General features: G+C 72.4%; 49 protein-coding genes (1 of these 49 only partly in view). 19 read left to right on the plus strand and 30 right to left on the minus strand.

The window, feature by feature from the left end:
* Positions 1-103 precede the first annotated feature (103 nt).
* Positions 104-1528, minus strand: a complete 1425-nt coding sequence (glnA, locus tag ACPXBU_RS23875) for a type I glutamate--ammonia ligase (RefSeq protein WP_393363692.1) — start codon at positions 1526-1528, stop codon at positions 104-106.
* Positions 1529-1781: 253 nt separating this feature from the next.
* On the opposite strand from glnA, the gene ACPXBU_RS23880 reads away from it, so the two are divergent.
* A complete protein-coding gene (locus ACPXBU_RS23880) occupies positions 1782-2189 on the plus strand; it encodes an RDD family protein (protein WP_425759750.1) in 408 nt (135 codons plus the stop codon).
* Positions 2190-2932: 743 nt separating this feature from the next.
* Here ACPXBU_RS23880 and ACPXBU_RS23885 read toward each other — a convergent pair.
* The 3 genes from ACPXBU_RS23885 to lipA all read right to left on the minus strand — a co-directional run bounded on the left by ACPXBU_RS23885 (position 2933) and on the right by lipA (position 6605).
* Entirely contained in the window at positions 2933-3619 is a 687-nt protein-coding gene (locus tag ACPXBU_RS23885) for a DUF4191 domain-containing protein (protein ID WP_425759751.1), read from the minus strand.
* A gap of 102 nt (positions 3620-3721) precedes the next feature.
* Entirely contained in the window at positions 3722-5437 is a 1716-nt protein-coding gene (locus ACPXBU_RS23890) for a hypothetical protein (RefSeq protein ID WP_425759752.1), read from the minus strand.
* A gap of 172 nt (positions 5438-5609) precedes the next feature.
* Positions 5610-6605: a lipoyl synthase gene (lipA, locus tag ACPXBU_RS23895; RefSeq protein WP_393363674.1), complete on the minus strand. Its 996-nt coding sequence runs from the start codon at positions 6603-6605 to the stop codon at positions 5610-5612.
* 453 nt (positions 6606-7058) lie between these two features.
* On the opposite strand from lipA, the gene aspS reads away from it, so the two are divergent.
* Positions 7059-8345, plus strand: coding sequence for an aspartate--tRNA(Asn) ligase (aspS, locus tag ACPXBU_RS23900; protein ID WP_425759753.1), 1287 nt, complete (start codon positions 7059-7061; stop codon positions 8343-8345).
* Here aspS and ACPXBU_RS23905 read toward each other — a convergent pair.
* The 5 genes from ACPXBU_RS23905 to ACPXBU_RS23925 form a co-directional block, all read right to left on the minus strand.
* Positions 8305-9666 carry an RNA polymerase sigma factor gene (locus tag ACPXBU_RS23905; RefSeq protein ID WP_425759754.1) on the minus strand — a complete coding sequence of 454 codons (1362 nt, stop codon included), beginning with the start codon at positions 9664-9666 and terminating at the stop codon, positions 8305-8307. The genes aspS and ACPXBU_RS23905 overlap by 41 nt on opposite strands.
* A gap of 4 nt (positions 9667-9670) precedes the next feature.
* Positions 9671-10015, minus strand: coding sequence for a YciI family protein (locus tag ACPXBU_RS23910; protein ID WP_425759755.1), 345 nt, complete (start codon positions 10013-10015; stop codon positions 9671-9673).
* A gap of 162 nt (positions 10016-10177) precedes the next feature.
* The gene (locus ACPXBU_RS23915; protein ID WP_425759756.1) at positions 10178-11284 is read right to left on the minus strand and encodes a threonine synthase; all 1107 of its coding nucleotides are present in this window, start codon (positions 11282-11284) and stop codon (positions 10178-10180) included.
* A 32-nt stretch (positions 11285-11316) separates the two neighbouring features.
* Entirely contained in the window at positions 11317-11958 is a 642-nt protein-coding gene (gene lipB / locus ACPXBU_RS23920; protein WP_425759757.1) for a lipoyl(octanoyl) transferase LipB, read from the minus strand.
* Between the two features lie 322 nt (positions 11959-12280).
* A complete protein-coding gene (locus tag ACPXBU_RS23925; RefSeq protein WP_425759758.1) occupies positions 12281-14113 on the minus strand; it encodes a DUF2079 domain-containing protein in 1833 nt (610 codons plus the stop codon).
* A gap of 226 nt (positions 14114-14339) precedes the next feature.
* Here ACPXBU_RS23925 and ACPXBU_RS23930 point away from each other — a divergent pair, with 226 nt between their 5' ends.
* The gene (locus ACPXBU_RS23930) at positions 14340-15590 is read left to right on the plus strand and encodes an extracellular catalytic domain type 1 short-chain-length polyhydroxyalkanoate depolymerase (RefSeq protein ID WP_425759860.1); all 1251 of its coding nucleotides are present in this window, start codon (positions 14340-14342) and stop codon (positions 15588-15590) included.
* Between the two features lie 178 nt (positions 15591-15768).
* Here ACPXBU_RS23930 and ACPXBU_RS23935 read toward each other — a convergent pair whose 3' ends face one another.
* Positions 15769-16668 carry a TIGR01777 family oxidoreductase gene (locus ACPXBU_RS23935; RefSeq protein WP_393363652.1) on the minus strand — a complete coding sequence of 300 codons (900 nt, stop codon included), beginning with the start codon at positions 16666-16668 and terminating at the stop codon, positions 15769-15771.
* 309 nt (positions 16669-16977) lie between these two features.
* Here ACPXBU_RS23935 and ACPXBU_RS23940 point away from each other — a divergent pair, with 309 nt between their 5' ends.
* Complete coding sequence (locus ACPXBU_RS23940; protein WP_425759759.1) at positions 16978-17829, plus strand: NAD(P)H-binding protein; 852 nt, start codon at positions 16978-16980, stop codon at positions 17827-17829.
* Between the two features lie 30 nt (positions 17830-17859).
* Here ACPXBU_RS23940 and ACPXBU_RS23945 read toward each other — a convergent pair whose 3' ends face one another.
* On the minus strand, positions 17860-18858 hold the full coding sequence (locus ACPXBU_RS23945; protein WP_393363647.1) for an aldo/keto reductase: 999 nt from the start codon (positions 18856-18858) through the stop codon (positions 17860-17862).
* Positions 18859-18914: 56 nt separating this feature from the next.
* On the opposite strand from ACPXBU_RS23945, the gene ACPXBU_RS23950 reads away from it, so the two are divergent.
* Entirely contained in the window at positions 18915-19292 is a 378-nt protein-coding gene (locus ACPXBU_RS23950; protein WP_393363644.1) for a MerR family transcriptional regulator, read from the plus strand.
* A 91-nt stretch (positions 19293-19383) separates the two neighbouring features.
* Here ACPXBU_RS23950 and ACPXBU_RS23955 read toward each other — a convergent pair whose 3' ends face one another.
* On the minus strand, positions 19384-20721 hold the full coding sequence (locus ACPXBU_RS23955; RefSeq protein WP_393363642.1) for a low temperature requirement protein A: 1338 nt from the start codon (positions 20719-20721) through the stop codon (positions 19384-19386).
* Positions 20722-20934: 213 nt separating this feature from the next.
* On the opposite strand from ACPXBU_RS23955, the gene ACPXBU_RS23960 reads away from it, so the two are divergent.
* Complete coding sequence (locus tag ACPXBU_RS23960) at positions 20935-21870, plus strand: SDR family NAD(P)-dependent oxidoreductase (RefSeq protein WP_425759761.1); 936 nt, start codon at positions 20935-20937, stop codon at positions 21868-21870.
* A gap of 56 nt (positions 21871-21926) precedes the next feature.
* On the opposite strand, the gene sucB is transcribed toward ACPXBU_RS23960, so the two are convergent.
* Together sucB and lpdA are read right to left on the minus strand one after the other, a co-directional pair.
* Positions 21927-23756 carry a 2-oxoglutarate dehydrogenase, E2 component, dihydrolipoamide succinyltransferase gene (sucB, locus tag ACPXBU_RS23965; RefSeq protein WP_425759763.1) on the minus strand — a complete coding sequence of 610 codons (1830 nt, stop codon included), beginning with the start codon at positions 23754-23756 and terminating at the stop codon, positions 21927-21929.
* 67 nt (positions 23757-23823) lie between these two features.
* Entirely contained in the window at positions 23824-25254 is a 1431-nt protein-coding gene (gene lpdA, locus ACPXBU_RS23970; protein ID WP_425759764.1) for a dihydrolipoyl dehydrogenase, read from the minus strand.
* Between the two features lie 140 nt (positions 25255-25394).
* On the opposite strand from lpdA, the gene ACPXBU_RS23975 reads away from it, so the two are divergent.
* Positions 25395-25724: a hypothetical protein gene (locus tag ACPXBU_RS23975; protein WP_393363631.1), complete on the plus strand. Its 330-nt coding sequence runs from the start codon at positions 25395-25397 to the stop codon at positions 25722-25724.
* A gap of 51 nt (positions 25725-25775) precedes the next feature.
* On the opposite strand, the gene ACPXBU_RS23980 is transcribed toward ACPXBU_RS23975, so the two are convergent.
* Positions 25776-27350: a leucyl aminopeptidase gene (locus tag ACPXBU_RS23980; protein WP_425759765.1), complete on the minus strand. Its 1575-nt coding sequence runs from the start codon at positions 27348-27350 to the stop codon at positions 25776-25778.
* Positions 27351-27512: 162 nt separating this feature from the next.
* Between ACPXBU_RS23980 and gcvT the strand changes: the two genes are divergently transcribed.
* The gene (gene gcvT / locus ACPXBU_RS23985; RefSeq protein WP_393363625.1) at positions 27513-28643 is read left to right on the plus strand and encodes a glycine cleavage system aminomethyltransferase GcvT; all 1131 of its coding nucleotides are present in this window, start codon (positions 27513-27515) and stop codon (positions 28641-28643) included.
* Positions 28644-28809: 166 nt separating this feature from the next.
* On the opposite strand, the gene ACPXBU_RS23990 is transcribed toward gcvT, so the two are convergent.
* The 3 genes from ACPXBU_RS23990 to ACPXBU_RS24000 all read right to left on the minus strand — a co-directional run bounded on the left by ACPXBU_RS23990 (position 28810) and on the right by ACPXBU_RS24000 (position 32947).
* The gene (locus tag ACPXBU_RS23990; protein ID WP_425759766.1) at positions 28810-30105 is read right to left on the minus strand and encodes a DUF2314 domain-containing protein; all 1296 of its coding nucleotides are present in this window, start codon (positions 30103-30105) and stop codon (positions 28810-28812) included.
* A gap of 66 nt (positions 30106-30171) precedes the next feature.
* Positions 30172-30945 carry an adenosylcobinamide-GDP ribazoletransferase gene (locus tag ACPXBU_RS23995; RefSeq protein WP_393363619.1) on the minus strand — a complete coding sequence of 258 codons (774 nt, stop codon included), beginning with the start codon at positions 30943-30945 and terminating at the stop codon, positions 30172-30174.
* Positions 30935-32947, minus strand: coding sequence for a bifunctional adenosylcobinamide kinase/adenosylcobinamide-phosphate guanylyltransferase (locus ACPXBU_RS24000; protein ID WP_425759767.1), 2013 nt, complete (start codon positions 32945-32947; stop codon positions 30935-30937). Before ACPXBU_RS24000 ends, ACPXBU_RS23995 begins: the two co-directional genes overlap by 11 nt.
* Positions 32948-33239: 292 nt before the next feature.
* Between ACPXBU_RS24000 and ACPXBU_RS24005 the strand changes: the two genes are divergently transcribed.
* Positions 33240-33440, plus strand: a complete 201-nt coding sequence (locus tag ACPXBU_RS24005; protein WP_393364532.1) for a hypothetical protein — start codon at positions 33240-33242, stop codon at positions 33438-33440.
* A complete protein-coding gene (locus ACPXBU_RS24010) occupies positions 33440-34240 on the plus strand; it encodes a site-2 protease family protein (RefSeq protein WP_425759861.1) in 801 nt (266 codons plus the stop codon). The genes ACPXBU_RS24005 and ACPXBU_RS24010 overlap by 1 nt, the downstream gene beginning before the upstream one ends.
* A 93-nt stretch (positions 34241-34333) precedes the next feature.
* Here ACPXBU_RS24010 and ACPXBU_RS24015 read toward each other — a convergent pair whose 3' ends face one another.
* The 6 genes from ACPXBU_RS24015 to nadA all read right to left on the minus strand — a co-directional run bounded on the left by ACPXBU_RS24015 (position 34334) and on the right by nadA (position 44894).
* The gene (locus tag ACPXBU_RS24015; protein WP_393363612.1) at positions 34334-35332 is read right to left on the minus strand and encodes an aldo/keto reductase family protein; all 999 of its coding nucleotides are present in this window, start codon (positions 35330-35332) and stop codon (positions 34334-34336) included.
* A gap of 43 nt (positions 35333-35375) precedes the next feature.
* Positions 35376-40283, minus strand: coding sequence for a WG repeat-containing protein (locus ACPXBU_RS24020; protein ID WP_425759768.1), 4908 nt, complete (start codon positions 40281-40283; stop codon positions 35376-35378).
* A 385-nt stretch (positions 40284-40668) separates the two neighbouring features.
* The gene (locus tag ACPXBU_RS24025) at positions 40669-41229 is read right to left on the minus strand and encodes a helix-turn-helix domain-containing protein (protein ID WP_425759769.1); all 561 of its coding nucleotides are present in this window, start codon (positions 41227-41229) and stop codon (positions 40669-40671) included.
* A 190-nt stretch (positions 41230-41419) separates the two neighbouring features.
* Positions 41420-42013 (minus strand): DUF3043 domain-containing protein, encoded by a 594-nt coding sequence (locus ACPXBU_RS24030; RefSeq protein WP_425759770.1) that lies wholly within the window; start codon positions 42011-42013, stop codon positions 41420-41422.
* Positions 42014-42126: 113 nt separating this feature from the next.
* Entirely contained in the window at positions 42127-43482 is a 1356-nt protein-coding gene (murA, locus tag ACPXBU_RS24035; RefSeq protein WP_393363602.1) for a UDP-N-acetylglucosamine 1-carboxyvinyltransferase, read from the minus strand.
* 212 nt (positions 43483-43694) lie between these two features.
* Positions 43695-44894, minus strand: coding sequence for a quinolinate synthase NadA (gene nadA, locus ACPXBU_RS24040; RefSeq protein ID WP_425759771.1), 1200 nt, complete (start codon positions 44892-44894; stop codon positions 43695-43697).
* Positions 44895-44962: 68 nt separating this feature from the next.
* Here nadA and ACPXBU_RS24045 point away from each other — a divergent pair, with 68 nt between their 5' ends.
* The 3 genes from ACPXBU_RS24045 to ACPXBU_RS24055 all read left to right on the plus strand — a co-directional run bounded on the left by ACPXBU_RS24045 (position 44963) and on the right by ACPXBU_RS24055 (position 47799).
* Positions 44963-46102, plus strand: coding sequence for a glycerate kinase (locus ACPXBU_RS24045; protein WP_425759772.1), 1140 nt, complete (start codon positions 44963-44965; stop codon positions 46100-46102).
* A gap of 169 nt (positions 46103-46271) precedes the next feature.
* On the plus strand, positions 46272-46640 hold the full coding sequence (gene erpA / locus ACPXBU_RS24050; RefSeq protein WP_007463211.1) for an iron-sulfur cluster insertion protein ErpA: 369 nt from the start codon (positions 46272-46274) through the stop codon (positions 46638-46640).
* Between the two features lie 178 nt (positions 46641-46818).
* A complete protein-coding gene (locus tag ACPXBU_RS24055; RefSeq protein WP_357374154.1) occupies positions 46819-47799 on the plus strand; it encodes a carbohydrate kinase family protein in 981 nt (326 codons plus the stop codon).
* 183 nt (positions 47800-47982) lie between these two features.
* Here ACPXBU_RS24055 and ACPXBU_RS24060 read toward each other — a convergent pair whose 3' ends face one another.
* Both ACPXBU_RS24060 and ACPXBU_RS24065 read right to left on the minus strand, forming a co-directional pair.
* Positions 47983-48216 (minus strand): sulfurtransferase TusA family protein, encoded by a 234-nt coding sequence (locus ACPXBU_RS24060; RefSeq protein ID WP_393363593.1) that lies wholly within the window; start codon positions 48214-48216, stop codon positions 47983-47985.
* Positions 48213-49364, minus strand: a complete 1152-nt coding sequence (locus ACPXBU_RS24065) for a cysteine desulfurase family protein (protein WP_425759773.1) — start codon at positions 49362-49364, stop codon at positions 48213-48215. The genes ACPXBU_RS24060 and ACPXBU_RS24065 overlap by 4 nt, the downstream gene beginning before the upstream one ends.
* A 231-nt stretch (positions 49365-49595) precedes the next feature.
* Here ACPXBU_RS24065 and coxB point away from each other — a divergent pair, with 231 nt between their 5' ends.
* Complete coding sequence (gene coxB / locus ACPXBU_RS24070) at positions 49596-50567, plus strand: aa3-type cytochrome oxidase subunit II (protein ID WP_357245111.1); 972 nt, start codon at positions 49596-49598, stop codon at positions 50565-50567.
* A gap of 9 nt (positions 50568-50576) precedes the next feature.
* Complete coding sequence (locus ACPXBU_RS24075; RefSeq protein ID WP_393363587.1) at positions 50577-51002, plus strand: cytochrome c oxidase subunit 4; 426 nt, start codon at positions 50577-50579, stop codon at positions 51000-51002.
* Between the two features lie 149 nt (positions 51003-51151).
* Here the strand turns inward: ACPXBU_RS24075 and ACPXBU_RS24080 are convergent, their stop codons facing one another.
* The 4 genes from ACPXBU_RS24080 to ACPXBU_RS24095 all read right to left on the minus strand — a co-directional run bounded on the left by ACPXBU_RS24080 (position 51152) and on the right by ACPXBU_RS24095 (position 54502).
* Positions 51152-51358, minus strand: a complete 207-nt coding sequence (locus ACPXBU_RS24080; RefSeq protein ID WP_393363585.1) for a hypothetical protein — start codon at positions 51356-51358, stop codon at positions 51152-51154.
* 489 nt (positions 51359-51847) lie between these two features.
* Positions 51848-52909 carry an anthranilate phosphoribosyltransferase gene (gene trpD, locus ACPXBU_RS24085; protein WP_425759774.1) on the minus strand — a complete coding sequence of 354 codons (1062 nt, stop codon included), beginning with the start codon at positions 52907-52909 and terminating at the stop codon, positions 51848-51850.
* 90 nt (positions 52910-52999) lie between these two features.
* Complete coding sequence (locus ACPXBU_RS24090; protein WP_425759775.1) at positions 53000-53395, minus strand: hypothetical protein; 396 nt, start codon at positions 53393-53395, stop codon at positions 53000-53002.
* A 186-nt stretch (positions 53396-53581) separates the two neighbouring features.
* Positions 53582-54502 carry a cytochrome c oxidase assembly protein gene (locus ACPXBU_RS24095; RefSeq protein ID WP_425759777.1) on the minus strand — a complete coding sequence of 307 codons (921 nt, stop codon included), beginning with the start codon at positions 54500-54502 and terminating at the stop codon, positions 53582-53584.
* Between the two features lie 108 nt (positions 54503-54610).
* On the opposite strand from ACPXBU_RS24095, the gene ACPXBU_RS24100 reads away from it, so the two are divergent.
* The 4 genes from ACPXBU_RS24100 to ACPXBU_RS24115 all read left to right on the plus strand — a co-directional run.
* A complete protein-coding gene (locus ACPXBU_RS24100; RefSeq protein WP_357245119.1) occupies positions 54611-55210 on the plus strand; it encodes an aa3-type cytochrome oxidase subunit III in 600 nt (199 codons plus the stop codon).
* Positions 55211-55280: 70 nt separating this feature from the next.
* Positions 55281-56117: a cytochrome c gene (locus ACPXBU_RS24105; RefSeq protein ID WP_425759778.1), complete on the plus strand. Its 837-nt coding sequence runs from the start codon at positions 55281-55283 to the stop codon at positions 56115-56117.
* 64 nt (positions 56118-56181) lie between these two features.
* Entirely contained in the window at positions 56182-57276 is a 1095-nt protein-coding gene (locus tag ACPXBU_RS24110) for a cytochrome bc1 complex Rieske iron-sulfur subunit (RefSeq protein ID WP_393363570.1), read from the plus strand.
* A protein-coding gene (locus tag ACPXBU_RS24115; RefSeq protein ID WP_425759779.1) for a cytochrome b N-terminal domain-containing protein crosses the window boundary here: on the plus strand, positions 57273-57478 show its start. It continues 1426 nt past the right edge of the window; 206 of the gene's 1632 nt are visible here — the first part of the coding sequence; its start codon is at positions 57273-57275; the stop codon falls past the right edge of the window. Before ACPXBU_RS24110 ends, ACPXBU_RS24115 begins: the two co-directional genes overlap by 4 nt.

Consider the following 57478-nt stretch of genomic DNA (forward strand, 5'->3'; position numbering starts at 1 on the left):
CCACCTTTTCGCGGGTGCGGCGCTAGCGGGGGGGGGGGTACACCCGCCCCGGGGCCGCCCCCGCGCCCCGGGGCCCCCCCCCGGCCGGCGGTTCAGCTACTGCTCAGCAGTCGTAGTACATGGCGAACTCGTGCGGGGTCGGGCGCAGACGCACCGGGTCGACCTCGTTGGCGCGCTTCCAGTCCACCCAGGTGGAGATCAGGTCCGGGGTGAAGACCCCACCGTCGAGCAGGTAGTCGTGGTCGGCCTCGAGCGAGTCGAGCACGGCCGGCAGCGAGCCGGGCACCTGCTTGACGTCGCCCCACTCCTCCGGCGGGAGGTCGTAGAGGTCCTTGTCGATCGGCGTCGGCGGCTCCATCTTGCTCTTGATGCCGTCCAGGCCGGCCATCATCATGGCCGAGAAGGCCAGGTAGACGTTTGCCGACGGGTCCGGCACGCGGAACTCGACGCGCTTGGCCTTCGCGTTGCTGCCGGTCACCGGGATGCGGGTGCAGGCGGAGCGGTTGCGCTGCGAGTAGACCAGGTTGACCGGCGCCTCGTAGCCCGGCACCAGGCGACGGTACGAGTTGACAGTCGGGTTGGTGAAGGCCAGCAGCGACGGCGCGTGGTGCAGCAGACCACCGATGTACCAGCGGGCCATGTCGGACAGGCCGGCGTAGCCGGTCTCGTCGTAGAACAGCGGCTCACCGTTGAGCCAGAGGCTCTGGTGGGTGTGCATGCCGGAGCCGTTGTCACCGAAGAGCGGCTTGGGCATGAAGGTCGCGGTCTTGCCGTTGGCCCAGGCCTCGTTCTTCACGATGTACTTGAAGAGCTGAAGCTGGTCACCGGCGTGCAGCAGGGTGGAGAACCGGTAGTTGATCTCGGACTGGCCGGCGGTGCCCACCTCGTGGTGCGAGCGCTCCACGTTGAAGCCGGTGTCGACGAGGCGGCGCACGATCGAGTCACGCAGATCGGCGTAGTGGTCGACCGGCGGCACCGGGAAGTAGCCGCCCTTGTACGCGGTCTTGTAACCGAGGTTGCCGCCCTGCTCCTCGCGGCCGGTGTTCCACGCGCCCTCGACCGAGTCGATGTAGTAGAACGACTGGTGCGCAGAGGTCTCGTGGCGGATCGAGTCGAAGATGTAGAACTCCGCCTCGGCGCCGAAGTAGGCGGTGTCGGCGATGCCGCTGGCCGCCAGGTACGCCTCGGCCTTCTTCGCGACGTTGCGCGGGTCGCGGCTGTAGGCCTCGCGGGTGAACGGGTCATGGATGAAGAAGTTCAGCGCGAGAGTCTTCTGCGCGCGGAACGGGTCGATGAACGCGGTGGCGACGTCCGGGAGCAGGAGCATGTCCGACTCGTGGATCGCCTGGAAACCGCGGATCGACGAACCGTCGAACGCGAGGCCGTCGGTGAAAAGGTCGTCGTTGACGGACTCGACCGGCAGGTTGAAGTGCTGCATCACGCCGGGCAGGTCACAGAAACGAACGTCGACGAACTTCACGTCCTCGTTCTTGAGGTATCGCAGCAGTTCCTCGGGATTGGCGAACACACATCCTCCTGGCACGTCCACGGGGTGGCTAGGCTTCTGGCGACGCTAGGGCCGGGCGGTTGCCCGGCCGTGTCTCCGTTGTTTCTGCCGTGTTACGTCCCGTGCGGAGCGTCAGCGATGCTCCGGTCCACGCCTCCGGCCCGCCGCGAACGCCGTCCGACTGTGCCAGTGTAATGACATCTGATGCCTTTGGCCCGAATCGGCACACCGTGGCGGCCACACCCGGCAGGCCCTCATCCCGGCGCGGATACCCTTGACCGCTGTGACCAATCCGCACGTCCCGGCAGCGCCGGCAACCGACCCCAGCTTCACCCCGCCCAGCCTCGGCAAGCGGTTCGGGGCGCTGATCATCGACTGGCTGCTCTGTGTGCTGGTGTCCAACTTCTTCGCCGACCCGATCCGCGACAGTTGGGCGCCGGTGCTGGTGCTGGTGCTGGTGTACGGCTTCTTCCTCGGCCTGTTCGCCCAGACGCCGGGCATGTACATCACGAAGATCCGCTGCGTGAACTGGCACGACGGTGGCCGGATCGGGGTGCTCCGAGGGTTGATCCGGGGCCTGCTGCTGGCCCTCGTCGTCCCCGCGCTGATCATGGACGAGCACCGTCGTGGCCTGCACGACCGGTTCGCGAACGCGGTCATCGTCGACGCCCCCCGAGGCTGAGCCCTCGCCGCCGCGCTCCCGTCGCGCTCCCGTCGCGCCGTCGCGCTCCCGCCGCGTCGCCGCGCTCCCGCCGCGCCGTCGCGCCGCTGCGCTCGCGCCCCCGGCCTGCCGCCGCGCCGCTGCGCCCCCGTCGCGCCGTCGCGTCGTCGCGCCCCCGTCGTGTCGTCGCGCTCCCGTCGTGTCGTCGCGCTCCCGTCGCGCCGCCGCGCCACGCTCCCGCGCTCCCGCCACGCTCCCGCGCTCCCGCCACGCTCCCGCGCTCCCGCCACGCTCCCGCGCTCCCGCTGCGCTCCCGGGCTCCCGCCGCGCTCGCGGCCCGGCTGCGCTCGCGCCCCCGGCCCGCCGCCGCGCCCCCGGCCCGCCGTCCGCTGCCCCGCCCGCCGGCTTCCGCCCCGCCCGTCCGCCCCGTCCGTGCCGCGCCTGTCCGTCCGTGCCGCCCAAGATCGTGCTCGATGCAGGATGTAGTGGTATCCCCGCAGTTCGAGGCCACTACATCCAGGATCGAGCACGATCTTGACCCTGCCGGGATCGCAGGGCTCGCTTTCCGCGGCCCATGCGTCCGCATCTGGGCAAGATCGCAGCAACTTCGGGGAAGTTGCTGCCTGCGGCGCGTCTGAGGCAGCAACTTCGGGGATGTTGTGCGGGTGCGGGTGCGGGTGCGGGTGCGGGTGCGGGGTGCCGGGGCACGGACGGGAAAGAGCCGGACCCACACGGGTCCGGCTCCTTCGCGTACAGCTGGGGGGTCAGCGGCCCCGCGCCTGGCGGGACGCGCCTGGCGGCCGCATGTTCTTCGGGATCGCGCCCTTGGGCATCTGCGGACGGGCGGTGAGGGCCTTGAGCCGCTTGTCCAGCGAGTTGACGTCCTTGCCGGAGAGTGCCCGGGGCAGACGCAGCAGCGTCGTGCGGAGCTTGCGGATCGGCAGCTCGCCCTCCTGCTGCCCGATCACGTAGTCGTGCAGGGGAGCGGAGCCGATCACCTTCGACAGCCGCCGCTTTTCCTGCCCGAGCAGGCCGCGCACCCGCTGGGGGTTGCCCTCGGCCAGCAGGATCACGCCCGGCCGGCCGATCACCAGGTGGATCATGTCCATCTGGGTGGTCGAGCTGACCGCCGGGGTCACCCGCCAGTCGCCGCGCATGTTCTCCATGATCTGCGCCGCCGCACCGGGCTGCCCCTCGGCGGCGTTCATCATCGCCCTGTTGGACCGCAGGTTGAGCACGATCAGCACCGCGAGCAGGACGAACAGGATGCCGATCGGCAGCCAGATCCAGCTCCAGAGGATGACCGCGACCACGGTGAGGGCGAGCGGGATGAGCACCGCGGCGGCGACCAGCGGCGCGAACCACCGGTCCTGCTTGGCGGTGAACTGGAACACCATCCCGATCTGCTTCAGCCGTTGGCCGAACGAGACCTTCTCCTGGGGCTTTGCCATGCCGCAGAGTCTAGTGGTCGCCGCCCGCCCCGTTGATCCGCGTCCGGGTGCCGGCCGACTGAGTACCTTACGTCGCCTCGCCGGTGCGGGCCGGGCGCGTCGTCAGGCCGACGGCAGGTAGATCCGCCAGCCGTCGATCGTGACCAGGTTCAGGCTGCCCGGGGCGGTGCGCAGCCGCTCGTCGAGCGTGTGCGCCAACGGGGAGCCGGTCGGTGCGACCCAGGCGGGCGCGGTCGCGCCGTCGACCTCCCGCCGGTACGCGGGGTAACGGTCGAAGCCGGGGCGCAGCGCGTCGTCGACGACCGCGCAGACCACCTGCTCCGCCGTGGCGAAGGTGAGCCGGTTGCAGGTCCAGTAACCGGCGCGTACGTGTCGTACACCGAGCTGCCGCAGGGTCCTCACCAACTCGGTGTGCCGGGCCTCGGCGGTCCGCGTCGCGGGTGCGGTCCGCGCTGCCTGCCAGGTGGCGTGGCCGGCGGTGCCCAGGGTGGCCACGAGCAACGCCAGCGCGACCGGGCGGGCCAGCGCCGACCCGGGGCCGCGACGGTCGCCCACCGGCCGTCGCGGACCGCCACGGGCCGTCGCCCAGACCGGCCACAGCAGTGCCGGCAGGGAGACGAGCAGACAGGACAGATAGCGGGAACTCTCCACCGGGGTGAGCCCGGCGGCACTGCTCACGGTGTACGCGCCGAGGGTGCCGACCGCGGCCAGTACGAGCGCCAGCCAGACCGCCGCCGCCACCCGAGCCGGCACCTCGGCAACGCCCCCAGCGCCGCCAGCGGCAGGGACCGCGGAGTCGGTCGGGAGGGCGGGATCGGTCGGGAGGGCGGGGTCGGTCGAGAGGGCGGGCGCTCGGCGCAGGGTGTGCCAGGCGGTCGCGGCGGCGAGGGCCAGCAGCAGCGGCAGGGCGAGCGCCCACCACAGTTGCCAGGTGGCGCACCGCCCGGGACCGCAGAATCCCATGCCCAGCGCCGGGCCGAGCAGCAGGCCGCCGTGCAACCGGTCCGCCCATCCCGCGCTGGCGTTCGCACCGCTGGCAGCGAGCACCGCGTTGAGTGGGTTCCGGCCGCTCAGCAGGCTGTCCAGCAGCAGCGGGGCCGCGCCCAGCACGGCGGCGGCCCCGAACAGCGCCCCGGCCGCGCCCCACAGCTCCCGGCGGCAGAATCCGACGAGCACCGCGCCGAGCGCCACGACGTACGGCAGCACCAGCGGGTCGACCCAGACCATCAGGCCGGCCAGGAACCCCCACACCGCCCAGCGCGCCAGCCGCCACCCCGGTCGCCCGCTCGCCAGATCCACCGCGAGCACGGCCAGCGCCATCCCGGCCGCGTTCATCTCCGGATAGCCACCACCGGCGATCAGCTGGTTCTTCACCACCCGGTCGGAGCCCAACGCCAGCAGCGCCACCACCAGCAGCCCGAACCACAGGTCCCCGGTCAGGCGCAGCGTCAGGCGCCAGGCCAGCAGCAGGAACAGCACGTACAGCGCGAGCGTGGGCAACCGCAGACCGAGCAGCGACGGCCCCCCGGCCAGGGCGAACACCGGCGCGGCCAGGTACGCCTCCAGCGGGCCCATGTACTGCTGGCCGTAGAACCAGACCGGGAAGTCCTCGGCTCGGGAGATGTGCAGCGCGGCCAACCCCATGGCGGCCTCGTCGCTGTTCGTGGGCGGCGCGGCGTGACCCAGCAGCCAGAGTCGGTAACCCACCCCGACGAGCACGGCCAACCCGGTCAGCCAGCCGACCAACCCGAGACGCGGGCCCGGCCGAGGGTGCGGGGGCCCCGCGTCGCGCGGCTGCTCGCGTACGCCGACGGTCATCGCACGATCATGACATCCGGACGCCCGACGGCCGCGTGGCGGCGCGAGCGGTCGTGGCGAACCCGAGGCGGCCCGTAGGGTGAACGGCTGGCCGCGAGCGAATGGTGCGACCGAGGAGTGAACGCCGATGGGGGCGGGGCAGCCGGAAGCCGCCCCGCCCGCCAGGACCGGGTCAGCCCGCGGTGACGACCGGGACGGCGGCGCGGGCGTCGAGCGCCTGCTTGTAGAGCCGGCCCGCCCGGTACGACGAACGCACCAGCGGCCCGCTCATCACCCCGGCGAAGCCGATCTCCTCGGCCTCCTCGCGCAGCTCCACGAACTCCTCCGGCTTGACCCAGCGGGTCACCGGGTGGTGCCGGGGGGTGGGCCGCAGGTACTGCGTGATGGTGATCAGCTCGCAGCCGGCGTCGTGCAGGTCGCGCAGCGCCTGGGAGACCTCGGCCCGCTCCTCGCCCATGCCCAGGATGAGGTTGCTCTTGGTGACCAGGCCGTCGGCGCGAGCCTGCCGGATCACGTCCAGGGAACGGTCGTAGCGGAACGCCGGCCGGATGCGCTTGAAGATGCGCGGCACGGTCTCCACGTTGTGCGCCAGCACCTCGGGGCGGGAGCCGAAGACCTCGGCCAACTGCTCGGGCACGGCGTTGAAGTCCGGGATCAGCAGCTCGACGCCGCAGCCGGGCTGGAGCGCGTGGATCTGTCGGACGGTCTCGGCGTACAGCCAGGCGCCGCCGTCGGGCAGGTCGTCCCGGGCGACACCGGTGATGGTGGCGTAGCGCAGCCCCATGGCGACCACCGACTCGGCGACGCGACGCGGCTCGTCGGCGTCGAACTCGGCCGGCTTGCCGGTGTCGATCTGGCAGAAGTCGCAGCGCCGGGTGCACTGGTCACCACCGATGAGGAAGGTGGCCTCCCGGTCCTCCCAACACTCGTAGATGTTGGGGCAGCCGGCCTCCTGGCAGACGGTGTGCAGCCCCTCGCGCGAGACGAGCCCGCGCAGCTGGGTGTACTCCGGACCCATCTTGGCCTTGACCTTGATCCACGGCGGTTTACGCTCGATCGGCGTCTCGGCGTTGCGCGCCTCGATGCGCAGCAGACGCCGCCCCTCGGGGGCTGCCGTCGCGGTGCGCGCTGCCTGGCCGGTCGTCGGCGCGGAGTGCTCGATCGTCACGAAAACGAGCCTACGCCGGACGGCAGGTGTCTATGTACGCCAGGCGACCGGCGTCACGCTCCAAACGTTGTGACGCCGGACACCGGATAGTCGAAAATGAGCGTCACACGCGTGGGGATCCGGTGCTACGGTCACCGCCAACAGCGACGACGGAGCCGAGTAGCGCGCCGACCCGCCAGTGCAGAGAGCCGCCGGTGCTGAGAGGCGGTCTGGCACCGGTGCGCGAAGACCCTCCTGAGCTGCGGGAAGAACGGTTACGGGGTCACCCGTGCCCAGTAGAGCCCGCCCGGCTGGCCCCGGTCATCAGGCGACGAACGAGGCCCCCGCTCGCGCGGGGGTGAAGGTGTGGTGGCACCGCGAGGTTCCCGCTCGCCCACACCTCCCTGGGGCTGATGCCACGCATCGCTTCCCCAGGGGGCGACGGCGTGGCGATCGACCGAGGAGCAGCCCGCCATGCAACGAACCCTGTCCCACCACCTGCCCGCCCAGATCGGCACGACCGTGCGGATCGCCGGGTGGGTGCACCGCCGCCGACTGCTCAAGTCGGTGGCCTTCCTGATCGTGCGCGACGCCGCCGGCCTGGCCCAGGTGGTCGTGACCGACCCGGCCGTCCGCGCCGACCTGGAGAAACTGCCCGAGGAGACGGTCGTCGAGGTCACCGCGACGGTGACCGCGAACGACACGGCGCCCGCCGGGGTCGAGCTGACCGACCCGGAGGTACGCCCACTCGGGCCGCCCGCCGTGCCGCCACCGTTCGACCTGTACCGGCCGGCGCTCACCGCGAGCCTGCCCACCCAACTCGACAACGCGCCGACCGCGCTGCGTCACCCCACCCGGTCGGCCGCCCTGCGGATCTCGGCGGCGGCGGTCGCCGGCTTCCGGGCCGCACTCGACGCCCACGACTTCGTGGAGATCCACACCCCGAAGGTGGTCAGCTCCTCCACGGAGAGCGGGGCGAACGTGTTCGCGCTGGACTGGTTCGGCGGGCCCGCGTACCTGGCCCAGTCGCCGCAGTTCTACAAGCAGTTGATGGTCGGCGTCTTCGAACGCGTCTACGAGGTCGGGCCGGTGTTCCGGGCCGAGCCGCACGACACCGTCCGGCACCTCGCGCAGTACACGTCGCTCGACGCCGAGCTGGGCTTCGTCACCGACCACCGGGACGTGATGCGGGTCCTGCGCGACACCCTGGCCGGGATGTTGGGCACCGTGGGCGAGCGGGCCGGCGGGGCCATGGCGACGCTCGACGTCACATCACCGCAGGTGCCGGCGGAGATCCCGGCGGTGCACTTCACCGAGGCGCTGACGATCGCCGGCGCGCCCGCCGACGAGCCGGACCTCGCGCCCGCGCACGAACGGGCGCTGGGCGAGTGGGCCCGCCGCGAACACGGCTCCGACTTCCTCTTCGTCACCGGCTACCCGATGGCCAAGCGGCCGTTCTACACCCACCCGGACCCGGCGCGGCCGGCGTACTCGAACGGGTTTGACCTGCTCTTCCGTGGGCTGGAGCTGGTCACCGGCGGGCAGCGGCTGCACCGGCACGCCGACTACCTGGCGGCGTTGGCGGCCCGGGGCGAGCCGGTCGAGCCGTACGCCGGTTACCTGGACGCGTTCCGGCACGGCATGCCGCCGCACGGTGGTTTCGCCATCGGCCTGGAACGTTTCGTGGCCCGGCTTGTCGGCGCGGCAAACATCCGGGAGGTCACCGCGTTCCCGCGTGACCTGCACCGGCTGACCCCGTAGGACCCGGCGCCGGCTGCGCGCCCGGCCCCGCCGACTCGGGTCGACAGTCGGCGAGCCGATCGCGCAGCCGGGCCGCCTGCGGGCCGTTGAGGTCGAGCGCGAGCGCCGCCCGGTACGCCGTGGCGGCCTCGTCGGCCCGGCCGAGGCGGTGCAGCAGCTCGCCACGGGTGGCGTGGAACCACGGATAGCCGGCCAGCCCGCCGATCGCCGCCACCAGGGCCAGCCCGGCGGCGGGACCGTCCCGCTCGGCGACCGCCGCCGCCCGGTTCAACCGCACCACCGGGGTGTCGTGCACGGTGAGCAGCACGTCGTACCAGGAGACGACCGCGTCCCACGGGGTCCGGTCGTACGACGGGGCGAGGGCGTGGCAGGCCGCGATGGCGGCCTGGACGACGTACCGGTCGGGGTGGTCGGGGGTGCGGCGCAGGCCCCGACCGACCAGCTCGACCCCGGCGGTGATCGCGGCCCGGTCCCAGCGCGTGCGGTCCTGCTCGCTCAGCAGCAGCGGTCGACGGTCGACGCCTACCCGCGCGGCCCGCCGGGAGTCCTGCAACAGCAGCAGGGCCAGCAGGCCGAGCACTGTCGGTTCGTCAGGCATCAGCTCGACAAGCAGCCGGGCGAGCCGAAGGCCCTCGTCCGCCAGCCCGACCCGGATCAGGTCGTCGCCGACGCCGGCCGTGTAACCCTCGTTGAAGATCAGGTAGACGGTGGCGGCGACGCCTGTCAGTCGTCCCGGCAACTCCTCGGCCGACGGTATCCGGTACGGGATGCCCGCCCGGCTGATCTTCTGCTTGGCGCGGGTGAGGCGTTTCGCCATCGTCGCCTCCGGCAGCACCAGGGCGCGGGCCACCTCGGCGGTGGTCAGCCCGCCGATGGCACGCAGCGCCAGGGCCACCTGCGCGTCCAGTGACAGCGCCGGATGGCAGCAGGTGAAGACCAGCCGGAGCAGGTCGTCCCGAACCGCCTCGGGTGAGTCCGACACGGGGTCGAGCAGTGCCACGGCCTCGGCCTCCTTCCCGGCGCGGCGGGCCTCCCGGCGGATCAGGTCGACCGCCCGTCGGCGCGCCACGACCAGCAACCAGCCGCGCGGGTTGTCCGGCACGCCGTCGCGCGGCCAGGTCTGCAGGGCGCGTAGCACCGCGTCCTGTGTGGCGTCCTCGGCCAGGTCGACGCTGCCGGTGACGCGGATCAGCGTGGCGAGGATCCGGGACCGCTCGGCCCGGACCACCTGTTGCGCCGCGCTGGCAGCCCGCGCCCGCCGCGTCGCCTCGGGCGGTTGGGTCGCCGTGTCGGCGGCGGTCTCCGCGTCACCGGTCAGCATCGGGTCACAACGGGATGATGGGACGGACCTCGACCGCGCCGTTCCAGGCCGCGGGCATCTGTGCGACGGTCGCCACCGCCTCGTCCAGGTCCGCGCATTCCAGCAGGTAGAAGCCGGTCAGGGCTTCCTTGGTCTCGGCGTACGGGCCGTCGGTGGCGAGCACGTCACCGCCCTTGCCGCCGGAGACCCGCACGGTGGTCGCCGTGGCGGTCGGATAGAGCGCGCTGCCGCCCCGGATCACCGCGCGAGCGGCCGCACCGAACTCCCGGTACTCCGCCATCTCGGCAGCCTGCTCGGGGCTGCTCCAGTCGACGTCCGCGGTGTAGGTAAGTGCGATGTAGGTGGGCATGTCCGCTCCTCGCGTCCGGGCCGGGCGGTACGCGCCGACCTCAGGGCTGTCGAGCCGACGTCGGTCGCCGACTCCACCATAGGGACGATCGATCAGACGTCCCACGGGACACTCGGTGCGGAAATTCTCTAGGGCCGTGTCTTGGCGCGCCTCCCTCGGCTGTCACAGCCCCTTGAACAGGTGGGAGGTGGTGATCAGGACTGCTCGCTCGCCGGCGGGGATGACGTCGCGTCGCCGTAGGACGTCGTAGGCGGCCAACACGGTGCAACTGCTGATCTCCCAGGTGTGCCCGTGTCGGCTCGCCCGCTCGTACCAGCTTGTCGCCAGGTCTTCCCGCACCACGACGACGCTGCCCGCACTACGGGTCACCGCGGCCTGAGCCTGGACTGTCGTGCTGCCCCCGGCGATCGAGCGGAGGCTTCCGGCGCTGTCGGAGAAGCGTGCGGCGATGTCCTGGCCAGCAAGCACGGCGGACAACCTGGGAAAGGGTTCGACCAGATGAAGGCGGGGCAGGGGGCCACCCGTCAGGGCGGACCACTGGGCGAACCCGAGGTGGATGCCCCAGGCCAGATCGCCACGGCTCGACGGGATCACGACGTGGTCCACCCCGGCCGGAACGGCGGCCGCTATCTCCCAGGCGATGGCCTTGTAGCCCTCGATCCCGAAACAGCTACTTCCGATGACGATGTCGGCGACGTTGGAGACGGCCAACGTGTCGGGACGGTCGGCCGCCTCCCCGACAAACCTGATGCGTTCCTCGTCGGTGTCGAAGGTGTGCAGGTCCGCTCCGAGCCCGCGCAGCGGCTCCGCGAGCGATTCGGGCAGCCACGTGAAGCCGGCCACCACGGCCCGGAGGCCGACGGCGGCGGCGAAAGCGGCCGTGGCCAGCCCCGCGTTACCTGACGATCCGACGACGACACGCTCGTAGCCCGAGGCCTTCGCGTGGGTCACCGCCATCGCCGCGAACCGGTCCTTGTGGGATCCGGTCGGATTGGCCGCCTCGTTCTTGACGAGCACCCCGTCGAGCCAGGGCAGCGGGAACAGCGGTGTGCGTCCCTGGCCCAGATCCGGAACGACCGGGTACGGCACCAGTTGGTCCTGGCGTACCGCCTCCGCGGGGTAACGGCAGAACAGGTTCGAGCCGTGGCCCGTGGCCGCGCAGGAGGGGCACCCGAGGGAGTAGTCGCCGACCGGATGGTGGGTACCGCACCGAATGCATTCGAGGGCCGTGACCGCGGTACCGGTCGGTGGTCGTACCGCGTCGGTCATGTCACGTCCCAGGGGTGTGGGTGCGCTCGTGGTCAGACCGCGACGAGGGTGGAGAGCCGGCGCTCGACCACCGGGAGCACGTCGGCGACGGTGATCGGGCGACCCAGCTCGGCGGTGAGCGAGGTGACGCCGGCGTCGCGGATGCCGCACGGCACGATCCGGTCGAAGTACGTCAGGTCGCAGTCGCAGTTGATCGAGAAGCCGTGCAGGGTGACGCCTCGGGCCACCCGGATGCCGATGGCGGCCACCTTGCGGGCCGGCCCCCGGTCGTCCGCGGGCACCCAGACCCCGCTGCGCCCCTCGACCCGGCCGGCGGTCAGCCCGAACTCGGCGCACACGTCGATGAGCAGCTCTTCGGTGCGGCGGACGTAGGCGACCACGTCCACCGGGTCGGGCAGCCGCAGGATCGGGTAGCCGACGAGCTGCCCCGGCCCGTGCCAGGTGATCTTGCCGCCGCGATCCACGTCGACGACCGGGGTGCCGTCCGTCGGCCGGTCCCACGGCTCGGTGCGCTTGCCCGCGGTGTAGACGCTCGGGTGCTCCAGCAGCAGCACGGTGTCGCCGCGCTCGCCAGCCACCACCGACTCGTGCAGGCGTCGCTGCTCGTCCCAGGCGGCCTGGTAGTCGAGCAGGCCGGCGCGGACGGCGGTGAGGCCGGAGATCGTCGTTGTCACGGTGTCCAGCCTAATCCCGCTCCCGGCGATCGTCCCTGGTGAGCCGTCTCACCAGGGATGCGGCGCGGCGAGAACGGCCTGCCGGTCGGTGTCGCACGGTGGCCTGCCACAGCCACGGATCGTGCACCCGGGTCGGGACCACGCCCGTCGTGCCGTCGGCGACCGCGCCGGTCCCGGCCGTGGCGGCTGGCGCGCCGAGTGCCACGAGAGCCAGCGCGACACCGATCGTGGCTCCCCGCCGCAGTCGCCGGCCCGTCGTTCCCATCGGTCCATTAGACGCGACGACGGCCCGTCCCGACGTCCCGCCCGGTCGTGGCGGGGTCTACCTGTCGGTCGCTGGGATGCGCCAGAGCCAGACGTCGTCGACCCGCTGCGGCTCGCCGAACAGGGCGGTGCCGGTCCGCAGCAGCGCCTCCTCGTCGACCTCGAACTTCGCGCCGTGCACCTCGTCGGCGAGCACCACCGTCTCGATCCGCCAGTGCCGCAGGTCCGACCGCACCTCCCGGATGGTCCCGTCGGTGACGATCGGCACCAACCCGGTCCGGCCGGCCTGGTCCATCAACGCGCTCAGGGTGCGCGGGACCGGGCCGATCCGGCCGCGCCCGTCCGGCCCGCCGGGGCCGAGGAAGAAGCCGCCGGGGATCTCGAACTCGCCCTGCCGGTGCGACAACGCGTACGCCTGCCAGCGCTGGCCGTCCGGGTAGATGTCCACGGTCAACGGCACCGGCGTGAGCACGCCGTCCGGTGAGACGTAGTCCCGCCAGGTGCCGGAGGTGATGAAACGGGGGATGGGCTCCCGCTCGTCGGTCAGCAGTGGGGTGGGCAGCAGCGGCACCAGGGCCACCGCGAACCCGATCAGCCAGGCCGACTCCGTGGAGCGGTGCCGGGGCGGCGCGGCGCGCAGGTGGTCGACGGCGTACGCCAGCAGCAACCCGATCACCGGCGCGACCACGAGCGCCAGCCGGGCCGGCAGCGCGGCATTCACCACCGGCAGTTGTCCGAGCAGGTCGAACGGCATGGGCAGGTCGGTGCGGTGCCCGTCGACCTTGGCGATCGGGCCGAAGGAGAGCACCGAGAAGATCAGCGCGAGGACGCCCAGCGCCCAGAGGGTGGCCCGGCGGCTCGGGTCGGCCCACCGCCAGAGCGCGACGAAGCAGACGACGGTGAGCACCAGCAGCGGGATGCCGAAGAACGAGTTCTCCTCGGTCGGGTTCGGCGCCAGCGAGGTGCCCAGGCCCGCTTCGCCGGCCAGCGAGCGGCGCGGGAACGCGGCGAACGCGGCGATGTCCTCGGAGTGGATCGCCGGGTCGAAGCCGGTGCCGTGGAACCGTTGCGGCCCGGCGAAGTGCAACCACAAGGGGTACGACAGCAGCACGCCGGCCACCACGGCGGTCACCCCGAGCCCGCGCAGGAAGGTGGGCAGCGCGGCGCGCGCCTCGGCCCGGTTCGCCGGGTGCAGCGCCCAGATGGCGACGAACACCCCGAGCGCCAGCGCCGTGAAGAAGAGCCCCTCGGCGGCGATCGAGAACGCCACCGCGACGAGCACGCCGAGGATCACCCCGTCGCGCAGCCAGTGCCCCGCCCGGCGCAGCGCGAAGAGCCGCCAGATCAGCAGAGGCACCAGCCAGCCGGCCGTCCAGTTCAGGTGGGCGTTGGCGTGCGAGACCATGCCGGGGGAGTAGGCGATGAACAGGCCGCCGACCCCGGCGGCCAGCCGACTGCGGACCAGGTGCCGGGAGAGCAACCAGTACCAGACCAGCGCCGTGGCGGCCAGGTTGAGGGTGAGGATCACCAGGAAGGTGGCCGGCGGCCCGATCAGGTACGTGAGCGGCGCGAAGACCACCGCGTACACGGTGATCGAGGTGTTCACCGCGAGGTTCACGCCGTCCGGGACGTTGATCAGGTACGTGAAGAGCGGGTTGTCGCCGTGGGTGACCGCGTGCCCGCCGAAGGCCAGCAGCCACTCGAAGAGCGCCTGGTCGCTGGAGTTGACGGTGATGGTGCGGACGTTCGGGTCCCGCCACAGCCCACTTGTCACCCAGACGGCGAGCGCGAACGCCACCAGCACGACGATCAGGTCGGCCCGGCGGTCCCGGACGACGCGCGGCGGTGACGCGGGTGCGGGCCCGGTGGCCAGCGACGGGGAGGACGGCACGCAGCGGACGTTACCAACCGGACCTGGACAGGCCGGTCAGACCTGCAAGGAGGGGACCGTTGTTGTCGCGTGGGGTTGGGGAGGACTCGCCTCGACGGTCCGGCGTACACCTCGGCGGCCGTGAATGTGTGAGCGCGCCCCATGTCTTGGCGGCGACACATCGTCGTAACGTCACGGCAATTCGACCGTGACCCAGTTCACAGTCCGCCCCTTCCAGGAGGCCGCCGTGCGCCGCTCCTCGTCCATCCTCACCCGGCTGATCGGCGTGGGCGCCGGGCTCGTCCTCGCCGCAGCCGGCGTGGTCGCCATCGCCGCACCCGCCCAGGCCGCGACCCTCACCCAGGTCACCGGGTTCGGCTCCAACCCGGGCAACCTCGCCATGTACGCCTACCGGCCGGACAACCTGCCGGCCAACTCCCCGGCCGTGGTGCTGCTGCACGGCTGCACCCAGACCGCCGCCGGCTACTTCGCAGGCTCCGGCTGGCAGAAGTACGCCGACCAGTGGAAGTTCTCCCTGATCGTCGCCCAGCAGCCGTCCGGCAACAACGCCAACTCCTGCTTCAACTTCTTCGAGGCCGGCGACACGGCCCGGGGTCAGGGTGAGGCGCTGTCCATCAAGCAGATGGTCGACCACGCCAAGGCGAACTACGGGGTGGACGGCTCCCGGGTCTTCGTCAGCGGGCTGTCCGCCGGCGGGGCGATGAGCGCGGTCATGCTCGCCGCGTACCCGGACGTCTTCTCCGCCGGGTCGATCATCGCGGGCATCCCGTATCGCTGCGCCACCAGCATGGTCAACGCCTTCAGCTGCATGAATCCGGGCGCGGACAAGACCCCGGCCGCCTGGGGCGACCTGGTGCGGGGCGCGTACTCCGGCTACACCGGCCCGCGGCCCCGCGTGGCCATCTGGCACGGCACCTCGGACCCGACGGTCGTCCCGCTCAACGGCACCGAGTCCCGCGACCAGTGGACGAACGTGCGCGGCCTCTCGCAGACTCCGACCAGCTCCTCGTCGCTGCCCGCCAACACGAGCCTGGAGGTGTACGGCAACGACGAGGTACGGCTCTACCGCGTCTCCGGCATGGGCCACGGCACTCCGGTCGACCCGGGTTCCGGAGCAGACCAGTGCGGCACCGCCGGGGCGTACCTCCTCGACACCATCTGCTCGACGTACCGCGACGCGCTCTTCTTCGGCCTGAACGGCGGCACCACCCCCACCCCCACCCCGACGCCCACGACCACCCCGACCCCGAGCCCGACCCCGACCCCGACGGTCACGCCCACCCCGACTCCGACGCCCACCACGCCCCCCACCTGCGTGACGGCCAGCAACTACGCCCACGTGGCAGCCGGCCGGGCGTACCAGTCCGGTGGCTACGCCTACGCGAACGGCTCCAACCAGCGCATGGGCCTCTACAACACCTTCTACACCAGCACCCTCAAGCAGACCGCCCCCGCCCACTGGGTAATCGGCTGCTAAACCCCCCACCCCGCCCGCCCCACCCACCCCCACCCCCGTCGCTACCCCCTGTTGATCATGAGGTTATTGCCACGACACGCCGATGGGAGTGGCAATAACCTCATGATCAACGCGGTGGGGGTGGGGGCGGGCAGGGCGGGGTGGGGGTGGGGGTGGGGGTGGGGGTGGGGGTGGGGGTTTAGGGGTTCAGGGCTTTTTGGAGGGCTTGGGGGAGGGTGGGGTGTTGGTACGTGAAGGCTGCGCGGGTCAGCACGCCGGGGAGGACTCTGGTGCTGGTCAGGGCCTCGTGGGCGAAGCCGCCCAGCACCACCTTGAGCGCCAGTGCGGGGATCGGGACGATGGCCGGGCGGTGCAGTTGTCGGGCCAGCTCGCGGGTGAACTCGGCGTTCGTCACCGGGTTCGGGCCCACCACGTTGACCGGGCCGGCGATCTCGTCGTGGTCCAACAGGAAGAGGGTCGCGTCCAGCCAGTCGGGCAACGAGATCCAGGGCAGCCACTGCCGGCCGCTGCCCAGCCGGCCGGCGATGCCGAGCTTGAACGGCAGTAGCTGCGGCTTGAGCAGCCCCCCGTGGCGGTCCAGCGGCAGGCCGATGCGCAGCCGGATGACGCGTACCCCGGCGTCCTCGGCCGGTCGGGTCGCGGCCTCCCACACCCGGCAGACGTCGGCCAGGAAGCCCTCGCCGGCCGGCGCGTCCTCCTCGACGGCCCGGTCGCCGGTGTTGCCGTACCAGCCCACGGCCGAGGAGTTGAGCAACGCCCGGGGCCGGTCGGCGGCGGGAAGCCCGGCGATCGTGGTCGCGAGCGTGGTGGTGCTGTCCACCCGGCTGGTTCGGATCAACCGCCGGTAGTCGTCGTCCCAGCGCTTGTCGCCGACGCCCGCGCCGGCCAGGTTGACCACCGCGTCCGCCCCGGCGACCACGGCCGGGTCGAGCTGTGCGGCGGCCGGGTCCCATTGCCGCTCCTGCGGGTCGCGCGGCGGCCGACGGACCAGTCGGGTGATCTGGTGCCCGTCCGCCGTGAGCCGGTCGGCCAGCCGGGTGCCGAGGAAGCCGGACGCGCCGGCCAGAAGGATGCGCATACCCCCATCTTCGTCCAGAACGCCGCCGGCGGATGCCTGGGGCGCGGCCGCGGGGCGTTTCGGCGAAGAAATCCGCGCCGGGATCGGTGCGGCGCGCAAAGCGCAGGTCAACGGGCGTCCCAGGCGCCGAAAAAGGCCGTCGGGCGCATTCGGGAGTCAGCGCGTTTCCGCAGGTCAGAGCAAACGTGAATGCAATGTTCGCGATTGCTTTCGGCACCGGCCTGACCGACCATGAGCCAATCCGAGAGCGCCCCCGTTTGGCGGGGTTGGCTCGCCGTGCCCGCCGACGGGCGACCCCGAGGAGGAATCATGCCGATCCTGGTGACCGGAGCGACCGGGACCGTCGGCGGCAGCCTGGTCCGGCAACTGGTGGCCGCCGGACACGACGTACGCGCGTTGACCCGCGATCCCACGTCACCGGCGGCTGTCGCGCTGCCCGGCGGGGTGGAGGTGGTGGCGGGCGACTTCGCGAAGCCTCACACGCTGGGTCCGGCGTTGCGCGGCGTGACGCGCATGCACCTGGTCGCGATGGACGGGTACGGCCCGCTGGCCACCGGGGCGGAGATCCTGGAGTTGGCCCGACAGGCAGGCGTCCGCCGGGTCACCCATCTCGGCCACAACGACCCGAGCCGGGCCGACGACGACCCGATCGAGGCGCCCCACCGGCCCCTGCACCGGGCCGTCGAGAACTCGGGCCTGGAGTGGACGCACGTCTTCCCGGGCGAGTTCATGGCGAACACCCGCGACTGGGCGGCAGGCATCCGCACCGAGGGGGTGGTGCGGGCGCCATTCGGGGACTGGAACAGCGCACTTGTCCACGAGGCGGACATCGCCGCGGTCATCATGGCCGCCCTGACCGAGGACGGCCACGCCGGCCGCGTCTACCAGCCGACCGGGCCGGAGCCGGTCCGCCGCCGGGACGCGGTCTCGATGATCGGTGCGGCGATCGGCCGTCCGGTGCGCTTCGACGAGCTGACCCCGGAGCAGGCCCGCGAGCACTGGAGGGACCACTACCCGACCGACGTGATCGAGTGGTTCCTGGAGATGGGGCGCCATCTCGACGGCAACGCCTGGGTCGCCCCGGACGTCGAGCAGGTGACCGGCCGCCCCGGGCGCACGTTTCGACAGTGGGCCGCCGAGCACGCGGACGACTTCCGCTGACGGCGCCCGGGGCGCGGACCGGCCCGGTGGTCAGGCCGCGTGGGCCGGTCGCAGGTCCGCGAGCAGGCGCTCCACCTCGGCGTACGCCTCGGCGCCCAGCGGGCCGAGGGCAAGGGTGGCCAGGTTCTCCTCGGCCTGGGCGACCGTGCGCAGGCCGGGGATCGGGACGGTACGAGGGCTCCGCGCCAGCAGCCAGCCGAGCGCGCCCTGCGCGAGGGTCCGCCCGTCGGCGGTCAGCGCCGCCCGGACCTGCTCCACCCGGGCCGCCCAGCGTGGCGTCGGCCGGCCGTCGGTGAACCACTCCAGCCACTCCGGCGCCCGTCCGCGTACGTCGTCCGCCCCGACCGCCCGGGTCGACCCGGTGAGCAGCCCCATCGCCAGCGGCCCACGGTTGAGGCTGGCCAGGTCGTGGCTGTCGCAGACCGCCAGCACCGCCGGGTTGTCGCGCAGCACCGACTCGTCGTGCTGGATGGCGGCGCAGTGCGGACCGGCGGCGGCGAACGCCTCCGCCGAGGTGGGGTTGTCGGTGCTCCAGCCGTACGCCCGGATCTTGCCCTGGTCGACGAGGCCCTCCAGGGTGTCGACCAGGTCGAGCGCGGCGGGCGCCGGCAGCTCGTTGATGTGCAGTTGGTACAGGTCGACGTGGTCGGTGCCGAGGCGGCGCAGCGAGTCGTCCAGGCTGCGGACCGCGTACGCCGGGCTGGCGTCGGTGCCGAGCCACCGCCGGGTGCCCTCGTCGCTGACGTTGCCGAACTTGGTGGCGATCACCGCGCTGTCCCGCCGGCCGGCCAGGGCTCGGCCGAGGATCCGCTCGCTGTGCCCGGCGCCGTAGTTGCTGGCCGTGTCGAACAGGGTCACGCCGAGGTCGAGCGCCCGGTGGATGGTGCGGATCGACTCGTCGTCGTCGACCTCGCCCCAGCCGAACGGCTGTCCGTCGTCGCCCCAGAGCGGCCCGCCGATCGCCCAGCACCCCATCCCGATGGCGCTCACCGTGATGCCGCTGCGTCCCAGCGTCCGTGTCGTCGTCATGGTGACAAGCCTCCAACCTGGAGCGCACTCCAGGTCAAGCACTACGATCTGGCGACATGAGCGGTTACGCCCCCTCGGAGGCCGCCCGCCGCAGCGGCTTCAGCCTGGACACCCTGCGGTACTACGAGAAGATCGGCCTCCTCGCCGACGTGGAGCGGACGGCGGGCGGGCAGCGGGTCTTCACCGACGACGACCTCGGCTGGTTGGTGCTGTTCCGCTGCCTGCGCGACACCGGGATGCCGATCGCGCAGATGCGCCGCTACGCGCAGTTGGCCCGCGAGGGGGAGCACACCGCCGACGAGCGTCGCGCGCTGCTGCACCACCACGCGGTGCGGGTGGAGGAGCAGATGCGCCTGCTCCAGCGCCAGTACGACCACCTCCGGGAGAAGATCCGCTTCTACGAGCGGCTGCCCGCCCCGGCGCCGCAGGAGTGACCGGCGGCTGGGCGGGGCCCCGCGCCTCCCATGCCCACGGCGGCCTTCGAGCCGGGTGCACCGCGACGCTGCCCCGGATCCGGTACCGGTGTCACGGGGTGGTCGGCTCGTCGGTCTCCCGGACGTCGTGCCAGCGGGCGCGCCAGGCGGCCTCGTGGGCCTCGTGGCTGGTGCGCTCCTCGAAGACGGCGGCCCGTAGCGCGTGCCGGGAGCCCGACATCACCAGCACCTCGACGGCCACCAGCCCCACGCAGATCACTGTCGCGAGGGTGAGCGCCCCCAGCGCCGGCAGGTGCTGCCCGACCGGCAGAGCGGCCGTCAGCACCACGATGACGCCGATCCGGGTCCAGGTGACGGTGTGCAGGGTGCGCAACTGGAACAGCATGTTGACGGCGAAGTAGCAGACCAACCCGCCGAACAACATCGGTACGGCCGGGCCCTCGACCCGCTCGGCGATCCCACCGGCCGGATCGGTGATCTTGTGCAGGACCTCCTCGTTGCCGATCGAGAAGAGGATGACCCCGGCGATCATCGGCAGGTAGAGGTACGCGTACGCGTCGCGGGCCATGGCCACCCGGGGGCCACCCTCCGCCGCGTGCAGGGCGATGCGGGCAGCCGGCCCGATGAAGTCGAAGTGCGCCCACCAGAGGGCGGCCGTGATCACGATGCCGAGCGCCGCCGCCGTCACCGCCGGCCAGGTCACCGGCTTGCCGAGCAGATTGCCGCCCACCCCGGTGGAGATGATGGACTCGCCCAGCGCGATGATCAGAATGAGGTCGTAACGCTCCGTCCAGTGCTCGGCGCTTGTCACCCCCCAGCCCCAGGTGCCGACGATGAAGCCGGTGGCGTACTGCACCACCACCACGGCGATCCACAGTCCGTCGCGGACGAGTGCGGCCCGGTTCGGGTCGGTGATCTGCGGCGGGATCAACGCGGCGGCCAGCAGCAGCACGATGCTCACCGCCAGCTCCGGGGCGAAGCGGCGAAGCTGGCGCCGCTCCTGCGGGCTGTCCCGCACCACGTGCTGGTAGAGGATCATGTGGACGGCCCGGACCACGACGTAGCTGACGGCCACCAGCATCGGGCCGCCGGCGCCCCCCTTCGGGTCGCTGAACGCCTGCGGCAGCGCCAGCGCGAACGCGAACAGGGCCACCATGGCGATCACCATGAGCACCGGTACGTAGCCCTCGCCGAGCCGGACCCGGGTGGCGACCAGGCTGTGCACCACCCAGATCCACCAGAGCACGGCGAGCACCAACCCGGCGTGCAGCAACTGGCGGCCGGAGATGTTTGCGGCGGTCGCCCTGGTGATGATGAAGAACGAGAAGACGAAGACCAGGTCGAAGAAGACCTCGAACTTGTCCACCCGGGCACCGGGGGCGATCGGGACGGCAGGACCCAGTTGCCCACCCCGCCGGTAGCTGCCCACGGTCCCACTCTGGCAGCGTCCGGGCTGGTCGAAGGCCCGAACGGCAATGGCGGTGCGGTCCGGCGTTACCTCCGGCCGGCTGTGGGAAAACGCCTGGACCGGCCTCCGTACGGTCCGGAGCGCCGTCTGTTGGCGCGCCGGCCGAATCCTGGCCGGCCACGGCCTCCGGCAGACGGGCTGGTCGGTCCGACCCGCCCTGGACAAGGATGGATCATGACGACGAAGAACCCGATCACCACGTCATTCGCCCATACCTCCACGGCCATGGACGTGATCCGGGGCGTGGACCTCAACCGCCGGCGGGCGATCGTCACCGGCGGTTCGTCCGGCATCGGCGTGGAGACCGCCCGTGCCCTGGCCAGCGCCGGCGCGGAGGTCACCCTCGCCGTCCGCAACCCGGACGCCGGCCAGCGGGCCGCCGACGACATCACCGGCACGACGGGCAACGACCGGGTCATGGTCGCGCCGCTCGACCTCGCCGACCAGGGATCCGTCGCCGACTTCGTCGCCAACTGGGACGGCCCGCTGCACATCCTGGTCAACAACGCCGGCATCATGGCCGCGCCTCTGAGCCGAACCCCGCAGGGCTGGGAGATGCAGTTCGCCACCAACCACCTCGGGCACTTCGCGCTCGCCACCGGGCTACGCCCGGCGCTCGCCGCCGACGGCGGGGCCCGGATCGTCTCGGTCAGCTCCGCCGCCCACCTGCGCTCACCTGTGGTCTTCGAGGACATCCAGTACGACAAGCGGGAGTACGAGCCGTGGCAGGCGTACGGGCAGTCCAAGACGGCAAACGTGCTCTTCGCCGTGGAGGCGTCCCGGCTCTGGGCCGACGACGGCATCACGGCCAACTCGCTGATGCCCGGCGCGATCCAGACAAACCTCCAGCGCTACGTCAGCGAGGAGGAGCTGAACCGGATCCGCGCGGGCAACGCGGCAGCCTGGAAGAGCGTCGAGCAGGGCGCCGCCACCTCGGTGCTCGTCGCCGCGTCGCCGCTGCTCGACGGGGTGGGCGGGCGCTACTTCGAGGACTGTCAGGAGGCCGCCCCCGCCACGCCCGGCGGGCGGACGGGCGTCGCGGACTACGCGCTGGACCCGGAGGCCGCCGAGCGGCTCTGGAAGGTCTCGACGGCGCTGCTCAAGGACTGAGCGACGAAAAGGCGCCCCGGTCGACGACCGGGGCGCCTTTTACGCGTTGCGCAGGATCAGGACAGGCCCAGCTCCGGCTCGAAGTTGCCGGCCTCCAGCCGCTCCTTGATCGCGCTCAGGAAGCGGGCGGCGTCGGCGCCGTCGATCAGCCGGTGGTCGTACGACATGGCCAGGTAGACCATCGACCGGACCGCGACGACCTCGCCCAGGTCCGGGTCGTTGACCACGACCGGCCGCTTGACCACGGCACCCGTGCCGAGCATCGCCGACTGCGGCTTCGGCACGATCGGGGTGTCGAAGAGCGCGCCCCGGCTGCCCGTGTTGGTGAGCGTGAACGTCGCCCCGGCGATCTCGTCCGGGCTGATCTTGTTGGTCCGGGTGCGCTCGGCCAGGTCGGCGACCCGCTTGGCGATGCCACCGAGGTTGAGGTCACCGGCGTTGTGGATGACCGGCACCACGAGGCCCCGCTCGGTGTCCACCGCGATGCCGAGGTGCTCCGCCGCCGGGTAGGTGATCGTGCCGCCGTCCAGGTCCAGCTGGGCGTTGACGATCGGGTACGTCTGCAGCGCCTCGACGGCGGCGAGAGCGAAGAACGGCAGGAAGGACAGCTTGACGCCGTGCCGCTGCACGAACGAGTCCTTCGCCTGCGCCCGCAGCTTGGCGACCCGGGTGACGTCCACCTCGACCACTGTGGTGAGCTGCGCCATCTCGTGCAGCGACTCCTGCATCCGCTTGGCGATCGCCTTGCGGATCCGGGGGAGCTTCTCGGTGGTGCCCCGCTTGCCGCTCGGCTGCGGCTTCGCGGCCGGCTTGGCAGGTGCGGCCGACGGTGCGGCCGCCGGCTGTGCGGCGGCGGGAGCGGCCTTGGCGGCCTTCGCCTTCTCGGCGGCCTCCAGCACGTCCTGCTTGCGGATCCGGCCACCCACGCCGGTGCCGTTGAGCGAGGACAGGTCGACGCCGTGCTCACCTGCCAGCTTGCGGACCAGCGGGGTCACGTAGCCGGCGGCCTCCTCGCCGGTGCCCGGCGCCGGGGCGGACGGGCGCGACGGCGTCGAGGTCGGTCCGGCGGGCTGGGCGGCCTGCTCGGTCTTCGCCGGCTGGGCCGAGCTCTCGGTCTCCGCGGCCGGCTCGTTGTACGACATGCCCGGCGTCGGCTCCTCGACCTTCGGCTCCGGCTTCGGCTCGGCCTTCGGCGCCGGCGTGGCCTCCGCCTTCGGCTCGGGCTTCGGCTCGGGCTGCGCCTGCGCGGGGGCGCCGCCGGCAGCGCCGATGATCGCCAGGTCGGCGCCGACCGCGGCGGTCTCGTCCTCGGCGACCTTGATCTCCAGCACGGTGCCGGCGACCGGCGACGGGATCTCGGTGTCGACCTTGTCGGTGGAGACCTCCAGCAGCGGCTCGTCCACCTCGATGGTCTCGCCGACCTGCTTGAGCCAGCGGGTGACCGTACCCTCGGTGACGCTCTCACCCAGGGCCGGCATCTTCACCGCGGTGCCCTCGCCCGAGGAGGCGGCGGCCGGAGCCGGCGCCTCGTCCTGGGCCACCTCGTCGGCGGTGCCCTCGGCGGCGGCCGTCGGCTCGGTGACCGGCTCGACCGACTCGGCCGGAGCCTGCTCCTGCGGGGCGGCCTCGCCACCGCCGGTCGACTCGCCCTCGCCGGCGATGACGGCCAGCTCGCTGCCGACCTCGGCGGTCTCGTCCTCGCCGACCACGATGCGGCTCAGCACGCCCGCCGCGGGCGACGGGATCTCGGTGTCGACCTTGTCGGTCGAGACCTCGAGCAGGGGCTCGTCGACCTCGACCGTGTCGCCCTCCTGCTTGAGCCAGCGAGTGACGGTGCCCTCGGTGACGCTCTCGCCGAGCCGGGGCATGGTGACCGATACCGGCATTTTCTGAGACTCCTTCATTCCCCTGGTGGGATCTTCGCCCGTCGCCGGACGCCGCGGTTGTGGATGATCAGGCGTGCGCGTGCAGCGGCTTGCCGGCGAGGGCCAGGTGCGCCTCGCCCAGGGCCTCGTTCTGGGTCGGGTGGGCGTGCACGAGCTGGGCGACCTCGGCCGGGTAGGCCTCCCAGTTGTAAATGAGCTGCGCCTCACCGATCAGCTCACCCACCCGGGCGCCGATCATGTGTACGCCGACCACGGGGCCGTCCTCCACCCGGACCAGCTTCACGAAGCCGGTGGTCTTGAGGATCTGGCTCTTGCCGTTGCCACCCAGGTTGTAGTTGTACGTCTTGACCTTGTCCGCGCCGTACTGCTCCTTGGCCTTGGCCTCGGTGAGACCCACCGACGCCAGCTCCGGGTCGCAGTAGGTGACCCGCGGGATGCCGACCTCGTCGATGACGGCCGGGGTCTGCCCGGCGATCTCCTCGGCGACGAAGATGCCCTGCTGGAAGCCGCGGTGCGCGAGCTGGAGGCCGGGCACGATGTCGCCGACCGCGTAGACGTTCGGCACGCTCGTGCGCAGCCGCTCGTCGGTCAGCACGTAGCCGCGGTCCATGGTGACGCCCTGCTCCTCGTACCCGAGGTTGGCGGTGTTCGGGCCGCGACCGACGGCGACAAGCAGCAGCTCGGCCTCCACGGTCTCGCCACCGGAGATGGTCAGCTTGACGCCGTTCTCGGTCTTCTCGACCTTCTCGAACGGCTTGCCGACCTTGAAGTTGATCTTCCGCTTGCGGAACGCCCGCTCCAGCGCCTTCGACGACTCCTCGTCCTCGGCGGCGACCAGCCGGGGCAGCGCCTCGACGATCGTCACGTCCACGCCGAAGGACTTCCACACGCTGGCGAACTCGACGCCGATCACGCCGCCACCGAGCACGATCACCGACGACGGCACCCGGTCCATCGTGAGCGCGTGGTCGCTGGTGATGATCCGCTCGCCGTCGACATCCAGGCCGGGCAGGCTCTTGGCGTACGAGCCGGAGGCCAGGACGATGTTGCGGCCGGTGTAGCGCTTGCCGTCGACCTCGACGACGTTCTTGCCGACCAGCTTGCCGTGACCCTCGATGATGGTGATCGCCTTGTTGCTCTTCAACATGCCCTGCAGGCCCTTGTACAGGCGGGAGATCACACCGTCCTTGTACGAGTTGACCCCGGCCATGTCGATGCCGATCAGCTCGGCCTTCACGCCGAACTGCTCCGACTCGCGGGCCTGGTCGGCGATCTCGGCGGCGTGCAGCAGCGCCTTGGTCGGGATGCAGCCGTTGTGCAGGCAGGTGCCCCCGAGCTTGCCCTTCTCGACCAGCGCGACCGTCAGGCCCAGCTGGACGGCGCGCAGCGCGGTCGCGTAGCCGCCGCTGCCCGCTCCGAGAATGACAATGTCGAAGGTCGCTTCGTTCGGCTCGCTCACGTCCAACTCCCAGGTCGCGTCGCTGCAATGGGGGGTCACAGGGGTGTAGCACAGACACACCCCACCTCGGTCATCTTGTCACCACTGGGCACAGGGTGCGTACTGAGGTGCCCAACGACACGTCATCGACACGTACCCTTGGCACCGTTGTCGATGACGCACCCTGGGGGAGAGAACCGGTGGGGTTGTTCCGGCGCCGCAAACAGGCGGCCGTGCCGAGCCGTGACCGTGTCGCCGACCGTGGCGACCTGGACCATCTGGAGACCTTCATCCGCAGCCGGAGGGGCGTCGAGGCGTTCATCGAACCCCGGACGACGGTGACCCAGACCACCGTCATCCTGATCGCTGACGACGGGGAGTGGACCCGGCGGCGCATCGACGGCCCGGACGGCGCGCGGCGCTTCGCGTACCGGATGGGCATCCCGGTGTACGACGTCCGGCTGATGGGCTACCCGCAGCGGATGCGCGACTTCAACGAGCGGCGTAAACGCCGCCCCGAGCGGTACTGAGACGTGCGGAGGGGCCGCCCGCGTCGGCAGGCGGCCCCTCCCGAAGCTCCGTCAGCCGTTGGCGGCGACGTCCTCGACGAGCTGCACCAGCATGCGGACCGGTACGCCGGTGCCGCCCTTGGTCCAGTAGCCGGTCGGCTCACCCGAGTGGTAGCTCGGCCCGGCGATGTCGATGTGCGCCCAGGCCACGTCGTCGGTCACGAACTCGCGCAGGAAAACCCCGCCCTGGAGCATGTGACCGGCCCGGTCCATCCCGGCGTTGACCTGCGAGATGTCCGCCACGTCGGACTCCATGCCCTTGCGCACGTCGTCGGGCAGCGGCATCGGCCAGGCGGGCTCGCCGACCGCGTCGCCGACCACCTGGACCCGCTCGCACAGCTCCGGAGTGCCCATCACGCCCGCCACCCGCTTGCCCAGCGCGACCACCTGGCCGCCGGTCAGGGTGGAGGTCTCGAACAGGTAGTCGGTGCCGTCCGCGCAGGCGCGGGCCATCGCGTCACCCAGGATCATCCGGCCCTCGGCGTCGGTGTTGAGCACCTCGACCCGCTTGCCGTTGAACATGGTGATCACGTCACCCGGCCGGTAGCTGGTGCCCGAGGGCATGTTCTCCGCCATCGGCAGGTAGGCGCTCACCGCGACCGCCGGCTTCAGCGCGGCGATCGCCAGCATGGCCGCGCCCACCGCCGCCGCGCCGCCCATGTCGGACTTCATCTCCCACATGCCCTGCGCCGGCTTGATCGAGATACCGCCGGTGTCGAAGGTGATCCCCTTGCCGACCAGCGCGACCCGCTTGCCGTTGCCGCCGTCGGTCGGCGTGTAGGTGAGCTTCACCAGCCGGGGCGGGGCCTCCGAGCCCTGGCCGACCGCCACGATGCCGCCGTAACCGCCGGCGGCCAGCTCCGCCTCGTCCAGCACCTCGACGCCGAGGCCCGCCTCCCGGGCGGCACCGGCGACCGCGTCGGCGAACGACGGCGGACGCAGCTCGTTCGGGGCGGTGTTGACCCAGTCCCGGGTGAGCCGGACCGCACCCGCCACCACCTGCGCCCGGGTGATCTCCGCCTGGGCACCCGCGTCGCCCGCGTCCGGCACCGCGATGAGCACCTCGGTCACCGGCTCCCGCCGGGTCGGCTGCGGGCGGGTCTTGTAACCGGCGAACCGGTACCCACCGAGCAGCGCCCCCTCGGCGACCGCGCGCAGCTCAGCCGACGCGTCCGTGTCGTCCGGCAGCGGCATGGCCAACGCGACCCGGGGCGCGCCCGCCAGGGCCCGGATCGCCGAACCCGCGGCCCGGCGCAACGCCTCCGGGGCGGGGGCGGCGCCCGACGGCTCTGGACCGAGCCCCACCGCCGCGACCAGCGGGGCGGTCACGGTGCCCAGCGTGGCGAGCTTGATGACCTCACCCGGCCCACCGGTCGCGCCGAGCAGCGCCAGCGTCTCGGTCAGCTTTCCGTCGAACGCGGCGGCGATGCTCTCCGCGCCGGTCGCGAGCAGCAGGGTGCCGGCGAGGCCGCTGGTGGCGGCCTGCTCTCCGGTCTGGCTGTGCACGCCGATCACGATCGCGTCGACGGCGAGCTCGGCCGGGTCGGTGTCGACCAGGCTCAGGGTGGTCGTGCGGGGTGATGTCACTGAAGCTACTCCGGGCGGGCCGGGCCGGTCGCGGCGTCGCGTACCGGCGGTGAAGGTCTCCGGCGGAACCTACCCGCCGAACGTCATGGCTGTCCCGCCGACAGCGCCAGCGGGTTCCCGCCGATGCTAACCAGCGACGTTGCCCCCGGTAAGTTGCCACCCATGACCGACGTGACCTACGACGCCGCCGCGACCCGGCTGCGCCGTTCCCCGCTGCACGAGCGGCACATCGCCGCCGGCGCCAAGTTCGCCCCCTTCGGGGGCTGGGAGATGCCGTTGGAGTACGCCGGCGGCGGAGTGCTCAAGGAGCACACCGCGGTGCGTACCGGGGTCGGGGTCTTCGACGTGTCGCACCTCGGCAAGGCCCGGGTGAGTGGCCCCGGCGCGGCCGACTTCGTCAACTCCTGCCTCAGCAACGACCTGGGCCGGATCGGTCCGGGCCGGGCGCAGTACACGCTCTGCTGCGACGACGCCACCGGCGGGGTGGTGGACGACATCATCGCCTACCTCTACGCCGACGACCACGTCTTCCTCATCCCCAACGCGGCGAACACCGCCGAGGTGGTGCGCCGGTTGCGCGCCGCCGCGCCCGCGCAGGTCACCGTCACCGACGAGCACGAGGGGTACGCCGTGCTGGCCGTGCAGGGCCCTCGCTCGGCCGAGCTGCTGGCCGCCCTCGACCTGCCCACCGAGCACGGCTACATGAGCTTCTCCGCGGCGAGCCTGGCCGGGGTGGAGCTGACCGTCTGCCGCACCGGCTACACGGGCGAGCTGGGCTACGAGCTGGTGGTGCCGGCCGAGCACGCCGTGACCGTCTGGGACGCGCTGTTCGCCGCCGGAGAGGCGTTCGAGCTGCGGGCCTGCGGGCTGGCCGCCCGGGACACGCTGCGTACCGAGATGGGGTACCCGCTGCACGGGCAGGACCTCTCGGCGGACATCACCCCGGTGCAGGCCCGCTCGGGCTGGGCCGTCGGTTGGGACAAGCCGGCGTTCTGGGGCCGCGACGCGCTGCTCGCCGAGAAGGCCGCCGGCCCCCGGCGTACGCTGCGTGGCCTGGTCGCCGTCGACCGCGCCATCCCGCGCCCGGGGATGACCCTGCACGTGGGCGACAAGCAGGTCGGCGAGGTGACAAGCGGCACCTTCTCCCCAACCCGCAAACAGGGCATCGCCCTGGCCCTGCTGGACACCGACGCCAACCTGTCCGACGGCGACGAGGTCGAGATCGACATCCGAGGCCGCCGAGCCCCCCTAACCCTAACCAAACCCCCCTTCGTAACCCCCTCAGTGAAGTAACCCCCGCCCCGCCCCCGCCCTTGCTCCTCGCCGGCACCCTCCCGGCGTTGATCATGAGGTTGACGGGACGCTGCGAGATCAAACCCCCCGCTAACTCCATGATCAGCTGGGGCTGGGGCTGGGGCTGGGGCTGGGGCTGGGGCTGGGGAGTGGGGTGGGGTGGGGGTTAGCGCGTGGGGGTGGGGGGTTCGCCGGAGTCCAGGACTGCTTGGGTCCAGCCGCCCTCGATGACGCCTGTCGCGTTCAGGATGGCCCAGTCGACTACGTCGGTCGCCTCCACCACCACCGGGGCGCCGATCCGTACGCTTGGATCGGTGTTGGCGTCGCTGGCGCTCACGCCGACGATCCGCTCCGGGGTCTCCCACGAGGTCACGCCCGCCCAGACGTACTCCGGGCCGTCGTCGCCGGGCAGGCCGTACTTGACCACCAACTGCGACTCGGCGGGCAACTGACCGGCCACGAACCGGGTCCGCGCGTCGCCGAGCGCTGCCCGCGCGGTGGCGACCGCCCGGCTCATCGCGTCACCGGAGCGGGCGTAGCGCACGTCCGGCTGGATCCCGGAGAACAGGGTGGCGCAGGCGGCGGCGAAGTAGCGCCCGTCGGGGCCCGGGTGCCCGGCCGGCGGGCGCAGGCTCAGGAACGAGTCGGCCTCCGGGTCGGTCGCCGGGTCCAGCTCCAGGCGCAGCAGCACCGGGGCCGTCGCGCCATGCTGCTCCGGATTGCCGTACGCCACCGCGATGTCGTGCCCGGTGACCGTGGCCAGCACCGGCAGTTGCACGAACGCCGGCACCTCCTCGCCGGTGAGCCCGTCGGTCCAGTCCCGCAGCAGTCGACGGGCCGCCCCGGTCATCACCGCGCCCCAGGCACGGGTGAGGTGGTCGGGCACCCCCTGGGTCTGCAATTCGAGCAGCCCGAAGCGGCGCAGCCCCTTGGTGGTGAACCACAGTCCTTCGGTGTCCGAGGAGTACGGCACCAGCACCCAGTCGACAAGTCGGATGCGGCCCTGCTCGTCGGGGAGTGAGCGCAACGCGGTCGCCGGGTCGAGGAACTGCAGACCGAAGACGTCCACCACGTCGCCGTCGGCGGATTCCGCCACCGCGGCCGCGACCGCGCGGGCCGCCCACTCGTGCGCGGGCGGCCAACCGGGCCGGTACTCGGCCTGCACGACCACCAGGTGGGTCGCCGCGGCCAGCCGGGCCAACTGCTCCTCGGTGGCGCCGAACGCGGTGAGCAGGTCCGGCGGCAGCTCGGGGAAATCGGCGATCGGCCGGGTGTCGACACTCATCAGTGGGCTGTCGAGCATCTGCCGGGCCAGCCCGTGCACCGGCTCCGCCAGCCGGCCGCTCAGCGCCGCCACCGCGGTCTTCGCGCTTACCTTCGGCAGCCCCGCCATCGGCACCAGGTAGGTCGCGCTGAGCGACTCCGGCACCGGTACGGGCAGGAAGTCGTCCGTGATGAGCATGCTGGGTCCCCTGGTGGCCGTGCCGGTGCTGTCGAGCCGAACGCTACCCGGCCCGCGGTGTCCGGTTCAGGCGGACAGCACCAGACCCAGGTAGACCAGCGTGGTGACCACTTCGACGGTCGCGCCGAGCACGTCGCCGGTGATCCCGCCGAGCCGGCGTACCACGTGGGTCAGCAGCGCGAGCGCGACGGCGAGCGCGGCGGCGACGGCCAGCGGCCCCTGCCACGGGCGGCCCGGCACCGCGGGCACCGCCAGCAGCGCGACGGCGACCGCGCCGAGGGCCAGTGCCACCGGGCCGACCGTGCCCGCCACCAGCGCGCCGAGGCCGTCCGGTCGGGCCGCCGGTACTCCCCGCCGACAGGCCACCGTGACGCCGAACCGTCCGGCGGCGGTCGCCGCCACCACCGCCGCGAGAGCCGCCGGCCCGGACCGCCCCGCCAGGTCGGCCAGCACCGCCGCCTGCACCAGCAGTACGACCACGAGGGCGACCACCCCGAACGGGCCGACGTCCGGCTTCTTCATGATCTCCAGTGCGGCCGCCCCCCGGCGGTACGAGCCGAGCGCGTCCACGGTGTCGGCCAGCCCGTCCAGGTGCAGCCCGCGGGTGAGCAGCGCGGCCACGCCGACAGTCACACCGGCGGCCACCAGCGGGGGAGCGAACGCGCCGGTCAGCAGCAGCACACCGGCCAGCGGGACGCCGAGCAGCGCGCCGACCGCCGGGGCGAGTGCCATCGCGGTGCCGGCGACCGGGCGGTCGATCCGCCCGGCCCGCACCGGCAGCGTGGTGAACGTGGTGACCGCCAGCCGGGTTCCCGCGAGGAACCGCGACTCAGCCGGCACGCCAACCCGACGCCGGCTGCTCGTCCACCCCGGTGCTGGCCGGGCCCGGACCGGCCGGCTCCGGCTCGGCGAAGTCGGACTCGTCGAGAGTCGTGTCGAAGTCGGACGCGTCGGCGTAGGCCGGCTCGTCGGCGGCGGGGCTCGGGTCCTCGTCGCCGCCGAGCGAAGGGTGGACCGGCAGGGCGGCGGCCAGGGCGAGCACCGAGCGCAGCAGCGGGAGGGCGACAAGCGCGTTCGCGCCCTCGCCGAGATCCATCCGCAGGTCGAGCAGTGGGGTGAGGCCGAGCACGTCGGCGGCGAGCCGCACCGCCGGGTGACCGCCATGGTCGGCGAGCAGGCACCAGTGCCGGGTCTGCCCGGCCAGATCGCGGCTGACCATGCCGGCGGCCACCCCGACCGGCCCGTCGATCAGCACCGGCACCCGGCGGGCGGTGGCGCCGAGCAGCACGCCGCTGGCCACCGCCACGTCACCGCCGCCCAGCTCGGCCAGGATGTCCTTCGCGCCGCGGGACGAGCGGCGGGTGCGGTGCAGCGCGTCGCGGACCGCCGCGCAGCGGATCATCCACGCCGCGTCGTCGATCTCACCGGAGTCGGTGATGACCCGGCCCAGCACGGCCGGCGGCTCCGCGCCGGCCGTCGCCGCGAGCACCGCCGCGGCCGCCGCCTCGGTGCCGGCTCCGCACGCCCCCAGCACCAGCAGCTGTACGCCCGCGTCGGCGGCCTGCTCGGCGAGCCGCCAGCCGTAGCGCAGCGCCGAGTCCACCTGGTCCAGGGTGAGCGCCGGCTGGTCCTCCATCGGCGCGGCGGCGGGAGTGTCCACCACCTGGAGGCTCGCGCCACTCTCGGCGGCGAGTCGCGCCAACGCGCCCCGGCCGGCGCGGGCCTGCGCGGCCCGCCGCGACGACTCACCGGCGACGGTGCCGGCCGACGCCCCGCCGGCGTGGTCGCCGTGCAGCAGCAACACCCGCACCGATCCCCAGGCCTGGGGGGTCGTGGTGCCCTGGGTGGCGGCGGCGAAACCGACCACCCGATCCAGCACGCCCAGCCCGGCGCCCGGTACGTCGAGCGTGGCCAGTCGGTCCACGGCCTGCGGGCCCGCGTACTCGTCGGGCATCGGCAGCTCCATGCCCGGCTGGATGACCAGCCCGGTGGCCACCATCGGCAGTGCCATGGTCGGGGCGGCCCAGGGGTTGCCGGGCTCCTGGGCCGGGACGGCCGGCGGCGTGTGGGTCAGCACCTCGGGGAGTTGCACCTCCGGGGTGGGCTCGGCGTCGGCCAGGCTGCCGGTGGCGGCCGGCTCGGTCGCGCTGCCGGTGGCGGCCGGGGCTGCCGCGCGGTTGGAGGCCGTCGCGCTGCCGGGGGCCGTCGCGCCGCCAGGGGTGGTCGGGGCTGTCGCGCCGCCGAGAACGGTCGGGGTTGTCGCGCTGTCGGGGGTGGTCGGGGTTGTCGCGCTGGCGGCCGGCTTCAGCCAGACCGGCTGGCCGGCGACCACCAGGGCCACCGCGTCGCAGGCGTCGGCGACCGAGCGGTTGGCCGCGCCCAACGCGTCGGTGAACGCCCGACCCAGCGGGGTGGTCGGCACCAGCGACAGCCCCACCTCGGGGCTCACCAGCACCACGCGGGCCGGGCAGGTGCGGATGGCCTCGGCCAGCTCCGCGATCGTCGCCACGTCGTCGGCCGGCTGGTGCTCGGGGTCGAGCAGCACCGTCACCCAGCCACCCAGGTCGTCGACGAGGAGCGTCTCGTTGCGCTCGGCGGACGCGATGACGTCGGCCAGCCGGCGCGGGTCCTCGGTGGTCTCCTCGGTGGTCCAGCTACCCGGTCGCCGGGCGCGGTGCGCCGCCAGCCGGGTCGCCCACTCGGTGTCCTCCGGGTCGCCCTCGGGCGCGGTGGCGAGGTAACGGACCACCGGCGCGTCGGTGACCAGGGACTCGGCGAACTCGGACTTGCCGGACCGGATACCGCCGAGCACCAGGACCGTGTTCCACCCGTCTACGGACATGCCCGTACCTTAGTTCTCCCGCTCGAAGTCTGGGCACGTCGCCCCGACCCGGCCGACGATCGAAAGCCCGATCCGCGCCCAGCCGCGCCGATCTTGCAGTTTCGGTCGCCGAGATGCGTGGAATGCCTTCTATGTCGGCGCAGAAAGTGCAAGATCGCGGAAGGGTCGCGGTGGTGCGAGGTTGCTCGGGGATGATCTGGCCCGGGGTGAGCGAGCGGCCGTCGCGCGCCGGGCCGACTACGCTGGCGAGGGTTCGTCCCACCGGGACATCAGCGGCGAGGGGAGACGCGGCATGGCGTGGAGCTGGCGGTACGAGGGCACGGACGGCCAGGCGGTCGAGGGACCGGCGGAGTCGTTCAGCAGCCAGGCCGACGCCGAATCCTGGATCGGTCAGACCTGGCGGGAGCTCGCGGCGTCCGGCGTCACCTCGGTCGCGCTCGTGGAGGACGACCGGGTGGAGTACCGGATGAGCCTGCTACCCACGGCCGAGTGATGGCCTACGACCGGCCGGGAGCCGACGGGCTGGTCCTCGGCGTACCCAAGGCGGCTTTTCGGCCCAGCCCGGTCTTCCTCGGCCTGGTGGCCCTCTTCGCGGTCAGCGGGGTGCTGGCCTGGAACGGGTACGGCAACGTCCGGTTCGACGTGTTCCTGTTCGTGGTGTCCGGCTGGCTGGTCTCACTCTGCCTGCACGAGTACGCCCACGCGGTGGTCGCCTACCGGGCCGGTGACCGGGACATCGCCCACCGGGGCTACCTGACGCTCAACCCGTTGAAGTACACCCACCCGTTGCTGTCGATCGTGTTGCCGGTGGTGGTGGTGCTGCTCGGCGGCATCGGCCTGCCCGGCGGCGCGGTCTGGGTGGACCGGCACGCCATCCCGGGTCGACTGCGGCACAGCCTGGTCAGCCTCGCCGGCCCGGCGACGAACGTGCTGTTCGTGCTGGTGCTGGTGGCGGTGTTGCGGATCGGCACCGAGTCGCTGGGCGGCCCGGTGGAGTTCTGGGCCGGCGTGGCCCTGCTCGCCTTCCTGCAACTCACCGCGAGCGTGCTCAACCTGCTGCCGGTGCCGGGCCTGGACGGCGGCAACATGATCCAGCCGTGGCTCAACCCGCAGTGGCGCAAGATGTACGACCTGTTCGCCCCGTACGGGTTCCTGCTGCTCTTCGCGCTGCTGTGGAACCCGCGCATCGGCGGCTGGTTCTTCGACGCGGTCTTCGCGATCGGCGATGCCCTGGGCCTGCCGTCCTGGCTCTACGCCGCAGGCCTCGACCTGATCCGCTTCTGGCAGGGCTGACCGGCCACAGGCTGGGCTGGCTGGGCTGGCCCACGCTGAGCCGACCGGATCCGGCCGGCGCGACCATCTCGCGCCGGCCGGACCGCGGCGGCGTCAGGGACGCTGTGCGGGGGACTCGGTCTTCGCCGGGTCCCGTTCGGTGACCGGCTCGACGATCTCGTCGATCGCCTTGAGCAGCCCGGAGTCGAGCTTGACCCCGGCCGCCTTGACGTTGTCGTGCACCTGCTCGGGGCGGGACGCGCCGATGATCGCCGAGGAGACGTTCGGGTTCTGCAGGACCCACGCCACGGCGAGCTGGGCCATGCTGAGCCCGGCCTGCTCCGCGAGGGGCTTGAGCTGCTGCACCCGGGTGAGCACGTCGTCGTTCATGAACCGGGAGATGAAGTTCGCACCCGACTTCTCGTCGGTGGCCCGGGACCCGGCCGGCGGCGGCTGCCCCGGCAGGTACTTGCCGGAGAGCACACCCTGTGCCATCGGCGACCAGACGATCTGTCCGATGCCCAGCTCCTCGCTCGCCGGCACGACCTCGGCCTCGATGACCCGCCAGAGCATCGAGTACTGAGGCTGGTTGGAGATCAGCGGGATGTGCAGCTCCCGGGCGAGCGGGTGGGCGGCGCGCAGCTGCTCGGCGGTCCACTCGGAAACGCCGATGTAGTGCGCCTTGCCGGAGTGGACGACGTCGGCGAACGCCTCCATCGTCTCTTCCAGCGGGGTGCTGCTGTCGTACCGGTGGGCCTGGTAGAGGTCCACGTAGTCGGTGCGCAGCCGACGCAGCGAGCCGTTGATCGACTCCATGATGTGCTTACGGGAGAGGCCCCGGTCGTTGCGGCCCGGCCCGGTCGGCCAGTAGACCTTCGTGAAGATCTCCAGGCCCTCGCGACGCTCGTTCTGCAACGCCCGGCCGAGCACGTCCTCGGCCCGGGTGCCGGCGTACACGTCGGCGGTGTCGAAGGTGGTGATTCCCGCGTCGAGGGCGGCCCGGACACAGGCGTTCGCCGCGTCCTCCTCGACCTGTGAACCGTGGGTGATCCAGTTGCCGTACGAGATTTCACTGACCAGCAGGCCTGAACGGCCCAGGTGTCGGAATTCCATGTACCGACCCTAGCCCGGTGGATCACCACCGTCGAACGGCCGCTCAGAGCACCGGATTGGCGTCGGTGAGCAGCCGGTCGATCTCCGCCAACACCTCGGCGCGATCGCGGTGCACCGTGTCGATGAGTGGCTCACCGCGCCGGTCCAGCGCACCCCACCGACCACCGCTGCCGACCAGGAACGCCACCGGGTGGATGACAAGCCTCGGATGGGTCGGCGGGACCAGCACCGCGCCGGTGCGGTCCACCACACCGCGCCGGCCGGCCACGTCGACCACGGCGAGCCCCTCGTCGGTGAAACCGTCGACCTGCTGGCCGTCGGCCAACTCGGTGACGAACCCATGGTAGCGGGTGGGCACGACGATCCGGCCGGACCGGTCGACAGCCCCCCACCCCTCGCGCCGCACCGCGGCCAGCCCGCGGCGGAACTGTCGTACCTCGGCGAAGTTGGGCGCGACCTGCACCGCGCCGGTCGCGTCGATGGCCGTCCAACCACCCTCGCCGACCACCCAGGCCAGGCCGTCGCTGAAGGGGTGCGCCGCCCGGAAGGACGGCGGGATCACCGTCGTACCCAGCAGATTGATCAGCGACCACCTGTCGGTGTCCGGCCGGCGAACCCAGGCCAGCCCGTCGTGGAACGGCTGCGCCTCGGCGTACCGGGCGGGGATGACCAGGTCGCCGTCCTGGCCGGTGTAACCCCACAACGGTCCGTCCCGCTCCAGCAGCGGGGGTCGGTCCCGGTCGAGCACCTCGTCCCGACCCCGGCGGTACGGCCCGAAGCCGTCGGCCGTGGCCCGGACGGCGACCGCGTCGAGGGCAACCCGGACCCGGTCGAGCAGTTCGGCGTCGCCGGCGCCGCGCAGGTCGAGTGCCTGCTCGAAGTGCTGGCAGGCCTCCATGAGCCGCCCCTGGTCGTAACACGACCGGCCGGCGTGCTCGTGGAGTGCGGCCCGCAACCGGTCGGGTAGCTCGACCGAGTTGGCCTGGGCGAAGAGTTGGTCAGCCTCGGCGAAGTTGCCACGCCAGCGCAGGACGTGGGCCAGCCGGGCCTGGGCCAACGAGGTCCGGCGCAGCTCGCCGGTGGCCTCGGCGTAGGTCAGGGCGAGCCGACCGTCGGCCAGCGCGTCGTCCAGGTCGCCGAGGATCCGCGAGGCCACCGCCCGCAGGCTGAGCAACCGGGCCCGGGCTCGGTTGTCGATCGCCGAGCCCAGTTTCTCGGTCAGCCGCCGCCGGATGGCCCGCAGGTCGTCCGGCTCCGTCAGCTCCTCACGCAGGGTGACCGGGTCCAACCGCCACCGGTACGCCGAAAGGACCTGTTCCGGATCACCCGGGTCGGCCAGCGACGGGCGGGTCGCCGCCGGCGGAGCGGCGGGTGGCGCGGAGACAGGCGCGTCCTCCCCGCGCGAGCCGGACCTCGGGCCGGGAACACCGGCGGGTGCCGCGTCGGCCGAATACGCCGGCGCGGGTGGTGCGGAGACGGGCGGTGCGGAGACGGGTGGCGCGGAGGTCGGTTGGGTCGGCGCGGGCGGTGCGGAGGTGGGCGCTGCTGCCGAGGCGGGTGGTGCGGAGACGGGTGGCGCGTGGGTCGGCTGGGTCGGTGCGGGGGTGGGCGCTGCTGCCGAGGCGGGTGGTGCGGAGACGGGTGGCGCGTGGGTCGGCTCGGTCGACGCGGGTGGCGCGGAGACGGGCGCGGGGGTGGTCGGCGGTCCGGAGACGGGCGGTGGCACCAACGAGGGCGGCGCCGACACCGGTGCCGCGGAGGCGGGCGGTGCGGAGACGGGTGCCGCGACGACCGACGGTGCGGGCGGTGCGGAGATGGGCGGCAGGCTCGCCGGCCTGTGGTCAGGCGGGGCCGAGACCTGTGCCTCCGAGACGGGAGAATCGTTGTCATCAGACATCGCGGACGAGGCCGGTAGGGCGCGGTCGTCCGACCAGTCGTCTGCTCGCGGGTCGTCCGTCGAGGTGGCGGTGTTCGGATCGTCCTCGGCATCGGATTGCCAGGCGTACGGCTCGCCGTCGTCCGTGGGGTCGTGCGCGACGGGGTCGGTGTCCTCGACCGGATGAGCCGTGGCCACCTGCTGGTCGGCCTCGGCGGCGACGTCGGCCTGCTGGTGCGGCGTCGCGGTGGCAGGCGCGCCGGAGACGGGCCGGTCGTCGTGCGCCGGTGGGGGTCCGACAGCGGTTCGCGCAGCGTCCTGAGCGTCATCGGCCCAGGCGTCATCGGCCCAGGCGTCGTCGGTCGGGCGTGCGGGCGGCGTGGACACGGGCTGGGGAGCGTCAGCCGGTGTCGACCTGTCGCCGTGCTCGTCACTCGGATCGTGACGGACGTCGGCGGTCGGTGCCGACGGACCCGGGTCCAGCGGTGCCAGCGGATCCTGGTCCACCGCGGTCGGTGCCGACGGACCCGGGCCCACTGTGGTCGGCGCGGCGGGCGGAACGGATGTCGGCGTGGTGGACAGGTCACGATCGCTCGCCGTCGACTCATCCTCGGCCGGCCCGGAGGACTGCGGGTCCGGCGCAGGCTCGCTCGGATCCGAGTCGGCGGGCTGAGCGGGGCTGAACCACGCCTCCGGCCCGCGGGTGCCGGTGACCTCGTCCGGGGCCCGAACGGGGGCGAGCGGCCCCTCCGAGGGCGGCGGCGGCACGTAGCGGCGTGGTGTGCCGGGGGCGAGCGGGAGTGCCGCCGCGTCGGCCTCCCGCCCCGAGGACTCCGGGGCGGCAGGCTCCGGTGCGGGCGTCGGCGCGGCTGGGCGCGGTGCGGGCGGGGCCGCCGCCGGGTGCGGGGCCTGCCAGGTGGGCGGCGGTGCGACAGACGGGCGCGCGTCCGCCGTCGGGACCGTCCGATCCGGCGAGTCCGGGCGCTGCCCCGAGACCGGCCGGTCGGTGGAGTGCGGCCGGTCGGTGGAGTGCGGCCGGTCGGGAGAGTGCGGCCTCTCCGGGGAGTGCGGGCGTTGCCCCGAGACCGGCCGGTCGGTGGGGTGTGGGTCCGTGGAGTGCGGCCGGTCGGGGGAGTGCGGGCGCTGGCCTGAGGCCGCTCGGTCGGGGGAGTGCGGCGTCGGGCGGTGGTCGGTCGGGGCGGTGCTGCCCGACGGGTCGCCGAACTGGCGGCGGTCCGGGGTGGGCTCGCCGCGCCGTTGGTCCACCGGGCGGGCCGTGGTGTCCGGGCCGGGGTACCGCGGCGGCGCGGTGGGGTGCGCGGCGACTGTCGGTGGCGGTTCGGCGGGCGCCCGGCGCTCCGCCGGAGGTGGCACCTCCGCGCGCCTGTCGGAGGTGGGTGGGTCCACCGGCGCGGGCAGGTACTCCAGCCGAAGGCGTGCGGCGGGTGGACCCGAGACGGGCACGTCGGAGGCGGGGGAGACCGGGGCTGCCGAGACCGGTTGGTCCCGGTGGGGCGTGGCGGGGGAGACCGGGGCTGCCGAGACCGGTCGGTCCCGGTAAGGCGCGGCGGGGGAGACGGGTGACGGCGGCACCGTCCGCTCCGGGGACAGCGGCGCGGCACGGCCGGCTGTCGAGGGGGCCGTGGCGGCCGGGCGTACGTGTCGCTCGTCGTACCGGGGCGGGGTGACCGCCGGCCGCTCGGGCCGCGAGTCCGGCCGCGACGGGACGCCCGGCTCGACGCCGCGGTGTGGGTCCGCGGTGCGGTGCGGTTCGGTGCGGTGACCCGGCTCCCGGGTGCGGTCCTGGCGCACCGGCCCCGGCGGCGGCCAGGGAAGAGTGCCGTCCGGCCCTGGGCCGGGCTGCGGCCGAGGCTCCCGGTGCGTGTTGTCGTGCGGCCGCTCCTCGCGGTACGCGTGCTCGCGATGTCCGTCCTCGCGGTACGCGTCCGGTCGGGCCTCCTCGCGGGGACGCCGGTCCGGTCGGGCCTCCTCGCGGGGACGCCGGTCCGGGTACGCCTCGGCGCGGGCCGCGGTCTCGCGGGGCTGCTGCCGGTGCGGATCGCTGTCGGGCCGACGCCGGTCGTCGTCGCGGCGGGGAAGGTCGGGCGTCTCCGGCTCGGGCCGGTGTCGTCGTCCACCGTTCGGCGACGGCGACGGCATCGCGCCGGCCGCCTCGTCCGCGCGGTAGCGCCGTTCCGGGCGGCGGCCGTCGTCGGCGGTCCGGTCCGGGTAGCCGTCGGCGCGGTATCGGGTGTGGCCGTCCACGGGTGCCCGCTGGTCGGCGTCGTCGGCGACCCGGTCGTCGGCAGTTCGGCCGTCGTGGTTCCGGGTGGGTCGTGCGCCGTATCCGTCGGCGGGGTGGCGGTCGTAACCGGCGGCCGGTCGCTCGTGCGTGCCGCGCCGGCGCGGCACGTCGTCCGGTTCCGGCATCCAGCCGGGATCGGAGCGGGGCGCGGGGGAGACCGGTGGGACGCCCGGATAACCACGGTCCCGCTCGGTGGGCTCCGGCCGCTGACGTCGGCCGTCGTACCGGTCGGGGGAGGGCTGGTCCCGGTGCCAGGCGGCCTCCCGCGCGGGTCCCCGCTCGTCGCCGGGCCGGCGGTCGGACCAGGCGGTACGCCGGTCCGACTCGGGAGAGCGGCGGTCGTCGCGGCGGGGCGGTTCGGGTAGTGGCCGACGGTACGGCTCGTGGTCGTAGGTGCGGCGGTCGGCGCTGTCGGTGCGGCCGTAGGTGGACGCGTCGGCCGGGCGCGTGTCGCTCCGGGGGCGGCCGTAGCTCGGTGTCTCGATCGGCTCGTCGTCAGCCCAGGATCGGCTGTGGACCGCCGGCTCCTCTGGCGGTTCGTCGGCCCAGGACCGGCCGAGGTAGGTGCCGTCCGGGCGGGTGGGCGCGAGCGGTGGCACCTCGGCTCGGCCGGTCACCGTCGCCCGGCCGCGCGGTGGCGGCTGGTGGGCCACGCCGATGTCGCCGGGGTAGCGCTGGCCGGGGTACTGGGGGTGCCACTCGGTGGTCGGTTCGACCACCCAGGCTGGCTCGTTCGGGTCGGACCACCGGTCCGCGTATCGGCCGCTCATCGGCCGCGCCCGTCGCCGCATCCGGCCACTCGGCCGATTCTCGCCGGAGGTGAGCCGTCCGCAGCCGTCGCCGGCTGATCGCCGGGCGTCCGGTCGCCGCCTGCCACGCCCCGGTGGCCGGCTCGCGTCCGCTCGCTCACGGCGTTGTCACCTCGTTGCAAATTGTCGTGCTGGGGCCTCGCGTGCCGGTCAGGTCGCCCGCGCCGACCGGCCGTGGCTGCGGATGGAGGGTAACGGCGCGGGCTCGCTCACCGCCACTGTGGCACCGCCCACGGGCGCAAACGTTATCCCCATGGTTTCGGACATTTGGGCCTATAACCGAATCTGATCCCCGACCCTACCGCATTCGACGGCCGGCTGGCTCGGGCTGATCGTCGCCCCCCGCTCAGGGATGCTCCAGGATGAGGACGGCGAACGTGCCGGGAGCGAGCGCCTCGTAGCGGTGCGGAGCATCGCCGGGAAACGCCGCGTAGTCACCGGGCCCGAGCTCGACCGGGGCCGTCTCGGGGCCGACGCGTAACCGGCCGGCGGCCACCACCACGTGTTCGACGCTGCGCGGGCTGTGCCCGTCCGCCGCTCGGGCCGCGCCCGGCTCCAACTCGATCAGGTAGACGTCCCGCCGCAGGTGTGCCGGCCCGGCGCTGAGCAGCGTGCCGGCGAAGTCGGCCTGCTCGGAGCGCACCCGGGGTCCGTCCCCGGCCCGGATCACCCGGACGGCGTCGTCGGCGGGTTCCACAAGCCGGCTGAGCGGCACGCCGAGCGCCACCGCCAGCGCCCAGAGCGTCTCCACGCTCGGGTTGCCGGTGCCCGACTCCAGCTGGGAGAGGGTGGACTTGGCGACTCCCGCCCGGCGGGCGAGCTCGGTCAGCGAGACGCCCACCCGTTCCCGCTCCCGGCGCAGGGCTGCGGCGATGGTGGCCAGCGGGGCGGCCGGTTCCGGAGGCACGCGTTCGCTCCCTCGGTTCGGCGTTCGTCGTCGCGAACAGCAGCGGCGTTCAGCAGCATGAACCCTGCGTACGGTACAACGAACAGTGCCTGCTCGGACGTGCTTGCCCCGACCCGCCCAGCAACGGCGAAACCGCTGCCTCCGGGGATGCCGGGGACAGCGGTTTCGCGATGGTGTGGGGGAGTCGGCGTCAGACCTTGTCGCCGAGGTTGACCTGCGGGCCCGGGGCGCGCATCCGTCGGAAGGTGATCGAGCGCATGACCGCGTAGAGGTAGAGCGAGCCCATCCGCTGGTCGGTCTTCGGGAAGCGCTCCCGGACCAACTTGCTGATCTTGCGGCAGATCAGCACCGAGTCGACGACCACGCCCAGGGCCAGCGCGCCCCAGAGGACGTTGGAGATCAACCGAACCAGTGGCGGCATGGCCGCGTTCGACCCGATCAGCACGATCAGCGCGCCGCCGAAGAACCAGGTGCCGACGGTACGCCGGGAGTCGACCACGTTACGGGCCAGCAGCCGCTCCGGGCCGCGGTCGCGGGGGCCGCCCTCACGGCGGAACTCCGACGCGGCCTCGGCGCGCAGTTGGCGACGACGCTCCCGCTCCTCCTCCTTGGTGAGGGGGCGAGTGGGGCCGGCCGGGCGGCGACCCACGGTCGGCCGTTTCGGCGTCTCCCGACCCTTGGCCGGGGTGTAACCCCGGGAACGCTCGGCGGTCTCCTCGGGGGTCACCGAGGAGACGGCCTCGTCGACGAGGTCGGTGGACTTGCGGCGAAAGAGCGACGGCACGCGGCAAGGGTAGCCAACGACCCGCGCCCGCCGCACATCGCGGTACAGCGGCCGACGGCTCCAGGTCGCAGCGCGACCTGGAGCCGTCGTAGCCGAACGATTGGTGACCCGGGTTACGGACGCTCGGCGTGCGCGCCCAGGTCGGCGAGCTTCGCCTCGAAGTCCTCGTAGCCCCGGTTGATCAGGTCGACGCCGTACACCCGGGAGGTGCCCTCGGCCGCGAGCGCCGCGATCAGGTGGCTGAAACCGGCCCGCAGGTCAGGGATGACCAGGTCGGCGGCGTGCAGCTTGCTCGGCCCGGCGATCACCGCGGAGTGCTTGAAGTTGCGCCGGCCGAAGCGGCACGGGGTGCCGCCGAGGCAGTCCCGGTAGACCTGGATGTTGGCGCCCATCGAGTTCAGCGCCTCGGTGTAGCCCAACCGCTGCTCGTAGACCGTCTCGTGGACGATCGACAGGCCACGGGCCTGGGTGAGCGCCACGACCAGCGGCTGCTGCCAGTCGGTCATGAACCCGGGGTGCACGTCGGTCTCCAGCGCCACCGCGTTCAGCTCACCGCCTGGGTGCCAGAAGCGGATGCCGCCCTCCTGGCCCGGGTCGCCCAGCTTCGGCGCACGCGCGTCGGTGACCTCGTACTCGCCACCGACCGAGCGGAAGATGTTGAGGAAGGTCATCATGTCGGCCTGCTGCGCGCCGAGCACCTCGACGTGACCACGGGTGGCCAGGGCGGCGGCCGCCCAGCTCGCCGCCTCGATCCGGTCCGGGATCGGCCGGTGGGTGTAACCGTGCAGCTTCGGCACACCCTGGATCTCGATCACCCGGTCGGTGTGGACCTTGATGATCGCGCCCATCTTCTGCAGGATGCAGATCAGGTCGATGATCTCCGGCTCCACCGCGGCGTTGCGCAGCTCGGTGACGCCCTCGGCCATGACCGCGGTCAGCAGCACCTGCTCGGTGGCGCCGACGCTCGGGTACGGCAGGGCGAACTTGGTGCCGTGCAGGCCGTTCGGCGCGGACAGGTGCAGACCCTCCGGCCGCTTCTCGACCGTGGCGCCGAACTCGCGCAGCGCCTGCAGGTGGAAGTCGATCGGGCGCGGGCCGATGTGGCAGCCGCCCAGGTCCGGGATGAACGCGTGCCCCAGCCGGTGCAGCAGCGGGCCGCAGAACAGGATCGGGATCCGGCTGGAACCGGCGTGCACGTTGATCTGATCGGTGCTGGCGCTCTCCACGTTCGCCGGGTCGAAGACGAGCTCGCCGTCCTCGGCGCCGTCGGTGACCTTGACACCGTGCAGACCGAGCAGGCCCCGGACCACCTCGACGTCGCGGATCTTCGGCACGTCGTACAGCCGGCTCGGACTGTCGCCGAGCAGCGCGGCGACCATCGCCTTCGATACCAGGTTCTTCGCGCCGCGCACGCGGATCCGCCCTTCGAGCGGAGTGCCTCCGTGTACGACCAGGACGTCGTCGGTCAACGCAACCTCCAGCGCGTCAGTGCTGCCGTGTTGTTTGTGGGGAGCCTGAACGTTGTCGCTACCCCGGATGCGGCCAAGGTGAAACGGCCCGCGTATGTCGTCGCCCCGGCAGCATAGCCCTCGGTGACGAAAAAGGACTCGGTCACATCGGCGTGTGTGGCATTAATCGGTGATCCGGCGCTTTTGCGTACCAAGAGCACTACGGATCGTGATCAGGACGCCGACGGCGGTGGGGTGTCCGCGCCGGGCAGGGCGAGCATCTGGTCCAACGCGACCCGGGCGTGGTGCGCGGTGTCCGCGTCCACCGTGATCTGGTTGACGACCCGGCCCGCGACCAGCTCTTCGAGAGCCCAGACCAGGTGTGGCAGATCGATCCGGTTCATCGTCGAGCAGTAGCAGACGGCCTTGTCCAGGAACATGATCTGCTTGTCCGGGTGGGCCAGCGCGAGCCGGCGCACCAGGTTCAGCTCGGTGCCGAGCGCCCACGCCGAACCGGCCGGAGCCGCCTCGACGGCCTTGATGATGTATTCGGTGGAGCCCACGTAGTCGGCGGCGGTGACGACCTCGTGCCGGCACTCCGGGTGGACCAGCACGTTGACGCCCGGCACCCGCTCGCGGACGTCGTTGACGCTGTCGAGGGTGAACCGGCCGTGCACCGAGCAGTGCCCCCGCCAGAGGATCATCTTGGCGTCGCGCAGCTGCTCCGGGGTGAGCCCGCCACCGGGCTTGTGCGGGTCGTAGAGCACGCAGTCGTCGAGCGACAGGCCCATCTCCAGCACCGCCGTGTTGCGGCCCAGGTGCTGATCGGGCAGGAAGAGCACCTTCGACCCCTGCTCGAACGCCCAGTCCAGGGCGCGCTTGGCGTTGGACGAGGTGCAGACCACGCCGCCGTTGCGGCCGACGAAGCCCTTGATGTCGGCCGACGAGTTCATGTACGTCACCGGCACGGTCTCGCCGGCGATCCCCAGCTCGGTAAGCGTGTCCCAGGCGGCCTCGACCTGGCCCAGGACCGCCATGTCCGCCATCGAGCAGCCCGCCGCCAGGTCGGGCAGGATCACCCGCTGGGCGTCGGTGGTGAGGATGTCGGCGCTCTCGGCCATGAAGTGCACGCCGCAGAAGACGATGTACTCCGCGTCCGGACGGGCCGCGGCCTCCCGGGCCAGCTTGAACGAGTCGCCCGTCACGTCGGCGAACTGGATCACCTCGTCGCGCTGGTAGTGGTGCCCCAGCACGAAGACCTTGCTGCCCAGCTTCGCCTTCGCGGCGGTGGCGCGGGCCACCAGGTCCGGGTCGCTGGGCGCCGGCAGGTCGCCCGGACACTCGACGCCGCGTTCGGTGTCGGGGTCGCTGCCCCGGCCGAGCAGCAGCAGGGCCGTCGCGGTGTTGGAGGGTTCCAGCCAGGTCGAAGTCACGTAGCCCATGGTCCCACAGCAGGAGCGCGGCGCAGCTCCGCTCGGTGTGGGCTGCCACACTGCTCGGCATGCGCGTGCTGCTCTGTCCGGACAAGTTCGCCGGCACCCTGTCCGCACCGGAGGTGGCCGCCGCGGTGGCCGACGGGTGGCGCACCGTCACCGACGGCGACGAACTGCTGATCCGGCCCCTCTCCGATGGTGGGCCCGGCTTCGTGGAGGTGCTCGCCGACGCCCTCGGCGGCCGGCGGGTGCCGGTGGCGACCGTCGACCCGCTGGGCCGGCCGGCCGCCGGTGAGATCCTGCTCACCGCCGACGGCGCGACCGCCTACCTGGAGAGCGCACAGGCCTGCGGGCTGCATCTGCTCGGCACCGCCGAACGGGACCCGAAGACCACCACCTCGTACGGGCTGGGTCTGCTGGTGGCCGCCGCGGTGGAGAGCGGCGCGCGGACGGTGGTGATCGGGCTGGGCGGCTCCGCCACCAACGACGCGGGAGCCGGAATGCTCACCGCGCTGGGCGTGACCCCGCTCGATTCGGGCGGCGCCGCGCTGCCCTACGGCGGGGCGGCGTTGGCCCTGGTCGACGCCCTCGACGGCGTACCCCGGCTGCGTGGCGTCCGGCTGGTCGCGGCCACCGACGTGGACAACCCGCTGCTCGGCCTGCACGGCGCGAGCAACGTGTTCGGTCCGCAGAAGGGCGCCGACCGTGCCGACGTGCTGCTGCTCGACGCCGCGCTGGCACGTTTCGCGAAGGTGCTGGAGCGGGATCTGGCCGGCTGCCCGGCCGGGCTCGGCACGGTGCCCGGGGGCGGGGCCGCCGGTGGCATCGGCGCGGCCATCCTCGCCCTGGGCGGCGGCTGCGAGTCGGGCATCGGCATGGTCACCCGGGCCACCCGACTGGACGACGCGCTCGACAGCGTCGACCTGGTGATCACCGGTGAGGGTTCGTTCGACCACCAGTCGCTGCGCGGCAAGGTCGTCGCCGGGGTGGCCGGCGCCGCCCGCGACCGGGGAGTCCCCTGCGTGGTGGTGGCCGGGCAGGTGAGCACCGGCCGACGGGAAGCCGCCTCGGCCGGGGTGACCGACGCGTACAGCCTGGTCGAGCACTTCGGCGGCGAGGAGCGCGGAGGGCTCGGGGCCGCCCTGAGCCGGCCCGCCGAGGGGCTGCGCGAACTGGGCGTCCGGCTGGCCCGGCAGTGGAGCCGCTGAGGCCGCCGACCACCCACCACCGGGGCGGACCTGCGGCGGCGATCACGCCACGCGGGTGGGTTCGGCCGAGGCGGCGTACGATCGGAAGCGGACCACAACCGGGAATGACTGGACGACGCACGGCGTTGGCCAGTGCGTCCGGACCCACACCGCGCAGGGAGACTTCCACGTGACCACGCCAGCGCAGACCGAGTCGACCGAGGCCCAGGCCCCTACTTCCGTCGTCCTCACCGACGTCGCGGCGCAGAAGGTCAAGGCCCTGATCGAGCAGGAGGGCCGCGACGACCTGCGGCTTCGCGTCGCCGTGCAGCCGGGCGGCTGCTCCGGCCTGCGGTACCAGCTCTTCTTCGACGAGCGTTCGCTCGACGGTGATGTCGTCACCGACTTCGGCGGTGTCGAGGTCGTCGTCGACCGGATGAGCGCCCCGTACCTGTCCGGCGCGACGATCGACTTCGCCGACCGGATCGACGCCCAGGGCTTCACCATCGACAACCCCAACGCGGGCAACTCGTGCGCCTGCGGTGACTCGTTCAACTGAGTCACACCACACAGCATCATCGGCGGGGCCGTCCTTCGGGGCGGCCCCGCCGTCGTGGTCACTGGGAGCGGTCCCGAAGCCGGTGGCGTGCCGGTTACCGATGTCCGACCGACAGGACACCGTCAGGTTGCCGGGCCGGTAGGCTGACCGCGCCCTGCTCCCGACCCCGAGGGTTGACATGAAGATCGCCGTGACCGGCTCGATCGCCACCGATCACCTGATGAGCTTCCCCGGTCGCTTCGCCGACCAGCTCATCGCCGATCAGCTGCACAAGGTGTCCCTCTCGTTCCTGGTTGACGATCTGGTGCTCCGTCGCGGCGGTGTGGCCGCGAACATCTCCTTCGGCATGGGCCAGCTCGGCCTGCGTCCGGTGCTGCTCGGCGCGGTGGGGGCGGACTTCGCCGACTACCGCTCCTGGCTGGAGCGCCACGGCGTCGACTGCGACTCCGTGCACGTCAGCGAGGTGGCGCACACCTCCCGGTTCGTCTGCACCACCGACACCGACATGTGTCAGATCGCGTCGTTCTACGCCGGCGCGATGAGCGAGGCCCGCAACATCGAGCTCGCTCCGGTCGCCGACCGGGTCGGCGGACTGGACCTGGTGCTGGTCGGTGCCAACGACCCCGAGGCGATGCTGCGGCACTCGGCCGAGTGCCGCACCCGCGGGTACGCGTTCGCCGCCGACCCGTCGCAGCAGCTCGCCCGGATGCCCGGCGAGGACGTGGTGGCGCTCATCGAAGGCGCCGACTACCTGATGACCAACGACTACGAGAAGTCGCTGTTGCAGAGCAAGGCGAAGCTGAGCGACGACCAACTGCTGGACCTGGTCAAGGTGCGGGTCACCACGCTGGGCAAGCACGGTGTGGAGATCGCCGGCCGGGGCATCGACCCGATCCACGTGCCGATCGCGCGGGAGATCCGGGCGGTCGACCCGACCGGGGTCGGTGACGGCTTCCGGGCCGGGTTCTTCACCGCGCTCTCCTGGGGGGTCGGCCTGGAGCGGGCCGCCCAGGTCGGCTCGCTGCTGGCCACGCTCGTCCTGGAAACCGTCGGGACCCAGGAGTACGACGTCCGCCGCGACCTGTTCGTCAAGCGCCTGGCCGAGTCCTACGGCGACGAGGCGGCCGACGAGATCCGCCCCCACCTCCTCCCGGCCTAACAGCCCCACCCACCCGCGCCCGTCCCGCGCCCGCCCCGCCCTCGGCGATCTTGCACTTTGTGTTGCCGTATCGCGGCTTTTGCGCCTTTTGTCGGCACAGAAAGTGCAAGATCGCGGGGCGGAACGGGGCGGGGCGGGGCGGGGCGGAACGGGGTGGGGTTGGGGCCGTGGGGTGGGGTGGGGTTAGTGGAGGCGGCGGACGTCGTAGGCGGGGCCTTCGGGTCCGTCCACCGAGCCGAGGAAGTCCTGGCCGCGCATCCGGCACCAGGCGGGGATGTCGACCGCCGCCGCCGGGTCGTCGGCGAGCACCCGGACCACCGTGCCGACCGGCACCTGCGGCAGCCGCCGGGCCGCCGCGATCACGGGCAGCGGGCAACGCTGCCCCCGACAGTCGATCACCTCGTCCGGCATCGTCACAGCCCCACCACCCCAGCCTCGGCGCGCAACTCGGCGACGATCCCGGGCAACTCGCCGAGGAACCGTTCGACGTCCGCCTCGGTCGTCTCCCGATGCAGGCTGACCCGCACGTTGCCGTGCGAGAGCACCCCCATCGCCTCCAGCACGTGCGACGGCCGCAACGTGGACGACGTGCAGGACGAACCGGACGACACGGCGAAGCCCCGCCGGTCCAGCGCGTGCAGCAGCGCCTCCCCGTCGACGTACAGGCACGAGAAGGTGACCAGGTGGGGGAGTCGGCGCACCGGGTCGCCGACCACCTCCACGTCGGGCACCTCCACCGCGACCCGCGCCCGGATCCGGTCCACGAGCGCGGCCAGCCGGGTCGCCTCGGCCGCCGCGTCCGCCGCCGCCGCCCGCAGGCTCGCCGCCGCCGCCACCACCGCCGGCAGGTTCACCACCCCGGGGGTACGCCCACCCTCCCGCTCGTCGGCCGGCCAGGGTGACTCCCAGCGGGTGCCCTTGCGCACCGCCAGCACCCCCACCCCGGGAGGACCGCCCCACTTGTGGGCGCTCGCGCTGAGCACCGACCAACCGGTCGGCAGGGGCACCCGACCGACCGACTGCGCGGCGTCCACGTAGAGCGGCACCCCCACCTCGGCGCAGGCGGCGGCCGCCTCGGCGACCGGTTGCACGGTCCCCACCTCGTGACTGGCGGTGATCAGTGCGGCCAGCGCGACCCCGGGGGCGCGAACGGCGGCCGACCACGCGGGCAGGTCCAGCCGGCCCGACCGGTCGACCGGCACGCCGGTCGCGGTCCCGCCCGCCGCCTCGTGCCGCTCCGCCGCGTGCAGCACCGCCGAATGTTCGATCGCCGAGTGCACAAGCGTCGACCCGACCCGGCGCCGGGCCGCCAGGCCGCCGAGCACCGCACCGTGGGCCGCGGTCGTACCGCTGGGGGTGAAGGACACCTCGTCCGGGCGGACGCCGAGCGTCAGCGCGGTGGCCTCGCGGGCGGCGTCGAGCAGCTGTCGTGCCCTGCGGGCCTGGGCGTAGAGCTTGCCCGGGTCGGCCCAGCCGTCGTCGAAGGCGGCCAGCAGCGCCTGCCGCGCGACCGGATGCATCGGCGCGGCGGTCGCCGCGTCCAGGTAGACCGGGGATGCGCTCACAGATCCGCCTTTTGTTCGCGATTGCGGGGCTCGCGACCCCGGCTCGCTCCTCGCGCTCACAAATCGACAGGCTATCGCGGCGGTATGCCCATCATCCCCCCAATGGGGGGCGGACAGTGACCCCACCACTGTTGAGTCCGTCATGGTCGAGTAATCTGCGACCGTCGGTGACGCCTTTGCCGCCGGTGCTGAGGAAAGACGCACCGCGGCGCGCTAGGGAGGCAGGACCAGGTGGTCGCAAGGAGTTCGGAGGTACGGCCGTCGGCCGTACGGCACAGCGCTTCGCCAGGGGTCGGTGGACGCCGGGGGCGTGGTGCTGGTCGGTTGGCCGGGCTCGGTCTCAGTGGCGTCGCGCTGCTGATCCTGCTCACGGGCTGTGATGTGGGTCAGGCGTTTGACGGCTTCGGTTGGCCGCAGGGTGGCATCTCGCCGGAGTCCAAGCGGATGTACGACCTGTGGATCGCCTCCTGCATCGCCGCGCTCGCGGTCGGCGTCTTCGTGTGGGGCCTGATCTTCTGGTGCGTCGTGCGCTACCGCAAGCGTGGCAACGCGCTGCCGGTGCAGACCCGCTACAACCTGCCGATGGAGTTCCTCTACACCATCGCGCCGATCCTGATCGTCTCCGTGCTCTTCTACTACACGGCGATCGTGCAGACCGACGTCGACAAGCTGTCGAAGAACCCGGACGTCACGGTCGAGGTCGTCGCCTTCAAGTGGAACTGGCAGTTCAACTACCGCGACGGCCAGGGCACGGAGGCCCGCACCACCGCGTCGACGCTCGGCACCAGCGAGGTCATCCCGGTGCTGGTGCTGCCGACCGGCCGGTCCATCCGCTTCGAGGAGACCAGCCGCGACGTCATCCACTCGTTCTGGGTGCCGGAGTTGCTGTTCAAGCGGGACGTCATGCCGGGCAAGATCCGTAACGTGTTCGAGGTCTCCAGTCTGGACGCCGAGGGCGCATACGTCGGGCGCTGCGCCGAACTGTGCGGCAGCTACCACGCGTTCATGAACTTCGAACTGCGGGTCGTCTCGCCGGAGAAGTACGACCAGTTCCTCGCTGCCAAGCAGAGCGGCAAGTCGACCCAGGACGCGCTGACCCAGATCGGCGAGCAGCCGTACGCGGAGACCACGCAGCCGTTCGACACCCGGCGGACGCAGGACAACTTCAACCCGGACAAAGTTCCGGCCCGCACGGGAAGCTGAGGCAGCCGCATGAAGACCGAGTGGCGTATCTTCCTGGTCATCGCCGGGTTCCTCTTCGGTGCCACCATCCTCTACGGCGCCTGGACCAACGGCGCGTCCGGCGGCGTCGAGTGGGTGGGCACCGTCGCCCTGTTGCTGTCGTTCCTGCTCTGCTCGATGTGCGGTGGCTTCTTCTGGTTCGTCTCCCGTCGCATCGACCTGCGCCCCGAGGACCGTCCGGACGCCGAGATCGCCGACGGCGCCGGTGAGGTCGGCTTCTTCAGCCCGGGCAGCTACTGGCCGTTCGGTCTGGCGCTGTCCGCCGCGATCGCCGCGCTCGGCATGGTGTTCTGGCAGTACTGGCTGATCGGCGCCGGTCTGTTGGCGGTCGTCTTCTCCGCCTGCGGGCTGCTGTTCGAGTACTACAGCGGCACCCGGCGCACCGCCGAGCACTGATCCACCCGGTCGCCGTCGCGACCGACCCGTACGCCACGAGGGCCCGCATCCCACTGGGATGCGGGCCCTCGTCGTGGTGCGCTTCGGGCGGTGCGGGCCCTCGTCGTGGCGTGCTTCGGACGGTGCGGGTGCCGGCGGGGCGGTGAGCTTCAGGCGGCGTGGCGGTGGGTGGGCCGGTGGCGTCGGTGATCGGCCAGCAGGGTGACCGGGAAGGTGAACGTGGCGGTCACCACGGCGGCGCCGCAGCCGGTGCAGATCAGCTCGGGACAGTCGGTGTCGTGGCCGTCGACGCAGAGCGGCACCTCGAACGGCGTCACGTCCTCGCAGACATCGCAGTAGAGCTCGCGGTGCGACACGGGTGTCTCCTTCTCACTCCAGGTGAACCGCCCCGGATGCGACAACGACGCACAACGGAAGCGGAGAACCACTCGCCTGTAGTTTTCCACGCGGGTCCGACAAATCTCCGTCCAGCGCCGCCCCGGAGGCCGGCACAGGCTCGCCGCCGCCCTCGCGGCAGGCCCCCGCCGCAGGGTTGGACGCAGGCCAACGCCCGAACTGGGCGCAGGGCTCGGCCGCAGCTGGACCGCGTGATCCACTCGACACCATTGAGCTCGCGGTATCCAGGGCCGTCGGACACCACCGGTTCAAGGATCTTGAGTCGATCAAGGCTCGGGCGGCCGTCAGAAACCACGGATTCAAGGACCCCGAGTCGATCAAGGACCGGAGAGCGGCGGGCGGTGAGTCGGAGGGCGGCGCGTCGGCGGCCGAGGCCTGCGGTCAGCGCGTCGGGGTGAGGGCGCGTCGGGGCGGGAGCGCGTCGGGGTGGCGGCGTGGCGGCGCGTCGGTCAGGCGGGCGTCGGCCCGAGGGCGACGGCCGTCTTGATCCAGCGGTCCAGGGTCGCGGCGGCCGCGCCCGAGTCGATCGACTCGGCCGCGCGGTTCATGCCCGCGCACAGCGCCTCGGTCAGGTCGCCGTCGAGCGGACCCTGGGTGGCCAGCGCGGCGGCGGCGTTTACCAGCACCGCGTCCCGGACCGGACCCGTCTCGCCGGCCAGCAGGCGTTGGGCCACCGCGGCGTTGTACGCGGCGTCACCGCCCCGCAGGTCCTGGAGGGTGGATCGGGGTACCCCCAGGTCCGTTGCGTCCAGCACGGCCTCGCGTACGGTGCCGTCCTGGGCCGCCCAGACGCGGGTCGGTGCGGCGGTGGTGAACTCGTCCAGGCCGTCCTCGCCGCGCATCACGATCGCCGAGTCGCCGCGGGCGGCGAACACGCTGGCCATCACCGGGGCCATCCGGGCGTCGAAGCAGCCGACCGCGCCGGAACGGGGGCGGGCCGGGTTGGTCAGCGGGCCGAGGAAGTTGAAGAAGGTGGGCACCCCCACCTCGCGGCGGACCGGGCCGCCGTGCCGCATGCCGGGGTGGAACCGGGCCGCGAAGCAGAAGCCGATGCCCGCCTCCTCGACGCAGCGGGCCACCTGTTCGGGGCCGAGGTCCAGCGGGATGCCGAGGAACTCCAGCAGGTCGGCCGTGCCGCACAGGGAGGAGGCGGCCCGGTTGCCGTGCTTGACCACGCGTACGCCCGTGCCCGCGACCACGAGCGCGGTCATCGTGGAGATGTTGACCGTGTGGGCGAGGTCACCGCCGGTGCCGACCACGTCGATCGCGGTGCGGCGTACCTCCTCGGGAAGCACCACCGGCACCGCGCGCCCCAGCATCGCCTCGACGAGACCGGCCAGCTCGGCCGGGGTCTCGCCCTTGGCCCGCAGCGCGATGGCGAAGGCCGCGATCCGCGCCGGGCTCGCCGAACCGGTCATGATCTCGTCCATCGCCCAGGCGGTGTCGGCGGTGGACAGCTCCTCGCCCCGGAGCAGCGAGGTGAGCAGGTGCGGCCAGGTCCGATCACCCATGGTGGGCCTCCCGAGCGTGCGAGGTGCGCGTGGGCTGGAACGGGCGTCGGCGGATCCGACGCCGTGACGGTGGCGGATCGCTGGGGGACGTCAGGCGGGTGCGTGCGCCCGCAGCAGCTCGGCCACCGTGCCGCCGGTGGTCACCGGGTCGAGCGGGTGCACGAGCGTGGCGTCGACCTCGGCGTACGCGGCGAGCCATCGGTCGGCGGCGCGGGCGATCACCAGGCAGGTCGGGGGAGCGTCGTCCCGGTCGTCCTTGACCTGCCGGGCGATGCCGATGCCGCCACCCGGGCTCGCCTCACCGTCGAGCAGCAGCAGGTCGATCTCGTAGTCGTCGACGAGCCGGATGGTCTCCGCGTAGGTCGACGCGTCGACGAACTCGATCTTCAGGCCGGGCGCCGGTCGGGTGCCGACGGCCATCCGCATCCGGTCACGGACCTGCGGGTCGTCGCTGTAGAGCAGGACTGTGCAAAGACGGTCGCTCATGCCGGCACTCCGCTTCGCTCCGTGCCGTCATGAGGCACCATCGCACTGAGCCCGATGATTCGTTCGCTGCGCTCACTCATGCTGGACTGGCTCCCACCTCGTAGCTGCCCGCCGATCGTACCGGTCCGCGTGACGTAGCCGACATCCCGCCCGGCGGCACCGATCGGGGCGTACCGTCCGGGCAGCTCAGGCGGGCGCGGCGTCGGCGGCGCGTTCGCGGGCCTCCTGGCGGTCCAGCTCGCGGTCGACCCGGCGGGCCTCCCGCTCGGACTGCTTGACCCACTGCACCACGAGCACCGCGAGCATCGTCACACTGACGAACTCACCGCCGGCCCAGAGGATGCCGCCGGCGACCACCTGGTCCGCCCGGGGGTCGGACCAGCTCAGGTTGAGAGACGGGTACCAGTCGCCGCCGAAGAGTGTGGTGCTCTGCATGATCGTGAGGCCGAGCACCGTGTGGAACGGCACCGACAGCAGCATCAGGAGCGCACGCGCCGGGTACGGCCAGCGCCCGGGAAGCGGGTCGAGGCCGAGCAGCGGCCAGAAGAACACGCAGCCGGTCATGATGAAGTGCGCGTGCACCAGCTCGTGCGCCCAGGCGTGTTCGAGGGTGAAGCGGTACAGGTCGCTGAAGTACAACACGAACGGGTTGACCACGAAGATGGCGAACGCCACAAGCGGGAAGCTGTAGACCCGGGCGACGCGGCTGTGCACGATCGCCAGCAGGCGCCTGCGCGGCCCGACCGGCAGCGTGCGCAGGGCCAGGGTCATCGGCGCGCCCAGCGCCAGGAAGATCGGCGCCACCATGGACAGCACCATGTGCTGGATCATGTGCACGGACAGCAGCGCCGTGTCGTACGCGTGCAGCCCGCTGACCGTCACCAGCGCGATGCCGCCCAGGCCGGGGCCGAGGAAGAACACGGTACGGACGACCGGCCAGCGGTCGCCACGCACGCGCAGGCGGTGCACCCCGTAGAGGTAGAGGCCGGCGGCGAGCACCAGGCCGAGGGCCAGCCAGCTGTCCAGCCGGGTCTCGGTGAGCACCGCGCCGACGGTGAACGGCGGCGGGGCCGAGGTGGCGGCGAAGATCGGATCGACGTGCAGCACGCTTTTCAGGCTAGGCCAGGCGAACCGGACGCCGACGGTCGGGCCACGGAAGGCGCAGGTTTGCCACCCCGCTGATCGCCGGCCCCGGTCAGGGGCAATAATGACGGCGTGACTGCGGCCCCAGCCATTGACAAGAGCCGGATCCACTCTCTGACCCGACCGAACATGGTCAGCGTCGGGACGATCGTGTGGCTCTCCAGCGAACTCATGTTCTTCGCGGCGCTCTTCGCGATGTACTTCTCGATCCGCGCGGCTGCGCCGGAGCAGTGGGAGAAGCACACCGAGGCGCTGAACATTCCGTACGCGACCACCTTCACGGTGATCCTGGTGCTGTCCTCCGTGACGTGCCAGCTCGGCGTCTTCGCGGCGGAGAAGGGCGACGTGCACGCGCTTCGGCGCTGGTTCACCGTCACCTTCGTGATGGGCCTGATCTTCGTGCTCGGCCAGCTGAACGAGTACCGGCACCTGGTCGAGGACGGCATCAAGATCAACGGAGACGGGTACGGGTCGGTGTTCTACCTGACCACCGGCTTCCACGGCCTGCACGTGACCGGCGGTCTGATCGCCTTCATCATCTTCATGGTCCGTACGACCATGGGCCGGTTCACTCCGGCGCAGGCGACCTCGGCGATCGTCGTGTCGTACTACTGGCACTTCGTCGACGTCGTGTGGATCGGGCTGTACGGCATGATCTACTGGCTTCAGTGATCTTGCGCGTCACGTTCCGTGCTGCTGCTCCGTCCCCTGAGACAGGTCCAACCGGTTAAGGACACCGCTCATGACTTCTGACAACGACCGCCGACGCGGTCTGCTCGCGCGGTTGCGTGAGCGGCCCGTCGCGCGCAGCAGGGGCCGCCGCCGGCTGGGCGCCGCGGTCCGGCTGATCGCCGCGCTGATGCTCGCCGGCGGTGCCTACACCGTCTTCGCGCCCGGTGCCCAGGCGCAGGACAACCCGCAGCTGACCGCCAGCGCCGCCGAGGGCAAGGCGCTGTTCGACGTGAGCTGTGTGACCTGTCACGGCCGCAACGCCCAGGGTGTCGAGGGTCGCGGTCCGAGCCTGATCGGCGTCGGCGCGGCCTCGGTCGAGTTCCAGGTCAGCTCCGGGCGGATGCCGCTGGCCCGCCAGGAGGCCCAGGCGCACCGCAAGCCCCCCGTCTTCACCGACGACCAGGTCCGTCAGCTCGCTGAGTACATCCAGGAGCTCGGTGGCGGCCCGGTCGTCCCCGCGGGCGAGAAGCTCGGCGAGGACGGCAACATCGCGGCCGGCGGTGAGCTGTTCCGGATCAACTGCTCCCAGTGCCACGCGTTCGGCGGCGGCGGCGGCGCGCTCTCCTCGGGCAAGTTCGCCCCGAGCCTGCACCCCGCCACCGACCGCCAGATCTACGCGGCCATGCTGAGCGGCCCGCAGAACATGCCGGTCTTCGGCGACAACCAGATCACTCCGGAGCAGAAGGCGAACATCATCGCCTACATCCAGGAGACGCTGAAGCACGACCAGGACCAGGGCGGGTTCAACCTCGGGCGGTACGGCCCCTCCACCGAGGGCCTGGCGATCTTCCTGGTTGGCATCGTGGCGCTCGTCTTCGCCAGCCTGTGGATTGCGGGCAAGTCGTGACCGAGCGGATCGTCCGATTCAGTGCTGTGGTGCCGCTCGGCGCCACCCGTAGCGAGGTGACGGCATGAGCACCCACACCGAGCACCAGGCCCCGCAGGGCCAGGAGCCGCTCGACGTGAACGACCCCAAGCTGACCCGGTTCGACATCGTTCGCGAGGGCGCGCGTCGGGACGACATCGAGATCGTCCACTACGAGCCACAGGTGCTGCCGGGCACCAAGGCGGAGCGCCGGCTGACCCGTGTGGTCGCCGGGTTCTTCCTGATCACCGGCCTGGCCGCGACCGCGTTCCTGGCCATCTACATCTGGTGGCCCTGGCAGTACGAGCCGGGCCGTGGCGGCGACAAGTGGTACACGCCGCTGCTCGGCGCCACCCTCGGCATCGCGCTGCTCGCCGTCGGCTTCGGCATCCTGACCTGGGGCAAGAAGTTGCTGCCCAAGGAGGTCTCGATCCAGGACCGGCACGAGGGACAGGTCGATTCCGAGGGCCGCACCATCACCGGCCAGACCATGCTCTACATGGCCGACGAGTTGGGTGTGAAGCGTCGCCCGCTGCTCGGCATCTCGCTGCTGGCCGGTCTCGCGCCGGTCGCCGCGGTCGCGGCGGCGCCGCTGGTCGGCGGTCTGATCTCCCAGCCGCACAAGAACAACCAGATGTTCACCACCGGGTTCGCCCCGGGCGAGGGCGGGCAGAAGATCCGGCTGGTCCGCGAGGACGGCCGCCCGGTACGCCCGGCGGACGTCAGCGTCGGTGGCCAGATCACCGTCTTCCCCGGCATCGAGCACGGGGTGAGCAACATCCACGCCGACTCCCCGACGCTGCTGATCCACCTGCGCGACTCCGACGCCCAGAAGTCCCGGGAGGCCAACTCCCGGCCGGACATCAAGCACGGCGACTACATGTGGGGCAACTACGCCGCGTTCTCCAAGGTGTGCACGCACGCGGGCTGCCCGGCGAGCCTCTACGAGCAGCAGACCAACCGGCTGCTCTGCCCGTGCCACCAGTCCCAGTTCCTGATCACCGATAACGCCCGGCCCGTCTTCGGCCCCGCCAGCCGGCGGCTGCCGCAGCTGCCGATCGAGGTGGACTCCGAGGGCTTCTTCGTCGCGAAGTCCGACTACACTGAGACCGTCGGGCCTGATTTCTGGGAGCGGCCATGAAGCGTCGAAAGTTTGACCTTGCGGCGACGCCGGGCAAGGCCGCGGTGGGAGTGGACGACCGCTTCCAGGTGGCCACCCCGCTGCGCAAACTGCTGAACAAGGTCTTCCCGGACCACTGGTCCTTCCTGCTCGGCGAGATCGCGCTGTTCTCGTTCGTCGTGCTGCTGCTGACCGGTGTGTTCCTCACGTTCTTCTACGAGCC

It is taken from the genome of Micromonospora sp. DT231 (assembly GCF_049847025.1).
Taxonomy (GTDB): domain Bacteria; phylum Actinomycetota; class Actinomycetes; order Mycobacteriales; family Micromonosporaceae; genus Micromonospora.

Coding starts and splice junctions, on each gene's coding strand:
- ACPXBU_RS23885 (WP_425759751.1), bottom strand. CDS start 3,619: ATGGCAAAGCCCCAGGAGAAGGTCTCGTTCGGCCAACGGCTGAAGCAG.
- ACPXBU_RS23890 (WP_425759752.1), bottom strand. CDS start 5,437: ATGACCGTCGGCGTACGCGAGCAGCCGCGCGACGCGGGGCCCCCGCAC.
- aspS (WP_425759753.1), top strand. CDS start 7,059: ATGCAACGAACCCTGTCCCACCACCTGCCCGCCCAGATCGGCACGACC.
- ACPXBU_RS23905 (WP_425759754.1), bottom strand. CDS start 9,666: ATGCTGACCGGTGACGCGGAGACCGCCGCCGACACGGCGACCCAACCG.
- ACPXBU_RS23910 (WP_425759755.1), bottom strand. CDS start 10,015: ATGCCCACCTACATCGCACTTACCTACACCGCGGACGTCGACTGGAGC.
- ACPXBU_RS23915 (WP_425759756.1), bottom strand. CDS start 11,284: ATGACCGACGCGGTACGACCACCGACCGGTACCGCGGTCACGGCCCTC.
- ACPXBU_RS23935 (WP_393363652.1), bottom strand. CDS start 16,668: ATGCGCATCCTTCTGGCCGGCGCGTCCGGCTTCCTCGGCACCCGGCTG.
- ACPXBU_RS23940 (WP_425759759.1), top strand. CDS start 16,978: ATGCCGATCCTGGTGACCGGAGCGACCGGGACCGTCGGCGGCAGCCTG.
- ACPXBU_RS23945 (WP_393363647.1), bottom strand. CDS start 18,858: ATGACGACGACACGGACGCTGGGACGCAGCGGCATCACGGTGAGCGCC.
- ACPXBU_RS23950 (WP_393363644.1), top strand. CDS start 18,915: ATGAGCGGTTACGCCCCCTCGGAGGCCGCCCGCCGCAGCGGCTTCAGC.
- ACPXBU_RS23960 (WP_425759761.1), top strand. CDS start 20,935: ATGACGACGAAGAACCCGATCACCACGTCATTCGCCCATACCTCCACG.
- sucB (WP_425759763.1), bottom strand. CDS start 23,756: ATGCCGGTATCGGTCACCATGCCCCGGCTCGGCGAGAGCGTCACCGAG.
- gcvT (WP_393363625.1), top strand. CDS start 27,513: ATGACCGACGTGACCTACGACGCCGCCGCGACCCGGCTGCGCCGTTCC.
- ACPXBU_RS23990 (WP_425759766.1), bottom strand. CDS start 30,105: ATGCTCATCACGGACGACTTCCTGCCCGTACCGGTGCCGGAGTCGCTC.
- ACPXBU_RS24000 (WP_425759767.1), bottom strand. CDS start 32,947: ATGTCCGTAGACGGGTGGAACACGGTCCTGGTGCTCGGCGGTATCCGG.
- ACPXBU_RS24005 (WP_393364532.1), top strand. CDS start 33,240: ATGGCGTGGAGCTGGCGGTACGAGGGCACGGACGGCCAGGCGGTCGAG.
- ACPXBU_RS24010 (WP_425759861.1), top strand. CDS start 33,440: ATGGCCTACGACCGGCCGGGAGCCGACGGGCTGGTCCTCGGCGTACCC.
- ACPXBU_RS24015 (WP_393363612.1), bottom strand. CDS start 35,332: ATGGAATTCCGACACCTGGGCCGTTCAGGCCTGCTGGTCAGTGAAATC.
- ACPXBU_RS24020 (WP_425759768.1), bottom strand. CDS start 40,283: ATGAGCGGCCGATACGCGGACCGGTGGTCCGACCCGAACGAGCCAGCC.
- ACPXBU_RS24045 (WP_425759772.1), top strand. CDS start 44,963: ATGCGCGTGCTGCTCTGTCCGGACAAGTTCGCCGGCACCCTGTCCGCA.
- ACPXBU_RS24055 (WP_357374154.1), top strand. CDS start 46,819: ATGAAGATCGCCGTGACCGGCTCGATCGCCACCGATCACCTGATGAGC.
- ACPXBU_RS24075 (WP_393363587.1), top strand. CDS start 50,577: ATGAAGACCGAGTGGCGTATCTTCCTGGTCATCGCCGGGTTCCTCTTC.
- trpD (WP_425759774.1), bottom strand. CDS start 52,909: ATGGGTGATCGGACCTGGCCGCACCTGCTCACCTCGCTGCTCCGGGGC.
- ACPXBU_RS24090 (WP_425759775.1), bottom strand. CDS start 53,395: ATGAGCGACCGTCTTTGCACAGTCCTGCTCTACAGCGACGACCCGCAG.
- ACPXBU_RS24105 (WP_425759778.1), top strand. CDS start 55,281: ATGACTTCTGACAACGACCGCCGACGCGGTCTGCTCGCGCGGTTGCGT.
- ACPXBU_RS24110 (WP_393363570.1), top strand. CDS start 56,182: ATGAGCACCCACACCGAGCACCAGGCCCCGCAGGGCCAGGAGCCGCTC.